The 57,124-nt window shown below is 71.8% G+C and carries 51 protein-coding genes and 1 tRNA gene (1 of these 52 cut by a window edge); 18 read left to right on the plus strand and 34 right to left on the minus strand.

Annotated features, from left to right (window positions below):
- Nucleotides 1-701: 701 nt before the first annotated feature.
- The 4 genes from DEJ06_RS06185 (at nt 702) to DEJ06_RS06200 (ending at nt 4,137) form a co-directional block, all read left to right on the plus strand.
- Nucleotides 702-1,214 carry a hypothetical protein gene (locus tag DEJ06_RS06185; protein ID WP_146245805.1) on the plus strand — a complete coding sequence of 171 codons (513 nt, stop codon included), beginning with the start codon at nt 702-704 and terminating at the stop codon, nt 1,212-1,214.
- Nucleotides 1,215-1,323: 109 nt separating this feature from the next.
- Nucleotides 1,324-1,884 carry a YceI family protein gene (locus DEJ06_RS06190; RefSeq protein ID WP_027464630.1) on the plus strand — a complete coding sequence of 187 codons (561 nt, stop codon included), beginning with the start codon at nt 1,324-1,326 and terminating at the stop codon, nt 1,882-1,884.
- Between the two features lie 700 nt (nt 1,885-2,584).
- Nucleotides 2,585-3,151 (plus strand): TIGR03086 family metal-binding protein, encoded by a 567-nt coding sequence (locus DEJ06_RS06195; RefSeq protein WP_110864494.1) that lies wholly within the window; start codon nt 2,585-2,587, stop codon nt 3,149-3,151.
- Nucleotides 3,148-4,137, plus strand: a complete 990-nt coding sequence (locus DEJ06_RS06200; RefSeq protein ID WP_111038767.1) for an aldo/keto reductase — start codon at nt 3,148-3,150, stop codon at nt 4,135-4,137. Before DEJ06_RS06195 ends, DEJ06_RS06200 begins: the two co-directional genes overlap by 4 nt.
- An 82-nt stretch (nt 4,138-4,219) precedes the next feature.
- Here DEJ06_RS06200 and DEJ06_RS06205 read toward each other — a convergent pair whose 3' ends face one another.
- A complete protein-coding gene (locus DEJ06_RS06205) occupies nt 4,220-5,146 on the minus strand; it encodes an oxygenase MpaB family protein (protein ID WP_071405489.1) in 927 nt (308 codons plus the stop codon).
- Nucleotides 5,147-5,241: 95 nt separating this feature from the next.
- On the opposite strand from DEJ06_RS06205, the gene DEJ06_RS06210 reads away from it, so the two are divergent.
- The gene (locus tag DEJ06_RS06210) at nt 5,242-6,924 is read left to right on the plus strand and encodes a long-chain-fatty-acid--CoA ligase (RefSeq protein WP_111038768.1); all 1,683 of its coding nucleotides are present in this window, start codon (nt 5,242-5,244) and stop codon (nt 6,922-6,924) included.
- A gap of 27 nt (nt 6,925-6,951) precedes the next feature.
- Here DEJ06_RS06210 and DEJ06_RS06215 read toward each other — a convergent pair whose 3' ends face one another.
- The 4 genes from DEJ06_RS06215 to DEJ06_RS06230 all read right to left on the minus strand — a co-directional run bounded on the left by DEJ06_RS06215 (nt 6,952) and on the right by DEJ06_RS06230 (nt 11,702).
- Complete coding sequence (locus DEJ06_RS06215) at nt 6,952-7,959, minus strand: DMT family transporter (RefSeq protein ID WP_111038769.1); 1,008 nt, start codon at nt 7,957-7,959, stop codon at nt 6,952-6,954.
- Nucleotides 7,956-9,857 carry an amino acid transporter gene (locus DEJ06_RS06220; RefSeq protein WP_217500037.1) on the minus strand — a complete coding sequence of 634 codons (1,902 nt, stop codon included), beginning with the start codon at nt 9,855-9,857 and terminating at the stop codon, nt 7,956-7,958. The genes DEJ06_RS06215 and DEJ06_RS06220 overlap by 4 nt, the downstream gene beginning before the upstream one ends.
- 154 nt (nt 9,858-10,011) lie before the next feature.
- Nucleotides 10,012-10,290: a hypothetical protein gene (locus tag DEJ06_RS06225; protein ID WP_111038770.1), complete on the minus strand. Its 279-nt coding sequence runs from the start codon at nt 10,288-10,290 to the stop codon at nt 10,012-10,014.
- Entirely contained in the window at nt 10,287-11,702 is a 1,416-nt protein-coding gene (locus DEJ06_RS06230; protein WP_181437340.1) for a PspC domain-containing protein, read from the minus strand. Before DEJ06_RS06230 ends, DEJ06_RS06225 begins: the two co-directional genes overlap by 4 nt.
- Nucleotides 11,703-11,816: 114 nt before the next feature.
- On the opposite strand from DEJ06_RS06230, the gene DEJ06_RS06235 reads away from it, so the two are divergent.
- On the plus strand, nt 11,817-13,052 hold the full coding sequence (locus DEJ06_RS06235) for an ATP-binding protein (protein WP_111038772.1): 1,236 nt from the start codon (nt 11,817-11,819) through the stop codon (nt 13,050-13,052).
- Nucleotides 13,049-13,711, plus strand: coding sequence for a response regulator transcription factor (locus tag DEJ06_RS06240; RefSeq protein ID WP_110864486.1), 663 nt, complete (start codon nt 13,049-13,051; stop codon nt 13,709-13,711). The genes DEJ06_RS06235 and DEJ06_RS06240 overlap by 4 nt, the downstream gene beginning before the upstream one ends.
- A gap of 15 nt (nt 13,712-13,726) precedes the next feature.
- Here the strand turns inward: DEJ06_RS06240 and DEJ06_RS06245 are convergent, their stop codons facing one another.
- The 9 genes from DEJ06_RS06245 to DEJ06_RS06285 form a co-directional block, all read right to left on the minus strand.
- Nucleotides 13,727-14,575, minus strand: coding sequence for an ABC transporter permease (locus tag DEJ06_RS06245; RefSeq protein ID WP_051596514.1), 849 nt, complete (start codon nt 14,573-14,575; stop codon nt 13,727-13,729).
- A complete protein-coding gene (locus DEJ06_RS06250; RefSeq protein WP_111022661.1) occupies nt 14,572-15,573 on the minus strand; it encodes an ATP-binding cassette domain-containing protein in 1,002 nt (333 codons plus the stop codon). Before DEJ06_RS06250 ends, DEJ06_RS06245 begins: the two co-directional genes overlap by 4 nt.
- Nucleotides 15,574-15,632: 59 nt before the next feature.
- Nucleotides 15,633-16,430 (minus strand): hypothetical protein, encoded by a 798-nt coding sequence (locus DEJ06_RS06255; protein ID WP_071405482.1) that lies wholly within the window; start codon nt 16,428-16,430, stop codon nt 15,633-15,635.
- A gap of 423 nt (nt 16,431-16,853) precedes the next feature.
- Nucleotides 16,854-18,461 (minus strand): inositol monophosphatase family protein, encoded by a 1,608-nt coding sequence (locus DEJ06_RS06260; RefSeq protein WP_111038773.1) that lies wholly within the window; start codon nt 18,459-18,461, stop codon nt 16,854-16,856.
- Nucleotides 18,458-19,534 carry an ABC transporter ATP-binding protein gene (locus DEJ06_RS06265; RefSeq protein ID WP_258372453.1) on the minus strand — a complete coding sequence of 359 codons (1,077 nt, stop codon included), beginning with the start codon at nt 19,532-19,534 and terminating at the stop codon, nt 18,458-18,460. The genes DEJ06_RS06260 and DEJ06_RS06265 overlap by 4 nt, the downstream gene beginning before the upstream one ends.
- 83 nt (nt 19,535-19,617) lie before the next feature.
- On the minus strand, nt 19,618-20,430 hold the full coding sequence (locus tag DEJ06_RS06270; RefSeq protein ID WP_111038775.1) for an ABC transporter permease: 813 nt from the start codon (nt 20,428-20,430) through the stop codon (nt 19,618-19,620).
- Complete coding sequence (locus DEJ06_RS06275; RefSeq protein ID WP_111038776.1) at nt 20,427-21,461, minus strand: ABC transporter permease; 1,035 nt, start codon at nt 21,459-21,461, stop codon at nt 20,427-20,429. Before DEJ06_RS06275 ends, DEJ06_RS06270 begins: the two co-directional genes overlap by 4 nt.
- Nucleotides 21,458-22,612: an extracellular solute-binding protein gene (locus DEJ06_RS06280; RefSeq protein ID WP_111038777.1), complete on the minus strand. Its 1,155-nt coding sequence runs from the start codon at nt 22,610-22,612 to the stop codon at nt 21,458-21,460. Before DEJ06_RS06280 ends, DEJ06_RS06275 begins: the two co-directional genes overlap by 4 nt.
- A gap of 484 nt (nt 22,613-23,096) precedes the next feature.
- A complete protein-coding gene (locus DEJ06_RS06285; protein ID WP_111038778.1) occupies nt 23,097-24,047 on the minus strand; it encodes a hypothetical protein in 951 nt (316 codons plus the stop codon).
- Nucleotides 24,048-24,171: 124 nt separating this feature from the next.
- On the opposite strand from DEJ06_RS06285, the gene DEJ06_RS06290 reads away from it, so the two are divergent.
- Both DEJ06_RS06290 and DEJ06_RS06295 read left to right on the plus strand, forming a co-directional pair.
- Nucleotides 24,172-24,594 carry a DUF3054 domain-containing protein gene (locus DEJ06_RS06290; protein ID WP_258367055.1) on the plus strand — a complete coding sequence of 141 codons (423 nt, stop codon included), beginning with the start codon at nt 24,172-24,174 and terminating at the stop codon, nt 24,592-24,594.
- Entirely contained in the window at nt 24,591-25,604 is a 1,014-nt protein-coding gene (locus tag DEJ06_RS06295; RefSeq protein WP_111022654.1) for a LacI family DNA-binding transcriptional regulator, read from the plus strand. The genes DEJ06_RS06290 and DEJ06_RS06295 overlap by 4 nt, the downstream gene beginning before the upstream one ends.
- 300 nt (nt 25,605-25,904) lie before the next feature.
- On the opposite strand, the gene DEJ06_RS06300 is transcribed toward DEJ06_RS06295, so the two are convergent.
- Nucleotides 25,905-26,558, minus strand: coding sequence for a hypothetical protein (locus DEJ06_RS06300; RefSeq protein WP_017886998.1), 654 nt, complete (start codon nt 26,556-26,558; stop codon nt 25,905-25,907).
- 70 nt (nt 26,559-26,628) lie between these two features.
- A complete protein-coding gene (locus DEJ06_RS06305; protein WP_111038780.1) occupies nt 26,629-27,606 on the minus strand; it encodes a DUF3097 domain-containing protein in 978 nt (325 codons plus the stop codon).
- A gap of 80 nt (nt 27,607-27,686) precedes the next feature.
- Here DEJ06_RS06305 and DEJ06_RS06310 point away from each other — a divergent pair, with 80 nt between their 5' ends.
- Complete coding sequence (locus DEJ06_RS06310; RefSeq protein ID WP_111038781.1) at nt 27,687-28,736, plus strand: zinc-dependent alcohol dehydrogenase family protein; 1,050 nt, start codon at nt 27,687-27,689, stop codon at nt 28,734-28,736.
- A gap of 108 nt (nt 28,737-28,844) precedes the next feature.
- Here the strand turns inward: DEJ06_RS06310 and DEJ06_RS06315 are convergent, their stop codons facing one another.
- The 9 genes from DEJ06_RS06315 to mnmA all read right to left on the minus strand — a co-directional run bounded on the left by DEJ06_RS06315 (nt 28,845) and on the right by mnmA (nt 42,066).
- Nucleotides 28,845-29,567, minus strand: a complete 723-nt coding sequence (locus tag DEJ06_RS06315) for a methyltransferase domain-containing protein (RefSeq protein ID WP_111038782.1) — start codon at nt 29,565-29,567, stop codon at nt 28,845-28,847.
- A complete protein-coding gene (locus DEJ06_RS06320; RefSeq protein WP_111038783.1) occupies nt 29,564-30,739 on the minus strand; it encodes a type III polyketide synthase in 1,176 nt (391 codons plus the stop codon). The genes DEJ06_RS06315 and DEJ06_RS06320 overlap by 4 nt, the downstream gene beginning before the upstream one ends.
- A 124-nt stretch (nt 30,740-30,863) precedes the next feature.
- Nucleotides 30,864-32,369 carry an Asp-tRNA(Asn)/Glu-tRNA(Gln) amidotransferase subunit GatB gene (gene gatB / locus DEJ06_RS06325; protein ID WP_035807593.1) on the minus strand — a complete coding sequence of 502 codons (1,506 nt, stop codon included), beginning with the start codon at nt 32,367-32,369 and terminating at the stop codon, nt 30,864-30,866.
- Nucleotides 32,369-33,916, minus strand: a complete 1,548-nt coding sequence (gene gatA, locus DEJ06_RS06330) for an Asp-tRNA(Asn)/Glu-tRNA(Gln) amidotransferase subunit GatA (RefSeq protein WP_111022649.1) — start codon at nt 33,914-33,916, stop codon at nt 32,369-32,371. The genes gatB and gatA overlap by 1 nt, the downstream gene beginning before the upstream one ends.
- An 11-nt stretch (nt 33,917-33,927) precedes the next feature.
- Entirely contained in the window at nt 33,928-34,227 is a 300-nt protein-coding gene (gene gatC / locus DEJ06_RS06335) for an Asp-tRNA(Asn)/Glu-tRNA(Gln) amidotransferase subunit GatC (RefSeq protein WP_017887005.1), read from the minus strand.
- Between the two features lie 139 nt (nt 34,228-34,366).
- A complete protein-coding gene (locus DEJ06_RS06340) occupies nt 34,367-36,697 on the minus strand; it encodes a transglycosylase domain-containing protein (RefSeq protein WP_111038784.1) in 2,331 nt (776 codons plus the stop codon).
- 260 nt (nt 36,698-36,957) lie between these two features.
- Nucleotides 36,958-38,376, minus strand: coding sequence for an alpha/beta hydrolase (locus DEJ06_RS06345; RefSeq protein WP_111038785.1), 1,419 nt, complete (start codon nt 38,374-38,376; stop codon nt 36,958-36,960).
- A gap of 186 nt (nt 38,377-38,562) precedes the next feature.
- Nucleotides 38,563-40,893, minus strand: coding sequence for an NAD-dependent DNA ligase LigA (gene ligA / locus DEJ06_RS06350; protein ID WP_111038786.1), 2,331 nt, complete (start codon nt 40,891-40,893; stop codon nt 38,563-38,565).
- A 66-nt stretch (nt 40,894-40,959) separates the two neighbouring features.
- On the minus strand, nt 40,960-42,066 hold the full coding sequence (gene mnmA / locus DEJ06_RS06355) for a tRNA 2-thiouridine(34) synthase MnmA (protein ID WP_111038787.1): 1,107 nt from the start codon (nt 42,064-42,066) through the stop codon (nt 40,960-40,962).
- A gap of 56 nt (nt 42,067-42,122) precedes the next feature.
- Between mnmA and DEJ06_RS06360 the strand changes: the two genes are divergently transcribed.
- From DEJ06_RS06360 to DEJ06_RS06370, 3 genes are all read left to right on the plus strand, one after another.
- Nucleotides 42,123-43,430, plus strand: coding sequence for an MFS transporter (locus DEJ06_RS06360; RefSeq protein WP_111038788.1), 1,308 nt, complete (start codon nt 42,123-42,125; stop codon nt 43,428-43,430).
- Between the two features lie 166 nt (nt 43,431-43,596).
- Nucleotides 43,597-43,677, plus strand: a tRNA-Leu gene (locus tag DEJ06_RS06365).
- Between the two features lie 145 nt (nt 43,678-43,822).
- Nucleotides 43,823-44,530 carry a DedA family protein gene (locus DEJ06_RS06370; RefSeq protein WP_027464603.1) on the plus strand — a complete coding sequence of 236 codons (708 nt, stop codon included), beginning with the start codon at nt 43,823-43,825 and terminating at the stop codon, nt 44,528-44,530.
- 95 nt (nt 44,531-44,625) lie between these two features.
- Here the strand turns inward: DEJ06_RS06370 and rdgB are convergent, their stop codons facing one another.
- From rdgB to murI, 3 genes are read right to left on the minus strand one after another with little or no spacing between them, the layout of a single operon-like run.
- A complete protein-coding gene (rdgB, locus tag DEJ06_RS06375) occupies nt 44,626-45,219 on the minus strand; it encodes an RdgB/HAM1 family non-canonical purine NTP pyrophosphatase (protein WP_111038789.1) in 594 nt (197 codons plus the stop codon).
- Nucleotides 45,216-45,953, minus strand: a complete 738-nt coding sequence (gene rph / locus DEJ06_RS06380) for a ribonuclease PH (protein ID WP_027464601.1) — start codon at nt 45,951-45,953, stop codon at nt 45,216-45,218. Before rph ends, rdgB begins: the two co-directional genes overlap by 4 nt.
- The gene (gene murI / locus DEJ06_RS06385) at nt 45,950-46,795 is read right to left on the minus strand and encodes a glutamate racemase (protein ID WP_111038847.1); all 846 of its coding nucleotides are present in this window, start codon (nt 46,793-46,795) and stop codon (nt 45,950-45,952) included. The genes rph and murI overlap by 4 nt, the downstream gene beginning before the upstream one ends.
- Nucleotides 46,796-46,910: 115 nt before the next feature.
- Between murI and DEJ06_RS06390 the strand changes: the two genes are divergently transcribed.
- Nucleotides 46,911-48,200 carry a nicotinate phosphoribosyltransferase gene (locus tag DEJ06_RS06390; RefSeq protein WP_111038790.1) on the plus strand — a complete coding sequence of 430 codons (1,290 nt, stop codon included), beginning with the start codon at nt 46,911-46,913 and terminating at the stop codon, nt 48,198-48,200.
- A gap of 169 nt (nt 48,201-48,369) precedes the next feature.
- Here the strand turns inward: DEJ06_RS06390 and DEJ06_RS06395 are convergent, their stop codons facing one another.
- The 3 genes from DEJ06_RS06395 to DEJ06_RS06405 all read right to left on the minus strand — a co-directional run bounded on the left by DEJ06_RS06395 (nt 48,370) and on the right by DEJ06_RS06405 (nt 51,555).
- Nucleotides 48,370-48,630 (minus strand): DUF3039 domain-containing protein, encoded by a 261-nt coding sequence (locus DEJ06_RS06395; RefSeq protein ID WP_099051947.1) that lies wholly within the window; start codon nt 48,628-48,630, stop codon nt 48,370-48,372.
- A gap of 88 nt (nt 48,631-48,718) precedes the next feature.
- A complete protein-coding gene (locus DEJ06_RS06400) occupies nt 48,719-50,290 on the minus strand; it encodes an ABC transporter permease (RefSeq protein ID WP_111038791.1) in 1,572 nt (523 codons plus the stop codon).
- A complete protein-coding gene (locus DEJ06_RS06405) occupies nt 50,266-51,555 on the minus strand; it encodes an ABC transporter ATP-binding protein (RefSeq protein WP_258372452.1) in 1,290 nt (429 codons plus the stop codon). Before DEJ06_RS06405 ends, DEJ06_RS06400 begins: the two co-directional genes overlap by 25 nt.
- A gap of 297 nt (nt 51,556-51,852) precedes the next feature.
- On the opposite strand from DEJ06_RS06405, the gene DEJ06_RS06410 reads away from it, so the two are divergent.
- From DEJ06_RS06410 to DEJ06_RS06425, 4 genes are all read left to right on the plus strand, one after another.
- Complete coding sequence (locus tag DEJ06_RS06410; protein WP_017887019.1) at nt 51,853-52,548, plus strand: NTP transferase domain-containing protein; 696 nt, start codon at nt 51,853-51,855, stop codon at nt 52,546-52,548.
- Between the two features lie 44 nt (nt 52,549-52,592).
- Nucleotides 52,593-53,417, plus strand: coding sequence for an ABC transporter permease (locus tag DEJ06_RS06415; protein WP_084741093.1), 825 nt, complete (start codon nt 52,593-52,595; stop codon nt 53,415-53,417).
- Nucleotides 53,417-54,187, plus strand: coding sequence for an ABC transporter ATP-binding protein (locus tag DEJ06_RS06420; RefSeq protein ID WP_071405446.1), 771 nt, complete (start codon nt 53,417-53,419; stop codon nt 54,185-54,187). The genes DEJ06_RS06415 and DEJ06_RS06420 overlap by 1 nt, the downstream gene beginning before the upstream one ends.
- Before the next feature lie 116 nt (nt 54,188-54,303).
- Nucleotides 54,304-54,606: a hypothetical protein gene (locus tag DEJ06_RS06425; protein WP_071405447.1), complete on the plus strand. Its 303-nt coding sequence runs from the start codon at nt 54,304-54,306 to the stop codon at nt 54,604-54,606.
- A 47-nt stretch (nt 54,607-54,653) separates the two neighbouring features.
- On the opposite strand, the gene DEJ06_RS06430 is transcribed toward DEJ06_RS06425, so the two are convergent.
- The 3 genes in view from DEJ06_RS06430 to DEJ06_RS06440 are tightly spaced (at most 44 nt apart) and all read right to left on the minus strand, a layout consistent with a single transcriptional unit that may run on beyond the window.
- The gene (locus DEJ06_RS06430; protein WP_111038792.1) at nt 54,654-55,886 is read right to left on the minus strand and encodes a CDP-glycerol glycerophosphotransferase family protein; all 1,233 of its coding nucleotides are present in this window, start codon (nt 55,884-55,886) and stop codon (nt 54,654-54,656) included.
- Nucleotides 55,887-55,928: 42 nt separating this feature from the next.
- Nucleotides 55,929-56,804 carry a glycosyltransferase family 2 protein gene (locus DEJ06_RS06435; protein ID WP_111038848.1) on the minus strand — a complete coding sequence of 292 codons (876 nt, stop codon included), beginning with the start codon at nt 56,802-56,804 and terminating at the stop codon, nt 55,929-55,931.
- 44 nt (nt 56,805-56,848) lie between these two features.
- Nucleotides 56,849-57,124 carry the 3' portion of a CDP-alcohol phosphatidyltransferase family protein gene (locus DEJ06_RS06440; RefSeq protein ID WP_111038793.1) on the minus strand. Its footprint extends 546 nt past the window's final position, so only the last 276 of its 822 coding nucleotides appear in the window; its start codon lies off the right edge, out of view — the gene reads right to left on this strand; the stop codon is at nt 56,849-56,851.

Below are 57,124 nucleotides of genomic sequence, written 5' to 3' on the forward strand. Positions count from 1 at the left end.
GTCATCCAGGCGAGCGGGCGAAATGCCACGGTGCTCTTGCCAGCCCACCCATACCTTTCGCCCGCTCGCCTGGATGACCCCGGGCTGCGACTTCCGCGCTCCCTGCGATCGCCTCCACCCCCGCGAGCGGGCGAAACACCTCCGTGCCGCCCGGCGGCAGGCACGGTGTTTCGCCCGCTCGCGGGGACAACCGTCCCTCCACAGTGGCGAGAGCGACCCAGCCGTCCACAGAGGAGGCCCGACTCCCGTCCTCGGGGTCGGCTCGCCGTCACGCTGTGGAGATGACCGCAAGACGCCGACTCCCGATGGCACTCCGCGACGCTTCGTTCCGGGTACGGGATGCGCTGCACCGAGGCGTTTCGCGTGGCCGACTCGACGCTCGAGATCTCGTCCGCCCGTTCCACGGCATCCGATCCGCGTTCCCACCGGAGTCCGTGGATGAACGCGCAAGGGCGCTCGCTCCTCGACTTCGCCCCGATCAGGTCTTCAGTCACGTCACTGCGGCAGCGATCATCGGCGTCCCGCTCCCCCGCCGTCTCGAACGCGATCAGCGGTTGCACGTCACGACGATCGGGACCGACCAAGCGCTCCGGGTTCGCGGCACGGTCGGCCACCGAGCTCGGTACGGATCGGTCCGCGCGACGATCGCACGAGGAGTGCCGCTGACCACTCCGGCCGACACGTTCGTCGCGCTGGGCTCGATGCTGACGCTCGACGAACTCATCGTCGCGGGCGACGCGCTCGTGGGGTGGCTCGGCTGGGCGACGCTCGACGAACTCGCCCAGGCCGTCCGACGACGACGCGGCATTCGCGGCATCGTGAAGCTCCGCCTCGCGCTCGATGAGATCCGGAGGGGATCTCGGTCTCCCGGAGAGACCCGGACGCGGCTGGCACTCGTCCGCTGCGGACTCCCGGAACCGGCGCTCAACCACGATGTCGTCGTCGACGGGCAGTGGATCGCATGTGTGGACCTCGCCTACCCCGATGCCAGGGTTGCGATCGAGTACGAGAGTGATCTGCACCGCACTGATCCAGCCACCTTCCGGAAGGACCTGACGCGCGGGGAGCACCTCAAGGACGTCGACTGGTGGCTCGTCAGAGCAACAGCAGAGGACGTCGCGCATGGTGTCGACCGTTTCGTGCACCGCATCCGTCGGCTGCTCGAGGTCGGCGCCAGAGGTGCTCACGACGCGCGGTTTGCGACACTTGGGTGAACAATGGTTGACGCTTCAACCAAAACGGTGCACACTGGCGTAGTATCAACTCGATGCAGGCGCATGGAACGCGTCGCACCGCAGACTCTCGTTCGGAAGAAGGACCACCATGACGCTCACCGCTGACACCGTTCCCGGCTACAAGACCGGCACCTGGAAGATCGACCCGACCCACTCCGAGGTCACGTTCTCGGTCCGCCACCTCGCCATCAGCAAGGTCAAGGGCAAGTTCGAGACGTTCGACGCCACCGTCGTCACCGCCGAGAACCCGCTCGAATCGACCGTCGAGGCCAACATCGACGTCGCGTCGATCAACACCGGCCAGGAGCAGCGCGACCAGCACCTCAAGACGAGCGACTTCTTCCTCACCGAGGAACACCCGCAGCTGACCTTCCGTTCGACGAGCATCGAGGCGAAGGGCGACGACCTGCACATCGCGGGCGACCTGACCCTGCGCGGCGTCACCAAGCCGGTCGTCCTCAAGGCCGAGCTGGGCGGCTTCACCACGGACGGCTACGGCCAGGTCAAGTTCGGTGCCGAGGCGACCACGAAGATCGACCGCACCGAGTTCGGTGTGAACTGGAACGCGGCGCTCGAGGCTGGTGGCTTCACGCTCGGCAACGACGTCACGATCAACCTCGACGTCCAGTTCGTCCTCCAGGCGGCCTGAGCCACCTCTGACTCAACGCCCGACTGAGGGCACCGAGCGGCACTCCCCGAACCCGAGAAGAACGCCCCGACTCCGCACGGAGTCGGGGCGTTCTTCGTTGTCGGCCCCGCTCCGCCGACCACGAGCGGGCGAAACACCCTGGCCCTTCGTCCTGTCGCGTCAGGCATTCCGCCCGCTCGACGATGCCGGGCGCCGAAGTCGACGCTGACGTCAATCCACGCGATCACGCCCACGCCGGCACCCGTGCGCACGCCCACGCCCACGCCCACGCCCACGCCCACGAGCGGGCGAACCACCGTGAAGATCCCCGTGGCAGGCCGGACATTTCGCCCGCTCGCGCAAGGACCCGGGCGGGAGGTGGGCGAGCGACCCCGGCGGAGATCGGGAGCGCGGCCGAACGGGCGGAATGCCCGGGACACGGCGGGGACGAAGTGCGGCATTTCGCCCGCTCGCGGAACGAGGCGCGAGCACGCCCGGGACAGGGAGCCAGCGTGCACGAGCGGACGAGCGCCCGAGCGGAGGAGCGCACCAGCGGGCACGAGCGCCCGGGCGCCGGACGGGCACCGGCCCCGCCCCCGCCCCCGCCCCCGCGTAACGTTGGCACGTGCGACGGCACCGAGGGGAATCCGCACGCCGGACCCCGAGTTGCACGAGAAGCACCAACCACGAGCATGCCCGCACGACGAACAGGAGCACCACCATGGCCACCGACTGGATCGCGATGCAGGCCCTCGCGGCAGCCGAGTTCGGCCGCCGCGTCGCCGCCGTCGCCGACTGGGACGCCCCCACCCCCGACTCCGAGTGGACCACCCGCGACCTCGTCGCCCACGTCGTGGACGAACAGCGCTGGATCCCGAAGCTCCTGACCGGGTGCGACTACGCCCAGGCCCAGGCCGACCTCGAGCCGATCGGCGACGACCTGGTGGCCGAGTGGCACCGGTTCGCCACGGCGGCCACCGACGCCTGGCGGAACGCACCGCAGGACACCCCCGTGCACCTCAGCACCGACGTCGTCCCCGCCGCGCAGTACCTCACCGAGCAGACGAGCGACATCACGATCCACACGTGGGACCTCGCCCGGGCGACCGGCACCGAGGAGTCCCTGCCCGACGAGCTCGTCCGCGCCGTGTGGGAGTACTTCGAGCCGCAGATCGAGGACCTCGCCGCCACCGGCCTGTACGCACCCCCGGTCGACGTCACCGAGGACTCCCCGCTCCAGGTCCGCCTGCTCGCGGTCACAGGCCGTGATGCCAGAGTGACGGCATGACCACCGACACGAAGCGCCTCGGCAACTCGGGGCTCGAGATCAGCAACGTCGTCCTCGGCATGATGTCGTACGGCGACCCGGACCGGGGCTCGCACGCCTGGAGCGTCGGCATCGACGACGCCCGCCCGTTCGTCCGCCGCGCGTTCGAGGCCGGCATCACGACCTTCGACACCGCGAACGTCTACTCGGACGGCAGCAGCGAGGAGATCACCGGCACGCTCCTCGCCGAGCTGGCTCCGCGCGAGGACGTCCAGGTCTTCACGAAGGTCTTCAACCGGATGCGTCCCGGCCGGAACGGCGCCGGGCTGTCCCGCGCCGCGATCATGCACGAGATCGACGCCTCCCTGACGCGCCTGGGCACGGACTACGTCGACCTGTACCAGATCCACCGCTTCGACCCGGTGACGCCGATCGAGGAGACCATGGAGGCCCTCCACGACGTCGTCAAGGCCGGCAAGGCGCGCTACATCGGCGCGAGCAGCATGTGGGCGTGGCAGTTCGCCGAGATGCAGCACACCGCGGAGCGCCACGGCTGGACGAAGTTCGTGAGCATGCAGGACCAGTACAACCTGCTCGAACGCGAGGAGGAGCGCGAGATGCTCCCCTTCTGCGAGCACACCGGCGTCGGCGTCATCCCGTGGAGCCCCCTCGCCCGCGGCCGCGTCACCCGCCCCTGGGACGCCTCCGGGTCCGGCTCGCGCGCGCAGACCGACGAGTTCGGCAAGACCCTCTACAAGCAGGACGAGGACGCCAACCGGGCGATCGTCGACGCGGTCGAGGCCGTCGCCACCGAGCGCGGCGTCCCGATGGCGCAGGTCGCCCTGGCCTGGGTCGCCGGCAAGCCCGCGGTCTCCGCGCCCATCGTCGGCGCGACGAAGGAGCACCACATCGACGACGCGGTGGCCGCAGCGTCGCTGACGCTCACCGACGACGAGGTCACGCGACTCGAGTCCGCGTACACGCCCCGGGTGCCGTCGGGTTTCTGACGCCCCCACGAGCGGACGGGAGGCACGGTGCCAGCTGGCACCGTGCCTCCCGTCCGTCACGTGGTCGCGGTGACCGCCGTGGTCAGGCGACCGCGCTGCCGTCGGCGCGCTGCAGGCGCGCGATGCGCCGCCGCGCGGCCCGTTCGGAACCGGTCTGGTCGTCGAGCACCGCACCGATCCCGTCGAGCACGAGCTTCGTGGTGCGGACCACCGGCAGCTCCACCGGGCCGACGATCGGCGCACGGAGGCCGAGGAGCGACCGGTGCCGCGGGTCGAGCGTGGACACGGCGCCCTGGAACACCGCGCGGTAGCCGGGTCGCAGCAGGCGGGACAGCGGCGGGTCCTTGATGAACCGGACGACGTCGCGGGTGCGCGAGTCGACCAGGAGTTCGCCGCGGTCGAGGTATCCGTTCATCTGGGCACGGAGCTCCGCCTCGGACTCGGGCGGGTCGACGATGCGCATGAGCCGCCCGGCCTCGGCCCACTCGCGCACGTAAGCGTCGGCGCCGCCGGGGATCGGGCCTCCCCAGCGCTGGGCGGCGCGGAGGAACGCATCCGTGAAGGCGAGGTGCACCCACCGCGCCAGGTCCGGGTCGTTCGCCGCGTAGGGGCGGGCGGTGCCGTGCGCGTCGACGTACTGCCCGCGGACCCGCTCGTGCAGCCGGAGCACCCAGTCGCTGCCGCTGCGGGCGGTCTGCCGGTCGCCGTACGTGACCGTCGCGATCCACCGGCTGGTGCCCGCCAGGCGGCCGAACGGGTCCTCGCGGTACCGGGAGTGGTCGGCGACGCCGGCGAGCGCGCCGGGGTGCAGCGCCTGGACGAGCAGTGCCCGCACGCCGGCGACGATGCCGTGGCTGCCGCCGTGCACCGCCCACGTGGCGGAGCCCGGACCGAAGAAGCCCGCGTCGGTGCCGTGTTCCAGGTCGTCCATCCAGGCTTCCGTGCCGGTCGAACCACCCGTGAACGTCTGGTTGAGGCGGGACCGGAAGACGTCGGAGACAGTGGACATGTCGTCATGTTCCGTCCGTCACCTGGGCACGGGGGTGGCATCGCGCAAAGTGGCCCTCCCAGCGTGCACGGGGGTGGCCCACTAGGTTGGGTCGGGTGAGCATCGACACGCCTCGTCCCTGGCTTGCCTCGTACGCCCCGGGGGTCCCGCACGACATCGAGGAACAGAGTGGTTCCCTGTACGACCTGGTCGAGCAGTCGGCCCGGAAGTTCCCCAGGCAGGTCGCCCTCGAGTTCTTCAAGCGCACCACGAGCTACGCCGACCTCGAGGAGCAGATCCTCCGCGCGGCGAACGGCCTGCGGAAGCTCGGCGTGGGCGCGGGTGACCGCGTCGCCATCGTCCTGCCGAACTGCCCGCAGCACATCATCGCGTTCTACGCGGTGCTGCGGCTCGGCGCGATCGTGGTCGAGCACAACCCGCTGTACACGCCGCGGGAGCTCCGCCACCAGTTCGAGGACCACGGCGCCAAGGTCGCCATCGCGTGGGACAAGTCCGTCGCGACGCTGCAGGACTTCCCGGCCGACGTGCACCTCGACGCGATCGTCTCGGTCGACATCACCCGCGCCATGCCCCGGAGCACCCGGCTCGCCCTGTCGCTGCCGGTCGCGAAGGCCCGCGAGTCCCGGGCGAAGCTGACGGCGAAGGTGCGCGGCACGGTCAAGTGGGACGACCTCGCCGACACCCGCAAGCTGTCGAAGCGGCACCCGCGGCCGGCCACCGACGACGTCGCGCTGATCCAGTACACGTCCGGCACCACCGGGACGCCCAAGGGCGCGGTGCTGAGCCACCGCAACCTGCTAGCGAACGCCGCGCAGGCCCGGGCGTGGGTGCCGCAGATCCGCCGCGGCGACAACGTCGTGTACGCGGTGCTGCCGATGTTCCACGCCTACGGCCTGACGCTCTGCCTGACCTTCGCGATGAGCATGGCCTCGCGGCTCGTGCTCTTCCCCGCGTTCGACCCCGCCCTCGTCCTGACGGCGATCAAGCGCCACCCGCCGACGTTCCTGCCGGCCGTGCCGCCGATCTACGCCCGGCTGCAGCACGCGGCCGACTCGGCGAAGGTGTCGCTCAAGGGCATCGAGATCGGCATCTCCGGCGCCATGCCGCTGTCGCAGGACATCGTCGAACCGTGGGAGGCCCGGACCGACGGCTACCTGGTCGAGGGCTACGGCCTGTCCGAGTGCTCCCCGGTCCTGATGGCCAACCCGGTCTCCCCCGAGCGTCGACTCGGGTCGATCGGCCTGCCGCTGTCCTCCACCGAGGCGCGCGTGGTCGACCCCGACGACGACACGAAGGTGCTCGGCATCGACGAGCCCGGCGAGCTGCAGGTCCGTGGCCCGCAGGTGTTCCGCGGCTACTGGGGCAAGGCCGAGGCCACCGACGAGGTCTTCACGCCCGACGGCTGGTTCCGCACCGGCGACATCGTGGCCATCGACGCCGACGGGTACGTCCGGATCGTCGACCGCCTCAAGGAACTCATCATCACCGGCGGCTTCAACGTGTCACCGTCCGAGGTCGAGGACACCCTGCTCAAGCACCCCAGCGTCAAGGAGGTCGCGGTCGTCGGCATCACGCAGGGCGGCAACGAGCAGGTCGTCGCCGCGGTCGTGCCGAAGGACCCCTCGACGTTCGACGCGGCCGCGCTCCGGGCCTGGTCACGCGAGCACCTGGCGGCGTACAAGGTGCCGCGCCGGGTCGTCGTGGTCGAGGACCTGCCGCGCTCGATGATCGGCAAGGTGCTGCGGCGGAAGGTGCGGGACCAGATCCTGGACGGCTGACGCGCGGGCGCCGGGCGCCGCCGCTGATCAGCGGGCGCGCCGCGCGGGCAGCGCCAGCACGGACAGCCCGGCGACCACCAGCACGATGCCGGCCCATCCGCCGACGCCCAGGCGCTCCCCCACCACGAGCACCGCGAGCACCGCGGCCACGACGGGCTCGAGCAGCGACAGCAGCGTCGCGACCGACGCCGTCACCGTCCGGAGGCCGAGCGCGTACAGCGAGTGACCGATCACCGTCGGCACCAGCGCCAGGTAGAGGAACACCGGCCAGTTGCCGGCGTCGGTCAAGAACGGCCCGCCCGCCACCACGGCGAGCACGACGAGCGGCACCGCGGCCACCCCGAACACCGCGCCGACGAGCCCGCGTTCGTTCGGCCCGCGGGCAGCCCGTGCGGCCGCGACCCCGACGTCCCCGCCGACCGGCATGGTGTCGGACTCCGCGCGACCGACGGCGATCGGCATCCGGCTCGTCGCGGCGTGCATCCCCCGCGCCACCGCCCACGAGTACAGCGCGTACGTCAGACCGGCGACCAGGGCGCTGCCGACGCCGACCGCGAGTGACCGCCCGCCGCCGTCGTGCTCGGAGCGCGCGAGGGTGACGACGACCATGCCGACCACGCTCACCAGGGTGGCGACGACCCACCGGCGGGTGACGCGCCTCCGGTCGGCGACCCACTCGACCAGGCCGGCGAAGACGGGCGACGAGCCGATCGCCAGGGTCGTGCCGAGCGCGACCCCGGCGTCGGCGAGGGCCGCGTAGAACGCGACCGCGTAGACCACGAGCGACGCGGCGCCGAGCAGTGCCCAGCCGCGGGTCCGGCGCTGGGCGACGGCTCGCAGCGTGCCCCGACCAGCGGTCGCGGCGAGCACGAGGCCGCCGAGCCCGAAGGTGACCGCGCCGAACACGAACGCCGGCACACCGGGCGCGAAGTGCGTCGCGGTCCCGGTGGTGCCCCAGACCGCAGCCGCGACGGCGATCGCCGCCAGGCCGCCGACGGGCCTGGAGGCACGCCGCGCGCCCGGTCCGTGGCTCACGAGACGTGGACGCTCGGCCGTCGGTTCACTTCGGGTTCCGCTTCGCGCAGGACCTCGCGCGTGACGGGGGCGACGTCGCCGGCGCCGGTGAACACGAAGCGCAGGGCGTTCCGGATGGGGCTGCCCTCGTTCCACTCGAAGTAGATGCTCGGCACCACCCCGGCGAGGTCGCGGATGGCGAGGAGCGTCGACGCGATGGTGTTCGGGACGTTGCCGGAACGGACCTTGAGCACGCGGAACCCGTGGATGACGTGGCCTTCGACCACCAGGTCCTCTTCGAAGTCGGACGAGTCGGCGGGCAGGACCTCGAGGAACATCGTCGGCACGCGGGCCGGGATGCCTGAGTCGCGGCGTTCCTCGCGCCCCTTGGCCCGATATGCCTCGGCCGTGCCGGCGCCGGGTTCGTTCGCGATGATGCAGACGGAGCTGAACTGGTCGGCGTCGGCCTCGACGAACTGGCGGGCGGTCGCGTCGAGCTCGATCGACGATGCCCGGAGCTCGAACGAACGCCGCACACGCGAGATGAGCGACACCACGACGATCGCGATGATGAAGATCGCCGCGATCCGCACGCCGTCGGGCCGCTCGATCACGTTGGCGACGGTGGTGTAGACGAACACGACCGAGATCACGCCGAACGCGATGGTGCGCTTGCGCTGCTGCTTGCGGCGCGCGGACAGCGTCACCGCGACCGCGGCGCTCGTGATGAGCACGAGCACGCCGGTGGCGTAGGCGCCACCCTGAGCGTCGACGTCGGCCTGGAAGATGATCGTGATGACGAACGCGATGAGCGTGAAGATGATCACGAGGGGACGCACCGCACGAGCCCACTGCGGTGCCATGCCGTAGCGCGGCAGGAACCGCGGCACCAGGTTGAGGAGCCCCGCCATCGCGCTCGCGCCGGCGAACCAGAGGATGGCGACGGTCGAGAAGTCGTAGATCGACCCGAACACGCCGCCCATGTACTCGTGCGCCAGGTACGCCAGGGCGCGCCCGTTCGCACCGCCGCCGGGCTGGAACTCGCGCTGCGGGATGAGGAACGTCGTCACGATCGACGACGTGATGAGGAACGAGCTCATGATGAGCGCCGCGACGGTCAGCAGGCGCTTGGTACCACGGATCCGGCCCTCGGGTCGGTCGCTGGTGTCGTCGGTGGCGTCGCCGCGGACCTGTGGCATCACCGCGACACCGGTCTCGAACCCGGAGAGGCCGAGCGCGAGCTTCGGGAACACGATCAGGGCGATGCCGACCATCACGAGCGGGTTGCTGTGCTGTGCCGTCAGCCCGGACCACCAGTCGCTCGCCACCATCGGGTTCTCGAACACGTGCCAGAGGGCGACGATGATGACGACGGCGTTCAGGGCGAGGAACACCGCGACGAGGCCGACCGCGATGCCGATGGCCTCCTTGAACCCGCGCAGGAACACGATGCCGAGCAGGAGCAGCAGCGCCAGGGTGAGCGGCACCGGGATCTCGGTGAACCAGTGCGGCGTGTACGGGTTCTCGGCGATGTGCGCCGTGGCGTCGGCCGCCGACAGGGTCATCGTGATCATGAAGTCCGTCACGGCGAACCCGAGCAGCACCAGCACGAGCAGCTTGCCCGCCCACCACGGCAGGAGCTTCTCGAGCATCATGATCGACCCGGCGCCGCGGAAGCTGTCGTGCGCGATCCGGCGGTAGACCGGCAGCGCCCCGAACAGCGTGACGAGCACGAGGACGATCGTCGCGATCGGCGACAGCAGCCCCGCGGCGAGCGCGGCGATGGCGGGCTGGTACCCGAGGGTGGAGAAGTAGTCGACACCGGTCAGGCACATGACCCGCCACCACGGGTGGGTCTTCTCGACCTCGACCTGGTGCGGGCCCTGGTGGGAGGCTCCCTGGTCGGCCCCGTGCAGCATCCACCGGCGCAGGCGGGTGCTGCGGTCGAGGGGCTGCTCGGTGGCGTCGCGCTGGGCGGCCCGCTCGGCGTCTGTCGCGGTCACGTGGATGATGCTAAGCCGTCCGGGTGACCCCCGTGCACACCCGGACGGTCCTGTGGACGGGGTGCTCCCACTACCGCCGTGTGCGGGACAGTGTCGCCACGATCCCGGCCACGACCAGCAGCACACCGGCGGCGATGCAGGCGGCGAGCAGCAGGGTCGTGGTGTCCACTGAGAACATCGGCAGCGCACTCACGGCCATCGCCCCGGCGAACACGAGCATCAGGACACCCCACAGGATCGTGCCGAAGCGCGCGCCACGGCGGGCGGGCCGTTGGACGGGCCCGTCGGGAGCCGCCGGTGGAGCCATCGGGGCAGTCGTCTCGTCGTTGGTCGTTCCGTCGTTCGTCATCGTCCCGTTCCTCGCTCGCCGACCGTGATCGCCCGCGGCACGTCGACGCCGCCGCCGAGGATCCACAGGTGCACCGTCGTCGTCTCGTCCGCATCGGCCGTGCGTGCCGCACGGTTCTCGAGCGTGGTGGTCCGGAGCACCCCACCGGTGCCGTCGTCGTCGCCCCCGCCGGTGTCGACCCCGTAGCCGACACCGCTCACCTCGACCCGCACCGGCAGGTCGGTCGGCAGCAGCACCTCGGCCCCGCCGGCGCCCAGCCAGAGGTTCACGTCGCCCCCGACCGCCGACGGCTCGAGCCCGCGGAGGTCCAGCGTCGGACCGCCGGCCAGCATCGCGAAGTTCCGTTCAGTCCCCGGGGCGGCCCGTTCGACCTGCCACGTGGTGCCACCGATCAGCGAGACCTGGGTGCCGGCGGGCAGGACCCCGGTGACCACCAGGGCCACCGCGGCGACCGTCGAGAACAGTCCGAGCACGTCGTCGTCGCGGCCGCGGATCCCGGCGACGATCGTCGCGATCGCCAGCACCGCGAGCGCCGCGGCGATCCCGAGCACCGGGACGGACCACCCGGCCTGCTGCGCCCAGAACGCGACCCCGGCTCCGGCGACGAGTGCGAGTCCGAGGGACACGGCGACGTACGCCGCCCCGGGTCGCCGCTCCACCCGCTCGGCCCGCCGTTCGGCCGCCCGCTCCCGTTCCGCGCGCATCCGCTCCTCCTGCTGCCGTCGCCGGTCCTCGGGGCTCGCGGGCGCACCCCACTGCCAGGAGGCCCGTCCCGCGTCCGCCGCGCCGGTCGCCTCCGCGGTCCACGCGTTCCGGGCCGGGTGCGGCTCCTCGGGGCTGGTCCAGAAGTCGCCCCGCGGTGCAGCGGTCGGTCCGGTGCCGGTGCCGGTGCCGGTGCTCGCGGTCCGCTCACCGTCCACCCCGCGTCGGGCCAGGACCACGATGAGCCAGACGATCCCGCCGACGAGCACGATGCTCCACGCGGTGGCCAGGGTCGCCTCGAGCCAGCCGGGCATCCCCCAGGCGTCCGGGACCCCCTGCCACCAGAGGCCGCGGGCGGCGGGCACGAAGGTGAGCGCCACGAAGGCGCCGATCGCGATGAGCGCCGGGTCCAGGACCCCGCGGATCATCCGCTCGACGTGGATGCGTCCGGCGGTGTCGGGCAGCAGCGCCCAGCCGACGGCGTAGGCGAGGAAGACCGGCCCGCCCAGCAGCGCGACGACGATCGTCACGCCGCGGACCACGAGCGGGTCGAGCCCGGTGCGGCGGGCGACGGCACCGCACACGCCGGCGAGCCAGCGGTCGTCGGTGCGCGCGATGCCGAGGCCGCGGACCCAGTCGAAGAACCGGGTCGTCGAGTCGGCGCTGCCGGCGGCGGTGCCGGGAGCGGAGTCGTGCTGGTGATCGGTCATGGCCACCAGCATCCCGGCAGTGCTGCGCCGACACCATCGGGGTTCCCCCTGACCGGTCCCTGATCTCGGCCCCGGACCCTGCTGCGACCGCCGTCCGGGTGCCAGGATTGCCCCATGGCCACCGCGACGATGACGCGCCCGACCCCCAGGGTCGTCGGCGGGGTCTGCAGCGGGTTCGCGGCGCACACCGGGTTGCCGGTCGGGGCCGTCCGGCTCGCCACCGCGGTCCTGGTGGTCTGCGGTGGCGCCGGGCTGCTGCTCTACGCCTGGCTCTGGGCGACCGTGCCGAGCGCCGCCGCCGGGGCAACCGCCGGACGTGCACCGCTCAAGTCCGTGCTGACCCCGGCCGCCGTCGTCGACCAGGACGAGACCACCGCGTCCGCCCGGCGTGCCCCGGTCGTCGAGATCCTGCTCGGCGTGGCTCTGCTCGCCGCCGCCGGCGCGGTGGTCGCAGCGCGGATGGGGGTGGCCGTCCCCCTCGAGGTCATCGTCCCCGGCGTCGTGGTCGTCACCGGTGCCGCACTCGCCTGGCGGCAGTTCGACGCGCTCCGCAACGTCCGCACGGCCGGGTCATCCGCCCTCGTCGTCCGGGCGCTCGGGGCCCTGGTGCTCGTCGTGCTCGGCATCCTGCTGTTCTTCACGACGAGCAGCCGCCCGAACGTCTGGACCGTGCTCACCGCGGCGGTGGCCGTCCTGGTCGGGGTCGCCGTCGTGGTCGCCCCGTGGGTGGTCCGACTCGTCCGCGACCTCGCCGAGGAACGCGCCGCCCGCGTCCGCGACCTCGAGCGCGCCGAGTTCGCGGCACACCTGCACGACTCGGTGCTGCAGACCCTCGCCCTCATCCAGCAGAAGGCCGAGCCGGGTTCGGACGCCGCTCGGCTGGCACGGGCGCAGGAGCGCGAGCTGCGGTCCTGGCTCTTCACCGAGCGGGCGGAACCGGCGCGCGACCTCGGCACGCAGCTGCGGGACGCCGCCGTGGACATCGAGGCCGAGTACCCCGCCCGCATCGAGGTCATCGCGGTCGGACCCGCCCGCAGCGACCTGCCGGACGGGCTCGTCGCCGCCGCCCGCGAGGCGATGCTCAACGCCGCCCGCCACGCCGGTGGGACCGTGAGCGTGTACGCGGAGACCGCCGGTGACCGGGTCGAACTCAGCATCCGCGACCGCGGCCCGGGCTTCGACGTCGACTCCGTGCCCGCGGGCCGGTACGGCGTCCGCGAGTCGATCATCGGCCGGATGCAGCGCCTCGGCGGCCACGCGACCATCGCGCCGGGGCCGGGGCACACCGGCACCGAGGTCCGGCTGACCCTGCCGCTCGCACCCGCGGCCCAGGACGAGGAGCACGCATGACCGAGCCCGCCCCGTTGACCGTCGCGATCGTCGACGACCACTCCATCTTCCGAGCCGGCGTGCGCGCCGGACTGCCACCGGGCCTCCAGGTCGTGGGTGAGGCGGCGACCGTCGACGAAGCCGTGACGCTCGTCGCGGCCACCCGCCCACGCGTCGTCCTGCTCGACGTGCACCTGCCGGGCGGCGCCGGCGGCGGCGGTGCCGAGGTCATCACGCGCTCTGCGCCGGAGAACCCGGACACCCGGTTCCTCGCGTTGAGCGTGTCGGACGCCGCCGACGACGTGGTGCGGGTCATCCGAGCCGGCGCCCGCGGGTACATCACGAAGAGCTCGTCGAGTGCCGAGGTCGCCGAGGCCGTGACCCGTGTGGCGGACGGGGACGCGGTGTTCTCGCCGCGCCTGGCGGGCTTCGTGCTCGACGCGTTCGGAGCGGTCAGCGGCGAGACGGCGCAGCACGACGCCGAGCTGGACCGCCTGTCCGCGCGCGAGCAGGAGGTCATGCGGCTCATCGCGCGGGGGTACGCCTACAAGGAGGTCGCGACGGAGCTGTTCATCTCGGTGAAGACCGTCGAGACACACGTGTCGAAGGTCCTGCGGAAGCTCCAGCTGTCGAACCGGCACGAGCTGACGGCGTGGGCGCTGCAGCGCAAGCTGCTCTGAGCGCCCACGCCGGCGTCACTTCGCGCTGATCCTGGTGTACTTGTTGACCGCCCACGGCACGAAGACCACGAGCATCACAGCGATCCCGATCAGCACGGTCAGCACGGGGTGCTGCATCGTCCAGATGTCCGGCACCGGCGCGGACCCGACGTTGCCGAAGAGCTCTCGCGCGGCCTGCACGAGCGACGACACCGGGTTCCACTCCGCGAACACGCGCAGCACCAGCGGCAGGGTGTCGCTCGGCACGAACGCGTTCGAGATGAACGTCAGCGGGAACAGGATCATGAACGAGGCGTTGTTGATGACCTCGGGCGTCTTGACGCTCATGCCGAGCAGCGCCATGACCCAGCTGAACGCGTAGCTGAACAGCAGCAGCAGGGCGATGCCGGCCAGGAACTCGAGCGGCGACGAGTTCACCCGCCACCCGACCGCGAGCCCGGTGAGCATCATGATCGCCATCGAGATCGAGTTCAGGACGAGGTCGGAGTTGGTGCGCCCCACCAGCACGGCGGACGCCGACATCGGCAGTGTCCGGAACCGGTCGATCAGCCCCTCCTTCAGGTCCTGCGCCATCGCCGACCCGGAGAACGTCGCGCCGAACACCACGGTCTGCGCGAAGATCCCCGCCATCAGGAACTGCGTGTAGTCGGTCCCCTGCACCTGGATGGCACCGCCGTAGACCTGGCTGAACAGCAGCACGAACATGATCGGCTGCAGCACGGCGAACACGAGCATGTCCGGCGACCGCTTGAGCTTGATGAGGTTCCGCTTGGTGACGGTCCAGCCGTCCTCGACCCAGACGGCGAGCGGCGAGGTGACGACGACGGGCAGCTGGCGGCCCGGCGCGAGGGACGTGGTGGTCATCGTGCCGTCTCCTTCTGCTTGGTGGCCGCGGGTGCGCCGGCGTCGTCGTCCGTCGCGGCGTGTCCGGTCAGGCGGAGGAAGACGTCGTCGAGGGTCGGGCGCCGCATGCCGGCGTCGTGGAGTTCGATGCCGGCCTCGCCCAGGTCGGCGAGCACGCGCTGCAGGGCGGCCGGACCGGCCTCCACCGCGATGGCACGGGTTCGGCCGTCGCCCGAGGTCTCGACCTCGCCGACCCCGTAGCGTCGCAGCACCGTCGTCGCCGCGTCGCCGTCGGCCTCGTCGACCAGGGTCACGACCACGCGGTGCCCGCCGACCTGCGCCTTGAGCTGGTCCGCGGTGCCCTCGGCGATGACGGCCCCGTCGTCGATGACCGCGATGTCGTCGGCGAGCCGGTCGGCTTCTTCCAGGTACTGGGTGGTGAGGAGCACCGTTGCCCCCTCGGCCACGAGGTCCTCGATGATGCCCCAGAGCGCCAGCCGGCTGCGGGGGTCGAGGCCCGTCGTCGGCTCGTCGAGGAACAGCACGCGCGGGTTCATCACCAGCGCCCCGGCGAGGTCGATGCGTCGCCGCATGCCGCCGGAGAAGCCCTTCACCGGACGGTCGCCCGCCTCGGACAGGTCGAAGACGTCGATGAGCTCCCGGGCACGATCGCGCGCTGTCCTGCGGCCCAGGTGGTAGAGCCGCCCGATCATCTCGAGGTTCTCGAACCCGGTCAGGTTCTCGTCCACCGCCGCGTACTGCCCGGACACCCCGATGGACCGCCGGGTGGCCTGCGGGTCGGCGATCACGTCGATGCCGTCGATCGTCGCGGTGCCCGAGTCGGGCGTGATGAGGGTGGTCAGCACCTTCACCACCGTGGTCTTGCCCGCGCCGTTCGGCCCGAGCAGCGCCTTCACGGTGCCCTGCGGCACCGACAGGTCGAGTCCGGCCAGCGCGTGCACCGGCCCGGACTTCGACTTGTAGGTCTTGGTCAGCCCGGAGGCTTCGATGATGGCCATGTCGCTCCTTCGTCGGACACGGTGGGTACCCGGGGGTCCGGTGGAGCGACGGACGTCACTCAGACGTCGAAGTCACCACCACCGAAGTCGCTGAAGCCACCGCCGAAGTCGGATCCGCTGTCGCCCCAGCCCGCATTGTCGAAGCCGCCGCCGTCGGATGCGCCGCCGTCGGACGCCCCGGCATCGCCGGATTCAGCACCAGTGTCCTCCGAACCACCGTCACCCGCAGCGTCGGTACCGCCATCGAACGAACCGGGGTCCGGCAGGAACGCGCTCATGATCGCCGAACCGATGACGTAGCCGGCCACGGTCCCGAGGATCGAGGCACCGATCATGCTGCCGAACGACGGACCGCCGCGCTGGCCGCCGAAGCGTCCGCCGCCACCGCCGACGCCACCGAGCGAGCGCTCCATGAAGCCCGGCTGGCGGATCTCGGAGCGGGTCGCCGACTGGGCGAGCGAGCGCGGGTCGTCGCCACGGGGTGCCTCACCGGGAGGCGCGGTCCGGGTGAACTCGTCGTAGACCATGCGGCGCTGCTCGTCGGTCAGCTTGGCGAAGGCCTCGGCGTGGACCTCTTCGATGCGCTCCGGCGGTGCCGTGCGGAGCAGGTAGCGGTAGCGCTCCACCGCACGCTCGTCGTCGGTCGTCGCACCCTGCTGCTGCGTCGGTGCACCGCCCCACTGCGGGACGCCGTACTGGTCGCCTGCGCCCTGCGGTGCGGACGGTGCCGGCTGCTGGTAGGACTGCTGGCCGTACCGGTAGCCCTGCTGCTGCGGCGGCTGCCCCCACTGGTTCTGCTGTGCGTCAGCGGATCGGTCACGCTCCGGACGTCCGAGCAGGCGGTCGAGGAATCCCATGGTCGATGCTCCTTCGGGTGCACGGTGGGCCCGGTCGGACCCGTCGTGGACTGCAACACTACGAACCCCCGGCGTCGACTGACTGAGCGCCCGCTCAGAGTCGGCCGGGAGGCGCGTGCCGGGCTGGCACCGCGCCTCCAGCCCGCACCGTGCGCACCTGCACACCCCGTGCGCGGTTCGCAGCCCCGTGCGCGGTTGCAGCACCGCACCCAGCAGCCAACCCCGCACCGCATCGCCGACCCCGCACCGTGCCCACCGCCCACCGGCCGGGAGGCGCGTGCCGGGCTGGCACCGCGCCTCCAGTCCGCACCGTGCGCACCTGCACACCCCGTGCGAAGTTCCGAGACCCGTGCGCGCTTGCAGCACCGCACCCGGCAGCCAACCCCGCACCGCATCGCCGACCCCGCACGTGCGCCGCGTGGCTCACCCCGCGGCGAGCGCCGCCGTCCACACCGCGTGCAGTTCGTCCGCGGCCCCCGGGTGCGCCACGAGGAACGGCTCCCCCGCGGGTGGGAAGCCCTCGACGGGGCCGGACCGCGTCAGCACGACGCCCCCGGCCTCGTGCACGAGCAGCACCGCGGCGCCGTGGTCGACCGGGTTGAACGCCGAGACGCAGCCGCCGATCCCCCGCCCGGCCGCGACCTGGGCGATCGTCAACGTGCCCGATCCCTGCACCCGGAGCGTGCACGACCGGTCGGCCAGGGCCTCGAGGAACGCCCCGAACCCCGGCCACGGGCGGTGTCCGTCGAGCTCGGTGCCGACGACGGCACCGGCGAGCGGCCGGGGTGTGTCGTCGAGTCGGAGCTGGCGGTCGCGCAGGGTGGCGCCGCGGCCGCGTCGGGCCTCGAGCACCTCACCGCGCCAGGGGTCAGCGACGACGCCGACGAGCGGACGGCCGCCACGGGTCAGGCAGAGCGACATCGAGGTCCACGGCACGCCGTTCGCCAGGTTGGTGGTGCCGTCGACGGGGTCGAGGAACCAGCGGTGCCGGTCGCCGGGGGCCTCGCCGTACTCCTCGCCGGTGAACCCGTGCGTCGGGAACACCATCCGCACGCGGGAGCGGACGTGCTGCTCCACCAGGCGGTCGACGTCGGTGACCAGGTCGGCGGGGTTCGCCTTGGTGTGGACCTCGCTGACCGGGTGTTCGCGCGTGTAGGCGATGACCTCGTGGGCGATGCGGTGGGCCAGGGCCTGGGCACGCGAGGCGACCTCGGTCTCGGTGGGCTCGCGGTCGCGCTCGGGCCAGCCGTCGCGCTCGGCCGCCGACAGGGCTGCTCCGATGGACCCGACGTCGTTCGTGGTGATCGAGTCGACACCGAGCCGGGCAGCCCAGATGGCGGGCTCGACGTCGTCGATGGTCCAGACGGCGACGCGCAGACCCAGGGCGTGCGCGACCTCGACGGTGCGCGGGGTGAGGAACGCGACGTCGAGGTTGAGCGTCGACGGCTCGAGCGCCTCGAGGTCCGCCGACACGGGCGGGTCGAGCGACTCCCACGCCAGCCAGACGTCGGCGTCGGGCAGCACGGAGCGGACGGCCGCCATCGCGGCCGGTGCTCCGCACCAGGCCACCGCGGTGGAGCCGGTGAAGCCCGCGACGGTGCGGGCCGCGACCAGGGCGTCCTCGGCGTCGGTCAGGTCGACGAGCAGGGTCGACCGGCAGCCGTCGAGGCGTTCGAGCGCGCCGTCGAGCCGCGGGATCCGGTCGAGGCCGTTGCCGAGGCGGGCGACGTCGCACCAGTCGACGTCGGACACCCGGCGGGCGTCGCCCCACATCCGGCCGAGGGTCTCGTCGTGCAGCAGGACGGCGACGCCGTCGGCGGTGCGGCGGACGTCGACCTCGATGACCTCGGCGCCGAGCGCCTCGGCGACCGCGATGGCGGGCAGGGTGTTCTCACGCCGGACGCGCGGCGCACCGCGGTGGGCGACGAGGCGTGGCGGACGCACGCCGGGCCTCCCGTCCGGACTGGTGGCGACCACACGGTCGACCGCAGCCGCAGCGGAGACCGTCGACGTCGGGACCCCGGCGCTCATCGGGCGACCTCGAGCAGCACGCCGTCGCGGTGGACGAGCACCTCGCCCAGGCGCACCCCGGTCTCGGTGCCGACCGCCGGCGGCGGCCCGGTGACGTAGGCACGGAGCTCCGCGCCGTCGGTGCTGAGCACGACCTCGGCGAAGTGCCCCCGCATGAGCACCCGCGCGACCGTCGCGCGGATCGGCGAGTCCTCGGTGAGCACGACCTGCTCGGGGCGGATCACCACCGTGTCGGCCGCCGTCGGGCTGACCGAGGTGCCGGCGAGGAACCGGCCGGTGACGACGCTCGTCGACCCGATGAACGACGCGACGAAGCTCGTGGCGGGGCGGGCGTAGAGCTCGGTCGGGGTCGCGATCTGCTCGATGCGGCCGTCGTGCATGACGGCGATCCGGTCCGAGATGCTGAGCGCTTCGTCCTGGTCGTGCGTGACGATCACGGTCGTGATGCCGAGGCGCTGCTGGATGCGGCGGATCTCGTCGCGGACGCTCACGCGGAGCTTCGCGTCGAGGTTCGACAGCGGCTCGTCGAGGAGCAGGACGTCCGGCTCCTGCACGATGGCGCGGGCCAGGGCCACGCGCTGCTGCTCGCCGCCCGAGATCGCGGTCGGCTTCGAGCCGGCGTGGTGGCTGAGGCCGACGAGCTCGAGCGCGTCGCGCACCCGCTCGGCGACCCGCGCCTTCGGCACCCGTCGGGTCCGCAGCGGGAACGCGACGTTCTGCGTCACCGTCATGTGCGGCCAGAGCGCGTAGTTCTGGAACACCATCGCGCTCGGCCGGCGCTCCGGACCGAGCGACGTGACGTCGCGGTCCCCCATGGTCACGACGCCGCCGTCGGCGGGCAGGAACCCCGCCACCATCCGGAGCGTCGTGGTCTTGCCGCAGCCGGACGGCCCGAGGAGCGAGACGAGCTCGCCCTTCGCGACGTCGAGGTCGATGCCGGCGACGACGTCGCGCCCGCCGAGCGTCTTGCGCAGTCCGCGGATGGTGAGGCCGCCGGATCGGGTCCGGTCCGTCGTGCTGCCGTCGGCCTGGAGGCCCGGTGCGCGTTCCGCGACGATCGTTGCGTCCGTCATCTGGTCGCCTTTCGTGCTGGTGTGGGTCATCGGTGTCGGTCCGGGTGTCTGTCCGGGTGTCGGCCCGGTCGGTTGCGGCCGGGTCATCGGATCTGGAAGCCGTCCGCCAGTCGGCCGCCCATGATGTGCTTCCGGGCGAGCAGCAGCAGGACCACGGACGGGATGCTCAGCGCGATCGCGAACACCGCCGAGACCTGGCGGGGGGAGTTCAGGACGAGCGAGTACATCGCCGTCGGCATCGTCATGTACGTCGGGGCGCCGACCAGGTACGTGCCCTGCGCCTCGTCGAAGGACGCCAGGAACGACATCACCATCGCGACGAGGATCCCGGGCCAGGCAATCGGGAACGTCACCTTCCAGAAGGTGCGCCAGCGGCTGGCCCCGGCGTCGCGGGCGGCTTCCTCGAGGGACCGCGGCACGGCCGAGAAGGCAGCGGCGGGCAGCCACGTCATGAAGACGACGCAGCCCAGGACGTGGACGATCAGGATGCCGGTGACCGTGTTCATGAGGTTCAGCGCGGTGAACATCGCCGACATCGTGACGAAGAGGCCCATCTTCGGGAACGCGTTCGTGGCGAACAGCCCGACGAGCACGAGCCGCCGCCCCGGGAACTCGATGCGGCTGATCGCCCACGCGGCGGGCAGGCAGACCACCGCGGCGATGAGGACCGTGAGCGGGGCGAGGACGAGCGAGTTCTGCACGGCGACGGCCAGACTGCGGTCCTCGAACACGGTGCCCCACCACTGCAGGGTCCAGCCGTCGGGCAGCAGGTTCGGGTAGGTCCACGTCGTCGCGAAGGCCCGGGCGGCCAGCCAGACGAGCGGCCCGAGGATGAACACGGCCAGCACGATCGCGGTCGCCCAGACGAGGGCGTTGGCTGTCAGACGCTTGATCACTGCTGCTCCTGACGCTTCTTGTCGAGTTCGCCCGCGTTCGAGCGGACCGTCGAGCGGAGGTAGAAGACGCTCGCGGCCGCGGCGAACGCGAACACGATGAACGCCATCGCCGTCGACTGCTGCGGACGGTTGTAGGCCTGGAAGTACTTCGAGATGTCGACGCCGAGCATCGTCGGCGCGTTCGGACCGGTGAAGTACGGCACGGTGAACGAACCGAGCACCCCGATCACGGTGAACGTCGTCGCGATGACGAGCGGGGTCGCGGCCATCGGCAGGAGCACCTGCCAGACGACACGCCAGGTGCTCGCACCGGCGTCCTTCGCGGCCTCGACCAGGGCGTCCGGTGTGCCCTGCAGCGCCCCGGCGATCATGAGCACCGCGAACGGCAGGCTGGTCCAGACGCTGCCGAACACCACGGCGACGAGGGTGTAGCCCCACACCGGGACGTCGAGGCCGAACTGCGCACCGAGGCTCCGGAGGAACCCCTGCGCGTCGGTGAAGGTCAGGATCGACCAGCTCGCGATGACCACCGGCACGAAGATCGGCACCACGGCCAGGACGCTGAGGGTCTTGCCGAGGAAGCCGCCGCGGAGCCGCAGGATCACCGCGACGACGACGGCGAGCCCCACCGTCAGGCCGGTCGACAGTGCCGTCACCCCGAGGGTCGCGACCAGGTCACGCAGGAACGTGGCGTTGCCGAGCAGGGTCGCGTAGACCGCGAACGAGAAGCCGCGCACGGTGTCGCCGCCGATGTCGGCGAGCGCCTGGTTCAGGCCGCCGGTGAACCCGAGGCTGAACAGGGCGGCGTTCACCACCGGGACGCCGACGAACAGGACGACGACCAGCACCGGGGCTGCGACGAGGGCGAGGCCCTGCCAGCGCCGGCGGCGGGCCAGCCGCTCCTGCGCCGTGCGCCCGCTGGCGGGGTTCGCCGGGCCCTGAGCGTGGGGTGGGACGGGCGGGAGGCCCGTGGCGGAGTCGCCACGGGCCTCCCGGCCGGTTGCCGGGCCGTCCTGGACGGTCTGGGTCACTGCGGGACCTTCGCGTCCCACGCCGCGTTCATGTCGGCGGCGAAGTCGCTCTGGAACCCGAGGCGGAGCTGCGAGGGGTTCGCGTCGGCGAACTGCTCGGCCACCGACGCCGGCAGGCTGTCGAGCGGGATCACCGGGTAGCCGGAGACGGCGCTCGCGACGAGCTGCTGCCCCTTCGCGCTGAGCACGAAGTCGGCGAGCTTCTCGGCTGCCGCCTTCTTGGCCTTCGGCTCGGTCTTGGGGATGCCGAGGAAGCTCGCGCTGCCGGTGAACGACGGGTCCTCGATCTGCACGGCCTTGGTGGTCTTCGGGATGATGCCGGTCTTCTGCGAGGTGATGAACTGGTCGCTCCAGACCGGGGCCATCGCGATCTGGCCACTGCCGAGCAGCTGCACGACCTGGTCGTTGCCGTTCGGGTAGACGCCCTTCTGGTACGTCGACGGGCCGAGGTCCTTCAGGGCCGCGAAGCCCTTGTCCCACTTGGACTCGAGCGACTTGTCGTACTTCGTCTGCATCGTCTCCTGCTCGGCGGGCGTCAGGTACTTCGCGAGCACCGTGGCCACGAACGAACCACCCGAACCGCCGGACGACGGAGAGTTGTAGGCGAACTCGCCCGGGTTGGCCTTGATCCAGGCGAGCAGGTCGTCGAGGGTCTTCGGCGGGTCCGTGACCTTCTTCGCGTCGTACGCCAGGAGCACGCTCGAGGCGCGGTACGGGATGGCGCTGACGCCGCCCTGCTGCTTCGTGGCGTCCGGGACGTCCTTCAGGTTCGGGATCGAGCTGTCGCTGACCGGTGCCATCAACCCGGCCTTGCCGGCGGTGGTGACGAAGCCGGCGTCGACGAGGTCGTACGCGACGGACTTGCCGGCCTTGACCGCGGTGGCGAGGTTCGCCTGGGTCTGGGCGTCGTGCTCGCCGTGCAGGTCGATGCTCGTGCTGACGTGGATCTTCGGGTTGGCCTTCTCGAAGGCGGGGATGAGCGACTTGTCCCAGAGGTCCTGGACGTTGGTGTCGCCGCTGATGAACACGGTGAGGTCGGTGGTGCCGTCGGTGTCGGAGGCGTTCGAGGCGTTGGCGCTCTGGACGCAGCCGGAGAGTGCGACGGTCGCGGCTGCCGCGATGGCGAGGCCGGCGAGGACTCGGGTCTTCACGTGGGTTCTCCCTGTTCCGTGGTGCGTGGGGTGTGCGGGGTGGGGGCGTGCGGGCGTGCGGGCGTGCGGGCGTGCGAAGGTTGTGCGGGCGGGCCGTGTGGGAACGTTCCCGCGCCGGGCTCGAGTGTGGCGCTGCCGGGTGAACTCCGGGTGCCTCCGGCGTCGCCGCCGGGTGAACTCCGGGTGCGGTGCTCGCTCTGGTGCGAGGGCGGCGGGCGGCGGGCGCGGTGCTGCGCGTCGGATGCGGTGACGGCGCACGGTGCGAGTTCCGCTGACCCGTGCGAGGTTGACCGCTTCGTGCCCAGCTACAACCCTGCACGGAGCGGGCTACTCGCCCCCGACCGGCGAAGGCTGCACGGTGCGCGGCCCGTTCGCTGCCGACGACCCCGCACCGAGCAGCCAGGTCGGCCCTGGGCGACGAACCGCGCACCGTGCGCACCGGCAAGAGGCCGAACAATCTCGCACGGTGCGTGGCTGAAGCCCCTCAGCGCGACATGCGGACTCCGGCCCGGCGGAGCTTCGCGCGGAGGACCCACTCGTTGCGCAGGTCCGACCAGGTGAGCCGCACCACGGTTCGCACCTCGGGGAACGCGCGGAGCCGGTCTTCCCGGATCTTCTCGTCGAACAGCGCTTCCTCCGGCGTCCGTCCCCGCAGGTACGCACTGCTCCGGTACTTCACGGCTCCGTCGAACTCGACCACGACCCCGGCATCCGGGAACCAGAAGTCCACGACGATGTCCGGCTCGCCGGGCGCCCGGAAGCGGTGCTGGAGGACCGGCGGTGGTGTCCCGAACTGGTCGAACCGCGCTCGTGCGTACGACTCCCCCGGGGAGTCCGATGCGGCATCGGCGAACCCGATCGCCCGGAGCGCCCGACGTCGTCCCTTCTGCCCGCGCCGCTCGATCGCCGACCGGACGTCTTCGCGCTCGACCTCGCGACGGAAGAGCGCGTCGAGGGACACGACTGCGTCGGTGAACGGCAGCGTGAGTGCGAGGTCGGTCGCCAGCCGATCGAGTCCACACACCAGCAACCCGTCGGGCGTGGCGACCGGACGCTCGTTCCGTTCGGCGTCGAGGTCGGCATGCACCACGAAGGTCGCGTTCGTGGTGCGCCGGTCGGCACCGCGTGAGGTCACGTGGATCCGTGTCGGTGGTGGGGTGAGCAGGGGCACACCGAAGACGACGGCGGCCGAGAGGTGTGAGATCAGGTCTCCGGGGCGGATCCGGTCGGCGAACGAGCGCAGCCGGACGTGGTGCTGCTCGCTGGGGCGGAGTGCGGCCCATCCCGCAGACTCCGCGTACAGTCCGCGTGCTACCCGTGTGAGCTCCCCCGCAGCGGCCCGACGCCTGATGACATCGGACTCGTCGGGGCGCTGGGCGGAGGTTCGGAACGTGAGGACTTCGGGGACCGGTGCGAGCTTGAGGTTCATCGACATACTCGTGATGCTCCGGATCCTCCGCCTTCAGAGCAGCACCGCATGGGAGTGCTGTGGAGGACCAGCCCCTCGACCACCTTGTGGAGGAATGAGCGGGCAGCCCGGGGCCTGCGAGAATGAGCGGGTGAACGCACGCACCTGGGGTTGGCTCGCAGCCGTCATCGACGTCGTCCTCATCGTCGTCTTCGCACTCATCGGGCGCTCGTCGCACGGAGAGGCCAACACGGCGCTGGCGCTCTGGACCACCGCGTACCCGTTCCTGGCCGGTTGGGCGATCGGGTACGTGACGAGCGGTGCCTGGGCTCGACCGCTGCGCTTCTGGCCGACCGGTGTCGTGGTCTGGGTCCTCACGGTCTTCGTCGGTCTGGCCATCCGCGTCGCCACCGGGCAGGGGGACGTCGACGGCAACCCGCTGCCGATCTCGTTCGTCATCGTCGCGACCATCGTGCTCGGGGTGTTCCTGCTCGGCTGGCGCGCGATCGCCCGCGGTGTGCTCCGGTTCACCGCGTCGCGGTCGCGACGGGACGCCGCAGCGTCCGACGCGTGAACGGCAGCCGCGGTTCCCAACCGACGATCCTCGACGTCGCCGCACGTGCGGGGGTCTCGAAGTCGGCGGTGAGCCGCGTGCTCTCCGGGACCGGACGGTTCTCGGACGAGACCCGCGAGCGCGTCGAACGAGCGGCAGCCGAGCTCGGGTACGTCGCGAACGCGATGGCTCGCGGGCTGGTCAGCGGGCGGACGAACACGATCGGGATGCTCGTCCGAGACGCCTCGTCCATGGTCTACACCGCACTGCACGCCGTGATGGAGCGCCGCGCATCGGAGCTCGGCTACCGCGTCGTCACCACGACGGGCGTCGGTCGGGTCGAGGACGAGAAGTCCGCCCTCGCCGCACTGGTGTCGATGCGCGTCGACGGCCTCGTCGTGTGCAGCGGCCTGATGCCGTCCGCCGACATCGCCGAGTTCGCGCCCCGCATCGCCACCGTCGTCGCCGGTCGGCCTGAGCTGCACCCAGCGCTCTCGAGCGTCTACTGCGACGAGGTCGACGGCGGCGCTTCCATCGCGGACGCCGTCGCCGATGCCGGCCACACCACGGCCGTGGTGTTCACCGTCCCGCTCGACAACGCGATCACGCAGCACGCGCGGTCGTCGGCGATGCTCGAGCGACTCCGAGCACGTGGCATCCGGGTGATCGACATCGACGCGAGCTTCGTGCGGCCGCCCGACGACCTCGCCGCCGACCTGGTGGACGCCGTGCAGGAGTCGGGCGTGACGGCGGTGATGTGTCCGACCGACCGGCTGATGCTCGACGTGTGCGAGGCGCTGGCCCGCCGCGGTGTGGAGGTCCCGCGCGACCTCTCCGTCACCGGGTTCGACGGCGTCTACCCGCTGGCGAGCGACTGGATCGGCTTCACGACCCTCGAGCAACCGATCGAGCGCATCGGCCGCGAGGCCATCGACCTGGTCATCGGCCGCATCGACGACCCCACGCGCCCGGTCGAGCACCGCTCACTGCGCGGCACCGTGATCCCCGGCCGCACCCTGCTCCCCCGCTGACGCCGATCCCCCGACCCGCCGACCTCGCACGGTGCGCGTCGACTCGACCCGTGCAGGCTCCGGGCCTGGCGCACGGTGCGAGGTCGCTCAAACCGCGCACGGTTCGTGTTGCGGTGCGAGGCTCGAGAAGCACGCACGGTGCGAGGTTCGTCGAGCGGTGCCACCGTGGCGGCTCGGTGCGGCGCTACAAGCGTGCACCGAGCGGACAACCTCGCACGGGCCGACACAGACAGCACCGTGCGGCTTCGGCCCACGGCCGCAGCCGCGCACCCGCGCCCGCACCCGCACCCGCGCCCGCGCCTAGAACAACCCGCTGCGCGGCCCGTCCTCCGGCCCGTCGAACCCGCGGAACATGTCCGACACCAGCGCCTCGATCTGCGGCTCCACCAGGCGTTCGACGGCCTCGGCGATCCGCGGCCGGTGGTCGATGAGCGCCAGGCACACCGCGGTGCCGGTCGACCGCGCACACTCGTCGGACAGCGCGATCTCGTGCCGGAGCGCGGCCTTCGCCTCGTCCGACAACGGCTCGCGCGGCGTCTGCTCCCCCGCACCGGTGCCGGCCAGCTCGCCGAGGGTGAACAGGAACGGCGACCCCGGCGACGGCTCGGGGTCCACGTCGAGGCCCTGGAACTCCGGCGACAACCCCTCGGCCGGCTGGTACCCGGCGTGCCGCTTCCGTGCCGCCGCCCGCTCGAGTTCGCGCTGCAGCAGCGGCAGGTTCTTCGCCGTGTAGTCGTCGACGGCGTCCTCGACGATCGTCGAGATCCGCCCGATCAGCGCGTGCTGGACGGCGTGCGGCACGTCGGGTCCGAACCCCGCGGCCGCGGCGATCGGGGACCCGGTGCACTTCCGGCAGATGCGCGTGCGCGGGCGGGCGGTCCCGATCTGCCAGCGCGGCAGCCAGCGCAGCCACAGGTCGACCGCGCCCCGCACGCGACCGTCGATGCCGTCCATCCCTCAACAGTAGGCCTGGAGGCGCGGATCACCCCCGGCACACCGCGCCGGTCGGGCAATCCGCCGGTTCTCAGGCCTGTGGTTCCGTCACGAAGTCGATCAGCTCCTCGACACGGCCGAGCAGCTCCGGCTCCAGGTCGGCGAAGGTGCGCACCTGCCCGAGGATCCGCTGCCATGCCCGGGCGATGTCGGCCTGCTCGGCGTGCGGCCAGCCGAGCGCCTGGCAGATGCCCGCCTTCCACTCGATCGAGCGCGGGATCGTCGGCCACGCCCGCAGCCCGACCCGCGCCGGCTTGACCGACTGCCAGACGTCGACGAACGGGTGCCCGACGACGAGCACGTGCGCGCCCCACCTGCCACGCATCACGGCGTCGGCGAAGCGGGACTCCTTCGACCCGGGCACCAGGTGGTCGACCAGGACCCCGACCCGGCGCTCCCGCGTCGGCTGGAACTCGTCGAGCACGGCGGCCAGGTTGTCGACGCCGGAGAGCTCCTCGACCACGACGCCCTCGACGCGCAGGTCGGCACCCCAGACCTTCTCGACGAGTTCCGCGTCGTGCTTGCCCTCGACCATGATGCGGCTGGGGAGCGCCACCCGAGCTCGCTGCGACTCCACGGCGAACGATCCGGACGCGGTGCGGAGCCGACCACCGTCGGACGCCTGCCGCACGGCGGGCGCGCCCCCGGGCCTCCAGTCCGCATGGACGGAACCGACGAAACCAGCGGAACCCGCACCGCCAGCGGAACCAGCAGCACCAGCCCCAACAGCACCCCCGGCAGACCGGCCGACCGGCGCCGACGGCCGCCCCAGCGTCACCAGCTCACCCTCGAGCAGGAACTGCCCCGTGAAGGGGAAGGAACGCGTGCGGCCCTTCCAGTCCTCGAGCGCGATGTTGCCGGCCTCGAGTCCCACCACGGCACCGGCCCACCCGGAGTCCGGGTCCTCGAGCACCATGTCCCGTTCGAGCGGCACCTGCCGCACCTTCTTCACCCCGCGCGAGCGCCAGTCCCCCGAGAGCACATCGCCGCCGTACCGGTCGTCGTCCACCCGCACGAGGGTACTGTCGACGACGGCCCGGACGACGTCGACCGCGCCGGTTCCCCATCATCTCGACGGAAGGCCCGCCCGTGCGCGCAGCGCTCATCCACGCCCCGAACGACATCCGCGTCGAGGAGCGCGACCGACCCGGGCTGCTGTCCGGCAAGGACGTCGTCGTCAAGGTCCTCGCGGCCTGTGTCTGCGGATCGGACCTCTGGCCCTACCGCGGCGTCACCGAGACGAAGCAGCCGCGGCCGATCGGCCACGAGCTCGTCGGCGAGGTCGTCGCCGTCGGTGACGACGTCACCGGCCTGCACGAGGGCGACTTCGTCATCTCCCCCTTCACCATGAACGACGGCACCTGCCAGGCCTGCCGCAACGGCATGACCACCGGCTGCGACCACCTGTCCGGGTTCGGCAGCACCGACGCGTACGGCGACCCCGTCGGTGGCGCACAGGCCGAGTACGTGCGGATCCCGGACGCCGACGCCACGCTCGTCGCGGTCCCCGGCCCGGTCGACCCGGCCCTGGTGCCGTCGCTGCTCACCCTGTCCGACGTCTTCTCGACCGGTCACCACGCCGCCGTGTCGGCAGCGGTCGGCCCCGGCAAGACCGTCGTCGTGGTCGGCGACGGCGCGGTCGGCCTGTCCGCCGTGCTCGCCTCGAAGCGGCTCGGGGCGGAGCGCATCATCGCGATGAGCCGGCACGCCGACCGCCAGGCGCTCGCCCGCGAGTTCGGTGCCACCGACATCGTGGCGGAGCGCGGCGACGAGGGCGTCGCGGCGGTCCGCGCGCTGCTCGGCGGCGACCTGGCCGACTGCGGGGTCGAGGCCGTCGGCACCGAGGAGAGCATGGACCAGGCGCTGCACTCGGTGCGCCCCGGTGGCAACGTCGGCTTCGTCGGGGTCCCGCACGGGGTGCCGACCATCGGAACGCGCTACCTGTTCGACACGAACATCGCGATCGCGGGCGGCATGGCCCCGGCCCGGAAGTACATCCCCGAGCTGCTGCCCGACGTGCTGTCCGGCGCGATCGACCCCGGTCGCGTCTTCGACCTGGAGCTGCCGCTCGACGAGGCCGCCGAGGCCTACCGCGCGATGGACGAGCGCCGGGCCATCAAGGTGCTGCTGCGCCCGTAGCGGCGCGCGTCGTGGACGCACCGGCAGACGGACGGGAGGCCCGTGGCGGCGTCGCCACGGGCCTCCCGTCCGTCGTCTGGTCGCGTCGACAACCGGCGGCCCGCCCGCTCAGGCGTCGCGGATCGCCAGCACCCGGTGCGGCGCAGCCGCCTCGGCCCGCCATCCGCCGGGCAGCACGTCGCGGAGTTCGGGCACGGTGAAGCTCCGGCGGATCGACCGCAGGCCGTCGACGCGGATGAACGTCCCCGCCGCCACGAGCGGTGACGCCAGCGCGTACGCCCGGTAGGCCGCCGGCGACCGACGGATGTCCGAGTGCAGGCTGCGCCCGCTCGCGAGCAGTTCGGAGTCGGCCAGGAACCCCCGCCGTTCCTCGTCGCCCAGGTGGTGCAGCACGTGGTTCGACACGACGACGTCGAACCGCTCACCCGCCGCGACCAGGTCACCGCTCGACTGCTGCCGGAACGTCACGCCGGTCGGGGACGACCGCCGTGCCGCGGCGATGGCACGTTCGTCCGGGTCGACCCCGACGACCTCGAGGTCGAATCCGTCGCTCGCCGCCCAGCGAACCAACGAGCGGGCCAGGTCGCCGCCGCCGCACCCCAGGTCGAGCACCCTGCCGCGCCCGCTGGCGGGCAGGGCCGGCACGACGTGCGAGCGCCAGGCCGCACGCCAGCCGCTCACGAGCGCGTTCACGACGGCGAAGCGCCGGAAGGTGCGCGCGAGCGCACGCGGGTCGCAGTCCGGGTCGTCCATCAGTTCGGTCAGGTCGAGCGCGCGGGTACGCAGGTCGACGGCCGGGAGGCCCGTGGTGCCGCCGTCCTGACGGCTCACGCCGCGCCCGTGGTCGCGACGGGCACGCGGGCGGGTGCGACAGCGGGTTCCGCCACGGGCTCTGCCGCGGGTTCTGCCGCGGGCGACGCCTCGGTCCGCACCGCGGTGAGCCGTGCGCTCTCGACGGTGAGGCCGGGGCCGAAGGCGAGCGCGACGACGGCACTGCCGTCCTCGAGACCGGCGTCGACGGCGTCGCGCAGCACGAAGAGCACGGTGGCGCTCGACATGTTCCCGTGTTCGCGCAGCACCCGCCGGCTCGACTCCATGGCGCTGTCGGGCAGGCCGAGCGACTCCTGCGTGCGGTCGAGGATGGCCCGGCCGCCCGGGTGCACCGCCCACACCGGCACGTCCGACGCGGGCCCGCCGTCGAGCAGCGGTTGCACGGCGCTCGGGACGTGCAGGCCGACGAGCTTCGGCACAGCGGTGGACAGGACCATCTCGAAGCCCTCGTCCCCGATGTTCCACGCCATCTCGGATGCCCCCTCGGGCACCACGGCCGTCGTGAACTCGTCGAAGCGCAGACCGGCTCCGTCCCGGGCGACGACCGCGGCGGCCGCACCATCGCCGAAGACGCTGTTCGCGACGATCTGGTCGGGGTCGTTCGAGGCGCGGACGTGCAGGGTGCAGAGTTCACCGCAGACCACGAGCACGACGGCGTCCGGGTCCTGGTCGACGAAGGCCGCGGCGATCCGGAGCGCGGGGAACGCGGCGCAGCACCCCATGAAGCCGATGTGGTGCCGGAAGACGCCCCCGGGGAGCCCGAGCTGCTCGACGACGTCGATGTCTGGCCCAGGCTGCGTGAACCCGGTGCACGACACGGTCACCAGGTGCGTGACGGCCTCCGGCGCGATCCCGGCACGTTCGACGGCGTCACGGGCGGCCGCGACGAACAGCGGCGGGGCGAGCTCGCGGTACCGGTCGTTCCGCGAGCCGGTGGACGGCGAGCGCAGGGTGCCGTCGTCGTCACGGAAGGCCCCACCGGCACGCGCGGAGTCGAGTTCCTCGAGGACGGTGTGCCGCTGGTCGACCGCCGACCCGTCGAACGCGGCGGGGACGAGCCGTTTGCCGAGCCGCCCGAGGTCGGGTTGGGCGGAGAACAGGTCACGCACCCGGGGCTGGTCGAGGGTCGTCTCGGGGACGGCGGTTCCGATGGCGCGGATCGTTGCGGACACGACTCATCCTGTCACCGGATCGCTGACGCGTCCCCAGGATGCACACGGCAACGGGACCCACGGCGACGGGACGCACGGAGGGCACGGCACCGACCGGTGCCGTGCCCTCCGTGCGTGGGACTGCCTACGACTGCTGTGCGCGCTCCAGCACGAGTTCCCGCACGCGTGCGGCGTCGGCCTGGCCCTTCATGGCCTTCATGACCGCGCCGATGATCGCGCCGGCCGCCTGGACCTTGCCGTCCTGGATCTTCGCCAGCACGTCGGGCTGCGCCGCGAGTGCTTCGTCGACCGCGGCCGTCAGGGCGGAGTCGTCCGAGACGACCTTGAGCCCGCGGGCCTCGACGACCTGCGCCGGCGAGCCCTCGCCCGCGATGACACCCTCGAGCACCTGGCGTGCCAGGCGGTCGGTCAGGTCGCCGGACTCGACGAGCGCGATGACCTCGGCGACGTGCTTCGGCGACACCAGGTCACCGGGAGCGGCGTCCTGCGCGTTGGCGACGCGGCTGATCTCACCGGTCCACCACTTGCGGGCGGCCTGTGGTGCGGCACCGGCGGCGACGGTGCCCTCGACCTCGTCGAGCAGCCCGCCGTTCACGACGTCCTGGAACTCCAGGTCGGCGAAGCCCCAGTCACCCTTCAGACGACGGCGACGTGCGACCGGTGCCTCGGGCAGCGAGGCACGGAGCTCCGCGATGACGGCCGGGTCCGGCACGACGGGCAGCAGGTCGGGCTCCGGGAAGTACCGGTAGTCGTCGGCGTCCGACTTCGGACGACCGGCCGACGTGCGACCGGTGTCCTCGTGCCAGTGGCGGGTCTCCTGCGTGATCGTGCCACCGGCGGCGAGGATCGCGGCCTGGCGCTGGATCTCGTAGCGGATCGCACGCTCGACGGCGCGGAACGAGTTCACGTTCTTGGTCTCGGTGCGGGTGCCGAGCTTCTCCTGCCCGCGAGGGCGCAGCGAGATGTTCGCGTCGCACCGCAGGTTGCCGCGCTCCATGCGGGCTTCGGAGACACCGAGCGCCCGGACGAGGTCGCGGATGACCTGCACGTAGGCGGCTCCGAGCTCGGGGGCACGGTGCTCGGCGCCGAAGATCGGCTTCGTGACGATCTCGACCAGGGGCACACCGGCACGGTTGTAGTCGACGAGCGAGTACTCGGCGCCCTGGATCCGGCCGGTGGCACCACCGACGTGCGTCAGCTTGCCGGCGTCCTCTTCCATGTGGGCGCGCTCGATCGGGATGTTGTAGATCGTGCCGTCGGCGAGCTCGACCTCGACCTCGCCCTCGTAGGCGATGGGCTCGTCGTACTGCGAGACCTGGTAGTTCTTCGGGTTGTCCGGGTAGAAGTAGTTCTTCCGGGCGAACCGCGAGGACTCGGCGATCGAGCAGCCGAGCGCGAGCCCGAGCTGGATCGAGTACCGCACGGCCTGTGCGTTCACGACCGGCAGCGACCCGGGCAGCCCGAGGTCGACCGGGGTGACGTTCGTGTTGGGCTCGCCGCCGAAGAAGTTCGGGGCGTCCGAGAACATCTTGGTCTTCGTCGCGAGTTCGACGTGGACCTCGAAGCCGAGCACCGGCTCGTAGCGCTCGAGCGCCTCGTCGAAGTCCATCAGCGCGTCCTTCTGCGCCATCAGATCACACCTTCCTGCGCAGCGGACTGCTGACTCTGGTCGAGGTCCGGGACGGACGCGATGAGCGGCGCGCCCCACTGCTGTTCGAGCAGACGCTCGAGGGCGGCACCGTAGCGGTACAGCCGGGCGTCCTCACGCTGGGGCGCCATCAGCTGCACACCGACGGGCAGGCCGTCCTCGGGCGCGAGGCCGTTCGGGATGCTCATGCCGGGGACGCCGGCGAGGTTCGCCGGGATCGTCGTGAGGTCGTTGAGGTACATCGCCAGCGGGTCGTCGATGCGCTCACCGATCGGGAACGCGGTCGTCGGGGCCGACGGGCTGACGAGCAGGTCGACCTGCTCGAAGGCGGCCTGGAAGTCCCGCTGCACGAGCGTGCGGACCTTCTGCGCCGAGCCGTAGTAGGCGTCGTAGTAGCCGGCGCTCAGGGCGTAGGTGCCGAGGATGATGCGCCGCTTGACCTCGGGCCCGAAGCCGGCTTCACGCGTGGCGGCCATGACGTCCTCGACGGTGGCACCGTTCTCGGGCGTGACCCGGAGGCCGAAGCGCACCGAGTCGAACTTGGCGAGGTTCGACGACGCCTCGGCCGGGAGGATCAGGTAGTACGCGCTGATCGCGTACGCGAACGACGGGGCGTCGATCTCGACGACGACCGCACCGGCCGACTCGAGCAGCGCGACCGTCTCCTGGAAGCGCTGGGTGACCCCGGCCTGGAACCCGTCGCCCCCGGCGAGTTCCTTCACCACGCCGACGCGCAGGCCGCGGAGCGTGTCCGCCTGCAGCCCTTCGCGTGCGGCGGCGGCCATCGAGGGCCAGGCGTCCGGGATGGACGTGGAGTCCTTCGGGTCGTGCCCGCCGATGACGTCGTGCAGAAGCGCGGCGTCGAGGACGGTGCGGGACACCGGACCGATCTGGTCGAGGCTGGACGCCAGGGCGATGGCGCCGTAGCGGCTCACCCCGCCGTAGGTCGGCTTCACACCGACCGTGCCCGTCACCGCACCCGGCTGGCGGATGGAGCCACCCGTGTCCGAACCGAGGGCGAACGGGGCTTCGTGCGCGGCGACCGCAGCGGCCGAGCCACCGCCGGACCCGCCGGGGATCCGGTCGAGGTCCCACGGGTTGCGGGTCGGGCCGTAGGCCGAGAACTCGGTGGTCGAGCCCATCGCGAACTCGTCCATGTTGGTCTTGCCGAGCGGCACGAGGCCGGCGGCGCGGAGCTTCGCGACGGGGGTGGCGTCGTACGGCGGCACCCAGCCCTCGAGGATCTTGGACCCGGCGGTCGTGGGCATGTCCTGCGTGCACAGGACGTCCTTGACGGCGATCGGCACACCGGCGAGCGGCCCGAGGTCGTCGCCCGCGGCACGGCGGGAGTCGATCGACTTCGCCACTGCCAGGGCGTTCTGGTTGACGTGCAGGAACGCGTGCACGTCGCCGTCGACGGCGGCGATCCGGTCGAGGTGGGCCTGGGTGGCCTCGACGCTCGAGACGTCGCGCGCCACGAGGGCGTCGGCGAGCGCCGCGGCGCTCAGCTTCGTGATGTCGTCAGTCACTGTTCTTCGCCCTACTGTTCTTCGCCGAGGATGGCGGTCACGCGGAACCGTTCGCCGTCGGAGTCGGGCGCCCCGGAGAGCGCCTGCTCCTGCGTCAGCGTCGTGCCGACCACGTCGGGTCGGGTGACGTTGCCGAGCGGCACGGGGTGGCTCGTCGCCGGGACGTCGTCGGTCGCGACCTCGGCGACCTTGGCGACGCTCTCGACGATGTGCGACAGCTCCCCGGTCAGCTTCTCGATCTCGTCGGGCGTGAGTGCGATACGTGCGAGGTTCGCCAGGTGTGCGACCTGCTCGCTCGTGATGTCAGGCATGGTGCTCCGTCGATCGGTTCGTGGAATGCCCCACAGTCTATTGGCTGCGTCGGGCGCGCAGGCGCGGCTGTGGACAACGCCCTGGAGGCCCGGTGCCGGTCCGCCGGACCGGCACCCGGGCCTCCAGGGGGTCAGCGGGTCACTTCCCGTTCTGGTCCCCCGCAGCCGGTGCCGCCGGGGCCACCGTCGCGGCGGGCGCCGGCGCAGCCGGGGCAGCGGGTGCAGCCGGAGCAGCCGTCGCAGCCGGAGCAGCCGTCGGCGTCGTCTGGTCGTCCTGCGCCGTCCCCTGCCCGGACGAGGACCCCGACGAAGACGAAGACGAAGACGACGACTTGCTCGCCTGCCCGATCATCGCCTGGCTCGGCGCCGGCAGCGCTCCCCCGCCGACGGTCTGGTCGAGGTACGCCATCATCGACTTCCCGACCCCGAACTTCGCGCTGTACCCGGTGGTGCCCTGCAGGAACGGCCAGTTCGCCAGGCTCACGCTCCCCTGCACGTTGCCGACCCAGGTGGCGTTCGTGTACTTCGTCGACGACGCGACCAGCCAGTTCTGCACGTCACCGTCGGTGGTGCCGGTCTTCGCGAACTTCGCCACGCTGTCCCCGGGGTTCGCACTCGCCGCGGTGCCCGAACCGGACAGCACGCCCTGCAGCGCGTAGTCGACCGTGCCCGCGACGTCCGCCGAGACGCCCTGCGTGCAGGACGACGGCGTCGGGGTGATCTTCGTGCCGTCCGCCTCGGTCACCGAGTCGATCGCGGTGGGCGTGCACACGATGCCGCCGTTGGCGAAGCCCGCGTAGGCCTCGGCCAGGTCGATCGGCGACAGCTCGTTCACGCCGAGGATCGACGACGGCGTCTGCGTCAGGTCACCGCCGTCGGCGCGGTGGATGCCCAACGACTGCGCGAGCTGGGCGATCTTGCACAGGTCGAGCTGCTTGCCCATCTGGGCGTACGCCGTGTTGATCGACTCGACCGTCGCCGCCTCGACCGACATCGACGACGGCACGCTCTCGGCGTTGGCGACGTTCCAGGTACCGCCCGCGACGTTCTGGCAGGTGTTGGTGAACTCGGCGTTCGCGAACTGGTGCTCCGAGGTGGTGACCGAGTCGGACAGGGTGTGCCCGCTGGCGAGCCACTCGGCCAGGGTGAACACCTTGTAGGTCGAGCCGGTCTGGAACCCGCCCGAGTTGCCGTACCCGGAGTCGGCGCTGTAGTTCACCGCCGTGGCCCCGGCGGCGGCGTTGTCCCCCTGCGTGTACGTGGTGTTCTGGACCATCGACATGATCCGGCCGGTGCCGGGCTCCACGGTGACGTTCGAGCCGCCGACGTCCACGCCGGCCATCGTGGCCGGCACGTAGGTGGACAGGGCGGACTGTGCCTGGCCCTGCAGGTCGAGGTCGAGCGAGGTGTGGATCTGCAGGCCCTTGGTGTCGAGTGTGGCGATGCGTGCCGCCGCGGTCTTGCCGAACGCGGGGTCCTGCAGCACCTGGTCGCGGACGTAGTCGCAGAAGTACCCGGCGTCGTAGTGCGTCGCGGCGGTCGAGCACCCGTTGGCGGTCTCGGTGATCTTCGGCGTGACCGGCGTCGCGATCGCCTTCGTCATCTGTGCCTTCGTGATCGACCCGTGCGCCTGCATCCGGCGGAGCACGTAGTCGCGCCGCTCCTTCGTCAGCTCGTACCCGTTGGCCTTGCCGTTGTCCTTGTCGCTCGGCACGTCGATGCGCAGGTTCGACGGGTTGTTGAGGATCGCGACGAGCGTGGCCGACTGCACGAGCGACAGGTCCTTCGCGTGCACGCCGAAGTAGTACTCGGCCCCGGCCTCGGCCCCGTAGACCCGCCCGCCGAGCCCGACGATGTTGAGGTACCCGGTCAGGATCTCGTCCTTCGAGTACTTCTTGTTCACCGCGATCGCGTACCGCATCTCCTGCAGCTTGCGCTGCGGCGTGACGCCGGCCGCGTCCTCGTAGCAGGCTTCGACCTTCTTCTCGGTGGCGGCCTGGTCCTTGCCCGTGAGCTCCTCGCACTGCTGCACCAGGACGTTCTTGACGTACTGCTGCGTGATGCTCGAGCCGCCCTGCACGTCCCCGCCGACGACGGTCGCGGCGACCCCGCGGAGCGTCCCGAGCACGTCGATGCCGCCCTCGTCGTAGTAGCGCGGGTCCTCGGTGTCGATCGCCGCCTGCTTGAGCGAGTCCGCCATCTGGTCCGCCGTCACGTTCGTGCGGTTCTCGGCGTAGAACGAGGCGATCTTGACCTGCTTCCCGCCCTGCTCCGCGTACACGGACGACACCTGCTGCGGGGTCTGCACGTCGAGGTAGGTCGGGAGGTCCTCGAAGAACGAGACCGCCCCGGACGTCCCCTCACCCGCGACGGCGACCGCCGGGGTCACCGCGACGGCGACGAGCATGCCGGCGAGCACGGACATCACCACGAACATCAGGAGAGCACCAGGCCATCGCACCACACGCATGACGGCACCGTAGGCAGCAGGGCTGTACTGGTTCTGCCCTGGAACGAGTGCAGGCTGCGGTCGCGCTCAGGTTGCCACCCAGGCGGTTCCGAGGACGCGTCGCGATCCGCGCGGGCGCACCGATCCGGCCGGGAGGCCCGCATCGGCTCCGCCACGTCGGCCGCCGGTCACGATCGGGTCACGTCCACCGCGTCGCCACGACCGGCGGGTCCGCCCGGTCGGTCAGGGCCGGCCGCCCACCGCCCGTCGGCCACGGCCCGTCAGTCACGGGGCTGCAGGTCCTGCGGGCGCACGAGGTACATGTCCGGTGAGGCGCCGACGATGCCGTCACCACCCGACTTGCCGCGTCGGACCTGCTCGCGCACCAGGTCGCCGCGGCCGATGCCGATCAGGGCGACGTCGTGCAGCGATGCCGTGCCCGGCTTGAGGTAGTCGTTGTGGCCCACGGGGCGGCGGAACACGTCACCGGCCGACAGCGCGTCGGCGCCCCCGGCGAGGTCGAGCACGGTCGACCCGAACGACGCCCCGCCCGGGTCGGTGCCGAAGTACCCGGAGCCCGCGATGGGATCGCTGTGCGCGCCGCCGACGAAGACCTGCCCGGTGGCGACGGCGAGGTCGTCCGCCGTCCGGACGTCGCTGCCCGGAGACCCGAGCACGGTCAGGGTGTCGGCGGTCATCCGCCCCGACGCCAGGGCCGTCATCGCCGTGGTCGACCCGTACGAGTGCGCGACGATGTTCACGCGCGGTTGGTCTCCGGCACGGATCACACGCAGCCCTGCGACCGTCCGTTCGAGCCGCTCGGCCCCGGTCCGTGCGAGCCCGAGCGACAGGATGTTGGACAGGTCCGGCGTGCGGTACCCCATCCACGCGACGACGGCGGCTCCCGACCCGTTGCCCGTGGCGGCGAGCGGCGCCAGGGTGGCCTGCTCGCGGGACAGGTCGTTGGCGGTGTTCGTGAAGTCGGTCATCTGCCCGGTGACCGTGAAGAACATGCCCGGCACCACGACGGTGACGTCGGCCGCGGTGTCGAGGTCGCCGATGCTGATCGCCGCACGCCCGGACCCCCGGGTGTCGAGCGCCACCAGGAAGCGCCGCGGGTCGCCGGCTTGCTGCACCAGGGAGTCCCGGACCTGCCCGAGCATCGCGGCCCGGGCTGCACCGAGGTCGGCGTCGGCCAGGCCGGAGGTCAGCGTCGCGCGGTTGGCCTGGTCACGGACCGCGTACGGCACGCCCTCGAGGTTGCCGACCAGGGCGGGCGCGTGCGCGAGGAGTCGGTCCTGCTCGTCGGCGGGCAGGTGCGACCACCACTGCGCGACGGTCTGCGCGGGCGGCGGGTCGTCCTGCACCGTCGCCACGACGCCGCGGTCGGTGGCCGCGCTCCGCAGGTCGGCGGTGCCGAGCGCACCGAGGTCCTCGACGAAGGCGCGTCCGTGCGCGGCGGCGAGGTCGTCCACCCGCACCGCGGTCGTCGACGACGCCGCTGCCGCCACCGGCGTCGCCACGGGAGCCGACACGGATGCCGACGCCGACGCCGACGAGAGCACGTCGTCGACCGGGACGATGCGGGTCGTGGCGGTGCTGGCGACCGTGACCTGGTGCGCCGGGGGCATGCCTGGGGCCTCGATCACTCCGAGCGAGTGCACCGAGGCGGTGAGCAGAGCCGCAGCGATGAGCAGCATTCGGGTCTCCCCCGGGAAGGCCGTCCCGACGTCCCCCTGCAGACGACGGGTGATGCTCGGTCGAGTCTATGGAGATGTCCGCGGATCATCCATGCGCGATGCAACTTGTCCCCCGAACTGGGCGCGTTCGGCGGCGCGCCGCGCTCAGCGGATGCGACCGGGCGTGCTGCGCGCCCCGCTCGGTCCTCAGTCCTCGGTCGAGGGCGCTTCCGGTTCGGCGAGCGCCGCGGGCCCCTCGGTCACGAGCAGGTGGAACTGCTCGGCGTCGATGATCCGGACGCCCAGCTGCTCGGCCTTCGTGAGCTTCGAACCGGCACCCGGACCGGCCGCCACGAAGTCGGTCTTCTTGCTCACGCTCGAGGCAGCCTTGCCACCGGCGGTGATGATCGCCTCCAGCGCACCTTCGCGCGTGTAGCCCTCGAGTGACCCGGTCGCGACGACGGTGACGCCGCTCAGCACGCCGCCCTCGACGTCGGCGCTGCCCGGGCCGGGGTGGCCCGGGGTGGTGAACTGCACGCCGGCCGTGGTCCAGCGGTCGATGATCTCGCGGTGCCAGTCGACGTCGAACCAGGCGAGCAGGGCGTCGGCGATGATCCCGCCGACCCCGTCGACGGCGGCGAGGTCCTCGCGCGACGCCGACCGGATCGCGTCGAGGGAGCCGAAGTGGTTCGCCAGGGCCCGGGCGGCGACGGGTCCGACGTGGCGGATGCTCAGGCCGACCAGGATCCGCCACAGGGGCTTCGTCTTCGCCGCGTCGATGTTCGCGAGCATCTCGAACGCGTTCTTCGACGGGTAGCGGCTCGGCTCACCGGTGTAGTCGGCACCGCGTGCCTCGGGGTCGAACGGCGGGTCGGTCTTCTTGCGCGCCCGGCTGAACGGCGTGACGCGCTTCGGGGTGCCGTCGTCGTCGACCTTCTCCATGCCGGTCTCGGCGTCGCGGACGATGACCTCGATCGGGACGATGTCCTGCATCGTCAGGTCGAACAGTCCGGCCTCGGTGACGAGCGGCGGGGTCTCCGGGCGGAGGGGCTGCGTGAGCGCCGCGGCCGCGACCTCGCCGAGCCCCTCGATGTCGAGCGACCCGCGCGAGGCGATGTGCTCGACCCGACCGCGCACCTGCGCCGGGCAGCTCTTCGCGTTCGGGCAGCGCAGGTCGATGTCGCCTTCCTTCGCGGGGGCGAGCTCAGTGCCGCACTCGGGGCAGTTGGTCGGCATCACGAACTCGCGCTCGGAACCGTCACGGAGCTCGACCACCGGGCCGAGCACCTCGGGGATGACGTCGCCGGCCTTCCGCAGCACGACCGTGTCGCCGATCAGCACGCCCTTCGCCTTGACGACCTGCTGGTTGTGCAATGTGGCCTGGCGGACGACGGACCCGGCGACCTCGGCCGGGGCCATCACCGCGAAGGGGGTGGCACGGCCGGTGCGGCCGACGCTGACCACGATGTCGGTGAGCGTCGTGTGCACTTCTTCCGGCGGGTACTTGTACGCGATCGCCCACCGCGGCGCCCGCGACGTCGACCCGAGTTCCTCGTGCAGGGCGAGGTCGTCGACCTTCACCACGACGCCGTCGATCTGGTGCTCGACCGACGAACGGCGTTCCCCCGTGGTCCGGACGAAGCCGTTGACCTCGTCGATGGTGTCGAACACCCGGTAGTGGCTGCTCGTCGGCAGGCCCCAGGTCTGCAGCAGCTCGTAGACCTCGGACTGGCTGCGGACGTCGGTGCCCTGCTCGAGTTCACGGACGGGCCACGCGCCGATGCCGTGCACGAGCATCCGCAGACGCCGCAGCCGGTCGACCATCAGGGCACGCTTCGCCTCGGACTTGCCCTCTTCCTTCTGGCGGAGGGACCCGGCGGCAGCGTTGCGCGGGTTGGCGAACACGCGCTCCCCCGCCTCGCGCTGGTTGGCGTTGAGCTCGTCGAACTCGGCGACCGGGAAGAAGATCTCGCCCCGGACCTCGACCAGGGGCGGGTGACCGGTGCCGGACAGGCGGTCCGGGATCGTGCCCATCGTGCGGACGTTGCCGGTGACGTCCTCGCCGACCACGCCGTCACCGCGGGTGGCGGCCGAGACGAGCCGACCGTGCTCGTACCGCAGGTTGATGGCCAGGCCGTCGATCTTCAGCTCGGTCAGGAACCGCACCCGCTCGGCACCGGCGTCCCGCTGCACCTTGAGGGCCCACTCGGTCAGCTCGTCGGGGCTGAAGACGTTGTCGAGCGAGAGCATGCGCTCGGCGTGCTCGACCGGTGCGAACTGCGTCGTCTGCGCCTGCCCACCCACGGTCTGCGTCGGGCTGTCGGGCGTCAGGAGTTCCGGGAACCGCCGTTCGATCGCGTCGAGGCGGTGCACCAGGGCGTCGTAGTCGGCGTCCGACAGGGGCGAGGCGTTGCCCTCGTAGTAGTCGTGGCGCAGCTCGGTGACGCGGGCGCGCAACCGGTCGACCTCGCGCGCGGCCTGGGCGGCGTCGAGCCCGTCGGGGTCGATGGTCTCGAACGTCGCGTCGGTCTCGCTCATGGCATCAGTTCTACCGTGCACCACCGACGCGGCGTGCAGCGAGCGTGTGCCCCGGGAGCGGCGGGGTCAGGCGTCGACGGGGACGGCGCTGACCGTGGTGTCGATCGTGCACTGGCCGAGCACCCGCGTGCCGACGTAGACCACGGCCGTCTGGCCGGGAGCGACCCCGTGCAGCGGCTCGTCGACGTCGATCACGAGCACGCCGTCCTGCACGCGGGCCGTCGCGGGCACCGGGTCGGCGTGCGCGCGGATCTGCACGTCGCAGGCAAAGGGCGTCGCCGGGTCGGCCGGGGCCGTGCCCGCCCAGGTGAACCGCGAGCCGGACATCGAGGTGACGGCGAGGGCCTCCTTCGGGCCGACGACGACGGTGTTGTCCTTCGGGCGGATCTCGAGCACGAACCGGGGCTTGCCGTCCGGTGCCGGGCGACCGAGGGCCAGGCCGCGACGCTGTCCGACGGTGTAGCCGGTGGCGCCCTCGTGCGAGCCGACGACCGTGCCGTCGCGCTCGACGACCTCGCCGGGGGCGGTGCCGACGCGGTCCGCCAGCCAGCCGCGGGTGTCGCCGTCCGGGATGAAGCAGATGTCGTACGAGTCCGGCTTCTGGGCGACCGTCAGCCCGCGCTCGGCGGCCTCGGCCCGGACCTCGTCCTTCGACGGCGTCGCGCCGAGCGGGAACATCGCGTGCTGCAGCTGCTCGGCGGTCAGGACGCCGAGCACGTACGACTGGTCCTTCGCCCACGCGGCCGACCGGTGCAGCTCGCGGGAGCCGTCCGGACCGGTGACGATCGAGGCGTAGTGCCCGGTCGCGACGGCGTCGAACCCCAGGGCGAGTGCCTTCTCGAGCAGCGCCGCGAACTTGATCCGCTCGTTGCAGCGCATGCAGGGGTTCGGGGTGCGGCCGGCCTGGTACTCGGCCACGAAGTCGTCGACGACGTCCTCCTTGAACCGGGCCGAGAAGTCCCACACGTAGTACGGGATCCCGAGGGCCGACGCGGCGCGCTGGGCGTCCATCGAGTCCTCGATGGTGCAGCACCCGCGGCTGCCGGTGCGCAGGGTGCCGGGCATCCGGCTCAGGGCCAGGTGCACACCCACCACGTCGTGGCCGGCGTCGACCGCCCGGGCTGCGGCCACCGCCGAGTCGACACCACCGCTCATCGCCGCAAGAACACGCATGCGTCCAGGGTAACCCGCCGACGAAGCGGTACCGCTGGCGTACCGTTGGTCGGGCGATGGCCACGACGGGGAACGACTCATTCGACTTCCGGTCCGTCCTGCTGTCCGGGTTCCTGCCCGCTGCGCTCTTCGCGATCGGCGAGGGCGCGATCATCCCGATCATCCCGATCGCGGCCGACTCGCTCGGTGCCAGCCTGGCGTTCGCGGGCTTCGTCGCCTCGCTCATCCTGGTCGGCGAGCTCATCGGCGACGTGCCGTCCGGCATCGTCGTCGCCCGCATCGGCGAGCGGAACGCCATGATCGGCGCCGCGCTCGTGTCGGTGGTCGGGCTCGTGGTCGCCACGACGGCCGCGAACGCCTGGGTCCTGGCGCTCGGGGTGTTCCTGGTCGGTGTCTCCACCGCGGTGTTCGCCCTCGCCCGGCACGCCTACATGACCACCGCGATCCCCCTGCGGATCCGGGCCCGGGCGCTGTCGAGCCTCGGCGGCGTCTTCCGCTTCGGCTACTTCGTCGGCCCGTTCATCGCCGCCGGCGTCATCCACCTGACCGGCACCACCAGCAGCGCCTTCTGGATCCACGTCGTCTGCTGCCTGGCGGCCGCGACCGTGCTCCTGGTGCTGCGCGACCCCGCGACGGGCACACGCGGTCTGCGGTTGCCGCCACGGGCCTCCCGGCTGTCGGCCGACCACGCGACGGACGCGAGCGACCACGCGACCGAACCGCCCGCCGACACCGGGGCGCAGTTCGTCCAGCAGGAGGCGCAGGGGCTCTTCCGCACCATCCGCGCGAACGGGGCGGTCCTGCTGCGGCTCGGCAGCGGCGCCGGCCTGATCGGTGCGATGCGCGCCGGGCGGCAGGTGATCCTGCCGCTCTGGGCGGTGAGCGTCGGCCTCGACGACTCGACCGCGGCACTCGTGATCGGCATCGCCGGAGCCGTCGACTTCGCGCTGTTCTACACGAGCGGGCAGATCATGGACCGGTGGGGACGGCTCGCGAGCGCCCTGCCCTGCATGCTCGGCCTGAGCATCAGCTACTTCCTGCTCGCCTGGAGCGGCCACCTGGACGCCCGGATCGGCTGGTTCGTCGCGATCGCGATGGGCATGTCCCTGGCCAACGGGGTCGGCTCCGGCATCCTCATGACGCTCGGCGCGGACCTCGCACCGCGCGACGCCCCGGCACCGTTCCTCGGGGCGTGGCGGTTCACCGGCGACTTCGGGTCGGCAGCCGCACCGCTCCTCATCTCCGGCGTGACCGCCGTCGCGTCCATCGCCGTCGCGAGCGGGGTGATGGGCGTGCTCGGCCTGGTCGGCGCGGGCATCCTGCTCCGGTACGTGCCCCGGTACCTGCCGCGCCCGCTGCGCTGACGCGCTGCCGTCCCGTGCGAGGTTCCGTACTCGGTGGCAGTCGGCCCGCCCCGCACCACGTCCGGTTCCTCGCACCGGGTGACGTCCCGCGCACGGTGCGTCCCACGGCCTGGAGGCCCGGCGCACGTCCGCCCCGCACCCCGCGCTCGGTAGACTGCCGCTGCTCGCGGGAGTGGTGGAATCGGTAGACACGCAGGATTTAGGTTCCTGTGCCCCAGGCGTGAGGGTTCGAGTCCCTCCTTCCGCACCGAGTCCCCTCCTGGCGCACCGTTGCGGTCATCCGCACGCCTCGTGCAGGTCAACCCTGCGAGGGATGGCCCGGTCAGTTCCGGGCGGTACCCTCATCCCGCGGGAGTCCTCCCCGTGACTCCCGCTCCACGACCGGAAGAACCATGCACTCCGTCGCACTCGCCCTGATCCCGTGGCTCGATCCGCAGTACATCCTCGACCACTTCGGGGCCATCGCCGTGCTCGTGGTCTGCGCGATCGTGTTCGCCGAGACCGGTCTGCTCATCGGCTTCATCTTCCCGGGCGACAGCCTGCTGGTCATCACCGGCCTGTTCGCCTTCGACCGCGGTGGCGAGATCGGCGGCATCCCGATCTGGGTCGCGGCGCTGATGATCGGCGCCGCCGCGTTCCTCGGCGGCGAGCTCGGGTACTACATCGGCAAGAAGGCCGGGCCCCCGATCTTCGAGCGGAAGGACAGCGGGCTCTTCTCGAAGGCGAACGTCGAGCGCACCAACGCGTTCTTCCACCGCTTCGGCCCGCTCGCCGTGATCCTGGCGCGCTTCGTGCCGGTCGTCCGCACCTTCGCCCCGATCGCCGCGGGCGTCGGCCGGATGGACTACAAGAAGTACTCGCTCTACAACGCGATCGGTGCCGTGGTCTGGGGCGTCGGCGTGACTTTCCTCGGGTACTTCATCGGGCACATCCCGTTCGTGGCGCACATCGTCCGCGAGTACATCGACATCATCCTGCTCGCCGCGGTCGTCGTGACCGTCGTGCCGATGGCGCTGACGTACCTGCGCAACGCCCGCAAGGCGAAGCACACGAACGAGGCCGAGGCCACCACGGCCCCGACCGTCGACCCGACGCTCTAGCCGCAGCACCGGCGCACAACCAAAGTCGCCCCGGACCACGTGATCACGTGGTTCGGGGCGACTTCGGTTGTGCGGAACGGAAAGAGCGCGGGCGCTCAGACGCCGAAGTGCTCCCGCACGATCGGCGCGATGCCCCGGAACGCCTTGCTGCGGTGCGACAGGGCGTTCTTCTCGTCGCGGGTGAGCTCCGCCGACGAGCGGTCGGCGTCGTCCGGCCGGAACACCGGGTCGTAGCCGTGGCCGCCGTCACCGACGGGCTCGGTCAGCACCTCGCCGTTCCAGACGGCCTCGACGACGTGCTCCTGACCGTCGGGCGTCACGAAGGCGGCAGCGCACACGAACGCGGCGGTCCGCTCGACGACGCCCTGCAGGTCCGTGAGCAGCAGCGCGATGTTGTCGGCGTCCGAGCGGGTACCGGCGTAGCGGGCCGAGTGGATGCCCGGTGCACCACCGAGGGCGTCGACGGCGATCCCGGAGTCGTCGGCGAGCGCCGGCAGCCCCGTGTGTGCGACGGCGGCACGCGCCTTGATCAGGGCGTTCGCGGCGTAGCTGTCGCCGTCCTCGACCGGCTCGGGGCCGTCGTACCCGACGAGTTCGACACCCTCGCCCAGCGCCGACCCGAGGATCTCGCGCAGTTCGACGACCTTGCCCTGGTTGTGGGTGGCCAGCACCACCTCGCGGGACGTCACGCCAGACCCAGGACCGAACGCTGGATCGCTGCGAGCGACTGGTTGCCGGCCAGGCCGAGGTCGAGCAGGACGTTCAGCTCGTCTCGGTCGAACGGCGCGTGCTCGGCGGTGCCCTGCACCTCGATGAACTTGCCCGACCCGGTCGTGACGATGTTCATGTCGGTGTCCGCGGCGGAGTCCTCGGTGTAGGCGAGGTCGAGCATCGGCTCCCCCTTGACGATGCCGACCGAGATCGCCTGCACGCTGTCGGTGAGCGGGGTGGCCTTCTTCGCGATGAAGCCCTTGGCGCGGCCCCACTCGATCGCGTCGGCCATCGCCACGTACGCGCCCGTGATCGACGCCGTGCGGGTGCCGCCGTCGGCCTGCAGCACGTCGCAGTCGATGACCAGGGTGTTCTCGCCCAGGGCCTTCGTGTCGACGACGGCACGGAGCGAACGCCCGATCAGGCGGGAGATCTCGTGGGTGCGGCCGCCGACCTTGCCCTTGATGGACTCGCGCTGCATGCGCTCGTTGGTCGACCGCGGCAGCATCGAGTACTCGGCGGTGACCCAGCCGGTGCCCTTGCCGGCGAGCCAGCGGGGCACGCCGTTGGTGAACGACGCGGTGCAGAGCACCTTGGTGTTGCCGAAGGAGATGAGCGCGCTGCCCTCGGCTTGCGTGCTCCACCCCCGCTCGATGGTGACGGGACGGTGGTCGGTGGCGGTGCGGCCGTCGACGCGGAGGTTGTCGGTCATGGGGTCCTTTCGGTGCGGGGCAGCGTGATGGCCCCCGTCTGGAGGTGGCCGACGCTCGAGACCTCGGGACCGAGGAAGCGCCGGGCGAGCCGGATGAAGCCGTTCTTGTCGTCGCCCGTCGCCTCGAACGAGTAGGTCGGGGCGGAGGTCGCGGTGCGCTCGAGCCCGTGCTCCACGAGCCGGCGGTAGACGTCGTTCGCGGTCTCCTCGGCGCTGGAGACGAGCGTGACTTCCGGACCCATGACGAACTGGATCGCGGCGGACATGAGCGGGTAGTGGGTGCAGCCGAGCACGAGGGTGTCGACGTCGGCGGCACGGATCGGGTCGAGGTAGCCGGCCGCGATCTCGCGCAGCGACGGCGACGAGGTGTCCCCCGCCTCGACGAACTCGACGAACCGGGGGCACGCGGCGGTGGTCAGCGTGACGTCGGCGGCGACCGCGAAGGCGTCCTCGTAGGCACGCGACGCGATGGTGCCGACGGTGCCGATGACCCCGATGCGGCCCGTGCGGGTCTGCTTGACGGCGGCGCGGGCCGCGGGCTGGATGACCTCGACGACGGGGATGCCGTACGCCTGCTCGTACCGTTCGCGGGCGTCGCGGAGCACGGCGGACGAGGCGGTGTTGCACGCGATCACGAGCGCCTTCACGCCCTGCTCGACCAGGTCGTCCATGACCTCGAGCGCGTAGCGGCGGACGTCGGCGATGGGCTTCGGGCCGTAGGGCGAGTGCACGGTGTCGCCGACGTACCGGATGCTCTCGCGCGGGAGCTGGTCGATGATGGCGCGGGCCACGGTGAGGCCGCCGACCCCGCTGTCGAAGACTCCGATCGGTGCATCCGTCACGGCACCAGCGTACCGACGCAGGCCGACCAGCACCGACGCGGCCACGCGCGCCACGCGTGCCGGGCGGCCGAGGTGATCCGGGCCTCCCGAGGGTCACGTCACTAGTGTCGGAGACGTGACCAGCGCGCTCCTCACCGACCAGTACGAGCTCACCATGGTGGACGCCGCCCTGAAGGACGGCACCGCCGACCGCCGATGCGTCTTCGAGGTGTTCGCCCGGCGGCTGCCGGACGGCCGCCGCTACGGCGTCGCGGCCGGGCTCGGACGCTTCCTCACCGCCCTCGGGGACTTCCGCTTCGGCGACGAGGAGATCGGGTTCCTGCGCGAACGCGGCGTCATCGACGCCGGCACCGCCGCGTGGCTCGCCGACTACCGGTTCAGCGGCGACGTCCGCGCCTACCGGGAGGGCGAGGTCTACTTCCCGAACTCCCCCATCCTGCAGATCGAGGGCACCTTCGCCGAGGCCGTCGTGCTCGAGACCCTCGCCCTGAGCATCTTCAACGCGGACTCCGCGATCGCCTCGGCCGCGGCCCGGATGGTGTCCGCCGCCGACGGCCGCCCGCTCGCCGAGATGGGCTCCCGCCGCACCGGCGAGTGGAACGCCGTCGCTGCCGCCCGTGCCGCCTACATCGCCGGCTTCGGTGCGACGAGCAACCTCGAGGCCGGGCGCACCTGGGGCATCCCCACGATGGGCACCGCGGCGCACGCCTTCACGCTGCTGCACGACTCCGAGGAGCAGGCGTTCCGGTCGCAGCTCGACGCGCTCGGCAACGGCACGACCCTGCTCGTCGACACCTACGACATCGAGGCCGCGGTCGAGACGGCCGTCCGGCTCACCGACGGCAAGCTCGGCGGCGTCCGGATCGACAGCGGCGACCTGCCGTCCGTCGTCGCCGCCGTGCGTGCGCAGCTCGACCGCCTCGGCGCGACGGGAACGAAGATCACGGTGACGAACGACCTCGACGAGTACACGATCGCCGCGCTCCGAGCCGCCCCGGTCGACTCGTACGGCGTCGGCACCTCGGTCGTCTCCGGCTCGGGGCACCCGGCCGCCGGCATGGTGTTCAAGCTCGTCGCGCACCGGGACGCGGACGGCGGCGACTGGGTCCCCGTCGCCAAGAAGTCGGCCGACAAGGCGTCGATCGGCGGCCGGAAGGAGGCGGGCCGACGACTCCGCAACGGCGTCGCCACCGCCGAGATCGTGCTCACGGGTGCGCAGGTCGGCCCGGACGAGCGGCCGCTGCTGGTCCCCGTGGTCACCGGCGGCGAGGTCGACCCCGCGTTCCTCGGCACGCAGGGCGTCGAGGCCGCACGAGCACACCACAAGCGCGCGAAGGCGGAGCTGCCCGCCGACGCGTCACGCATCGGGCGCGGCGACCCGGCCATCCCCACCCTGGTGATCTAGCTCGCACACGCGCGCACGTTACGTCGCGTCGCGCGACGCCGCTTCGTGAGCAGCAATGGTCGGGTCTGTGTGACGGACGCGACCATTGCTGCTCACGAAGCGACCGACAGGCGGACGGGAGGCCCGTGGCGGCGTCGCCACGGGCCTCCCGTCCGTCTGCTGGTCGCGTCTACTCGGCCTTCATCTTCTCGTAGATGGCCTTGCAGTCCGGGCAGACCGGGAACTTCTCCGGGTCGCGGCCCGGGATCCACTTCTTGCCGCACAGGGCCTTGACCGGCTTGCCGGACAGGGCCGACTGCAGGATCTTGTCCTTCTTCACGTAGTGCGAGAACCGCTCGTGGTCACCGGGTTCGATCGCTTCGTCTTCGAGGAGCTTCTCGAGCTCCCGGTCCATCACGTCGAGGCCGCCGCCTGGTTCCGTCATGCTCATGGGTCCAGGGTACGACGGTCCGCCCTCGGGCGCGCCGCTCGTCCGCGCTGGGCGATCGTCTCGCGGAGTCGCTCGGTGCTCGGAGTTGCTAGTTGCGCTGTGCCGCGGCGAGCAGGTCGGGGCCGCGGCGGTCGAACAGGCGTCCGCCGGCGGAGACACCGATCACGAGCACGACGGCACCGACCCCGATGCCCACCAGGAGCGTCAGCACCGACCATGGCTCCGGACCCTGCACGACGGCGAGCACCGCGAGACAGGCAGCGGGGACCGTGCAGAGCACGATGCCGATCACCATGGACGCCTGCGCGACCGTGGCGGTGACGCCGGCGGCCTGGGGCTGCTGGAAGGGGTGGTCGCCCGGCCGCACCGTCGGGTAGGGCATGAGCACGGACAGGACGCTCGACAACCCGAGCCCGGACAACAGCGCGCTCGCACTCACGCCGATGAGCAGCGGGAACGCCGCCCAGTCTCCGAACAGCCGGGCGGACAGTGCGGCCCCGGCGACGATCGCGGGCGCCCCCACGACCAGCACGGGCACGACACGGCCGAGCCGGTCGCTCCACCCGGGCGCACCCGAGGCGACGTGCAGCCACACGGCGGTGTTGTCGTACGAGACGTCGTTGTGCGGGAGGAACCCGGCGATCAACGCCATCAGCGGGAGCGGCACGAGCGCGGTCCACTGCCACGGCACCCCGGCGACACCGAGCGGGATGACGACGATCGGCACGAGCAGGATGATCAGGTACGACGTGCGGTACCGCGGGTCGCGGACCCAGTAGGTGAGCGCCCGGGCGGCGACGGCCGACACCGGAGCCGAACCGAACCGGTCGAACCAGCCCAGGCCCTGGTAGCGGCGGGTGCGGGCACGGTCGTCGACGGTCTCGAGCGCACGGCCGACGAGTGCCCACCACGCCCAGGCGAGGAGCGCGACGACGGCGACCGCGACGAGGAGCTTCAGGACACCGGCGCCGACGTGGCCGCTCGCGACCTCGGCGGGCACGGCCCACGCGGCACCCCACGGGGTCCACCCGGCGACGTCCGCGACGCGCTGCATCTCGGCGCCCTGCGGGTCGAGCCAGTCGACACGCAGCAGCAGCGCCACCGTCGGGATCGAGAGCGCGATGATGACGAGCGCCACCAGCCACCCGGCGTCGCGGGAGCGGTCCGGCCCGATCAACCGGGAGCCGACGGTGCAGCAGACCCGGATGAGGAGCGCGCACGTGGCGACGCCGAGCAGCCCACCGAGCACCGCGAGGAGCCCGAGACCGGGGTCACGGGCCCAGGCGACGACCTGGCCGACCGCGACGACGACCACACCGATCACCGGGATGCCGACGAGGCCGGCGACGACGAGTCCGATCGCCAGGCGACGGCGCTCGATGCCGAAGACCGCGAAGCGCCGCGGGTGGAGCTGGTCGCTCCGGCCGACGACGAGCGGCACGACCGTGAAGCCGAAGGTGATCAGGGTGCCGACGGGCACGATGACGGCACGCGCGACGTCCGGGTCGGCGTCACCGAGTGCGATGGTCTGCGCCGCGACGAACACGGCGGCGAGGAGCCCGGCGAGGCTCCCGAGCACGACGGCGACGGACCGGCGGGCGGTGCCGCGGACCTCGCCCGCGAGCAGGTCCGCCCTCAGCCGGAGAAGCTGTGCAACCATTCCATGCTCTCCGCGACGACACGACCGCCGGCGAGTTCGACGAACTTGTCCTCGAGGCTCTTGCGCCCGCGGACCTGGGCCATGGTGCCGGACGCCAGGACCTTGCCGCCGACGATGATGGCGACCGAGTCACAGGTGCGCTGCACGAGCTCCATCGAGTGGCTAGACAGCACGACCGTGCCGCCACCCCGGGTGTACCGGCGCAGGATGTCCGTGATCGTCGCCGCGCTCACCGGGTCGACCGACTCGAACGGTTCGTCGAGCACGAGCACCCGCGGCGAGTGGATCAGGGTCGCGGCCAGGGCGATCTTCTTCGCCATGCCGACGGAGTAGTCGGCGACCTGGCGGCCCAGCGCCTCGCCCAGCCCGAAGGCCTCGGCGAGGTCGGCGCTGCGCTTCCGGGCGGTGGCACCGTCGAGCCCGCGGAGTGTGGCCGAGTAGTAGAGGAGCTGCGCGCCGGTCAGCCGGTCGAACAGGCGGAGCCGGTCCGGCAGCACACCGAGACTGCGCTTCGCCGCCGTCGGGTCGGCCCAGACGTCGTGGTCGAGCACCGTCACCGAGCCGGCGTCGGGGCGCAGCAGTCCGGTGATCATGGAGAGGGTCGTCGTCTTGCCGGCGCCGTTCGGGCCGACCACGCCGAAGATGGAGCCCTGCCGGATCTCGAGGTCGACCTCGTCGACGGCCAGGGTCTGCCCGTACCGCTTGACCAGGCCGCTCGCTGCGAGCACCACGGGCTGGAGCGTCTGCGGCTGCTTCGGGGCGGCGGTGCGGGGCGCACGCTTCTTCGCCGCGGGCGCGGCGGTGCTCGCCCGGTCGGCGACGTCCGTCGCCTCGTCCGCGTCGGTCGGGACGGGAGGCGCGGCGTCGGTCCGCGGGGCGGCCTTCGTCGGGCGCTTGGTGCGTCCCTTGCCGTTGCGCGCCTTCGCGGGGCGGGGCGCTGCGGCCGTCGCGTCGTCGGTGCGGTTGTCCGTCGTCGTGTCGTCGGTGCGGGTCTCGGTCGTCGCGTCGGTGCCGGTCGTCGCGTCGGTGCCGGTCGTCGCGTCGTCCGGGTGGGTCGCCGTCGTCGCGTCGGCGCGGACGGCCGTCCCGTCGGTCATCGCGTCATCAGTGGCGGCGTCGTCCGCATCAGTGTCCCCCGTGTCGTCGTCGGCTGCGTCGTCCTCAGCAGCCGCGGCGGTGTCCGCGTCGTCGGCGTCCCCCGCCTCGGTCATCCAGGCAGCGTCGGCCGTGGCGTACACGTCCTCGTTCTCTGCTCGCGCTGGCATCGACCCACCGTACCAACGCTCTCCGACCGTCGGGAACCGTCGCTGCCAGGGTCACGAATTGAGTACGAAGCACGCAGACCCGTACCCCGCGAGGGGGTGTTTCCGTATCATTCACCAGGGCACGAAGGAGTGTTCACCACTTGGAAACCTGCTCCAGCAGGCGATCCCGGCAGCCTCCTCGCTGCGACGACCACGTCGACGCGACCGGTTCTCGGGCAACTCGGACGTTGGAAGCGCAGACTCGACGAGGCCCGCCCGTACCCCAGGGTGCGCGGGCGGACACCAGAAGGGACCAGCATGACCACGCAGATCGTGATCCTCGCAGCGGGGATGGGCAGCCGTCTCGGCCGCAGCCTGCCGAAGCCGCTCACGGAGCTCAGTGACGGCCGCACCATCATGCAGCAGCAGTTCGACAACATCCGCGCCGCGTTCGGTTCGAGCGCCCGCGTGACGATCGTCGTCGGCTACAAGTCGGAGCACATCGTCGAGGCGTTCCCCGAAGCGAACTTCGTCTACAACGAGTCCTACGACTCCACCAACACCTCGAAGAGCCTGCTGCGTGCCCTCAAGGCCACCGGCAAGAGCGGTGTCCTCTGGATGAACGGCGACGTGGTCTTCGACCCGATGGCGCTCGTCCGTGCGGCCGACATGATCGACGAGGGCCGTTCCTTCGTCAGCGTCAACACCGACAAGGTCTCCGACGAAGAGGTCAAGTACACCGTCGACGCCGAGGGCTTCATCCACAAGCTCTCCAAGCAGGTCGTCGGGGGTCTCGGCGAAGCCGTCGGCATCAACTACGTCTCCGCCGCCGACAAGCAGGCCCTCATCCGCCAGCTCGGGCGCGTCGACGACCAGGAGTACTTCGAGGGCGGCATCGAGGCTGCCATCGCCGAGGACGGGCTACGCTGGACGCCGATCGACATCTCCGACCTGTACGCGGTCGAGATCGACTTCGCCGAGGACCTCGAGCGCGCGAACAACCTGTTCGCCTGAACCACCGTCAGGACCCCCTCGGCGGTTCCGCCCGGAGGGAAACCGTGACCACAGCGAGTGCGCCGACCGCGCCCGTGGCTCCCGCACCCGCGAAGGCCCGGAGCGCCGGTCGGCGCTATCGTCAGGCCCTGTGGTTGCTGACCGTCCGCGACCTCCGGGTCCGCTACTCGACGTCGGCGCTCGGCTACGTGTGGTCGATCCTCGACCCGCTCGTGATGTCGGGGATCTACTGGTTCGTCTTCACGCAGGTCTTCCACCGCGGCTCGGTCGGTGAAGATCCGTACATCGTGTTCCTGCTGTCCGCGCTGCTGCCGTGGATGTGGTTCACCGGCGGCGTCTCGGACTCCACCCGGGCGTTCATCAAGGAATCGAAGCTCATCCGCTCGACCACCATCCCCCGCACCATCTGGGTGGCACGGATCATCGCGTCGAAGGGCATCGAGTTCCTGCTGAGCCTGCCGGTCCTGGCGGCCTTCGCGATCGCGACGGGTGCCCACCTGCACTGGCAGGTCGTGTTCTTCCCGCTGGCGATCGTGCTGCAGTGCGCGCTGGTCTACGGCCTGGGCCTCATCGTCGCCCCGCTGGTGGTCTTCTTCCGTGACCTCGAGCGCGCCACCAAGCTCGTGCTGCGGTTCCTGTTCTACGCGTCCCCGATCATCTACGGCACGCACGCGCTGCCCTCCGCCCTGCGCGACATCGCCGCGATCAACCCGCTCACCGGCATCTTCGGCATGTACCGCGCGGCGTTCTTCCCCGGCCAGCTCGACTGGCTCGAGGTCGGCGCCTCGGTGGTCGTGACCGGCATCGTCCTGGTGATCGGGTTCGCGGTGTTCCGCCGCAGCGAGCACCGCGTGCTGAAGGAGCTGTGATGACCGCGACCGACCAGACCCGTCGCACCGAGACCGTCGCACCGGTCATCTCGGTGCGCGACGCCGGCATCTGCTTCAAGCGCAACCGTCGCGCGAGCCGGAACTTCAAGGACCTGTTCGCCGGACGCGGGCGCCGCAAGCGTGCCGATGAGTTCTGGGCGCTCCGCAACGTGTCGTTCGACGTCCGCCCGGGCGAGGCGATCGGCGTCGTGGGACGGAACGGCCAGGGCAAGTCGACCCTGCTGAAGCTCGTGGCCCAGGTCATGCTGCCCGACGAGGGCCGCGTCGACGTGGGTGCCGGTGTCGCCCCCCTCATCGAGATCACCGGTGGCTTCGTCGGGGACCTCACGGTGCGCGACAACGTGTACCTGACGGCGGGTCTGCACGGCATGTCGCGGGCCGAGATCCGCGACGCCTTCGACGAGATCATCGACTTCGCCGAGATCGCCGACTTCGTGGACACCCCCTACAAGCACCTGTCGAGCGGCATGAAGGTCCGTATCGCGTTCGCGGTGATCTCGCGGCTCGACGAACCGGTCATCCTGGTCGACGAAGTGCTGGCGGTCGGCGACAAGGCCTTCCGCGAGAAGTGCTACAAGCGGATCGAGCAGCTCCTGGCCGGCGGCCGGACGCTGTTCTTCGTCTCCCACAGCGACAAGGACCTCCGCCGCTTCTGCGACCGGGGGCTGTACCTCGACAAGGGTCGTCTGCAGCTCGACGGCACCATCGAGGCTGCGCTGGCCCGGTACGCGGCCGACTACGGCTCCTGACCGGCCGGGGTACTCCCCCTGCACCAACACCGGTATCGCTGGCTCCCTCCACAGCCCCGGCCCTCGTGAGCGCCCCCGGGGTCCCGCCGTCGGACCCTCCCCCTAACGTTCCACCCATGCACCACCCACCAACCGCGTACGCCGTCCCGTTCGCCGTCGACCGATCGCACGCACCGCGTCGGTACGACCTCGTCAACACCGGCCCCGAGCCGGTCGACGGGCTCTCCCTCACCCATCTGGGCAACGGCTACTGCCCGCCGCTCGCGGTGCGCCGCCTCGACCCGGGCAGGTCGTTGTCGCTGGCGGTGTTCGGCGCCGACCCCGAGGACACGGGGGTCGTCATCGTGCGGTGGCGTCGGCCCGACCGGTCCGAGTACCTCTGGCGGATGTCACTCGTCGGGCCGGGGCTCCAGCCGTGACCCTGCGCCGACCTGCGCCACGGAGCAACCGGGGTGACGATCGGCCGTCAGCGCCCGTCGCGTTCGGCCGCGACGGTCCGCCACCGCTCGAGCAGCCACTCCACGGCCTCGTGGAACCGCTCCGTGGCGGCACCCGGGGTCGTGTCGCCGAAGTACCGTGCGACCCAGTGCTGCAGGCGTGCGAGCTCCTCGGCGTCGCTCGCGGCCGCGTCGACACGGGCGAGCACCGACGGGGCATCGGCCGCGGTCAGCCAGTTCGCGTCGCTCAGGTAACCCCGCTCGTCGACGTCGGCCTCGGGCGAGACCGGTCGCGTGACGATGAGCGGCTTGCCGACCGCCAGCCGGTCGTAGATCATCGCGCTGATGTCCGTGATCGCGACGTCAGCGTCCGCCAGCTGCCAGCCGAGGTCACCGCCGTCGTCGTACAGGTGGTGCGCGGCGGGGTCGGCGGCGTTGGCAGCGCTGATCGCCGCCACGATCCGCTCGTGCGCCGCGCGGTACGCCGGGTCGAGCACACCACTGCGCGGGTGCGGGCGGTAGACCAGACGGTGGCGGGGCGACGCCAGCACCTGCTCGGCGATGACCGTGCCGTGCGACGCGATCGACCCGTACGCTGCGGCACCGCGGTCGCCCTCCCACGTCGGGGCGTAGAGCACGACGGTCCGGTCGTCGTCCGGGTACGGGGCCGCTCCGGCGAAGTGGTCGGCCTGCGGGCGTCCGATCGCGATGGTCCGGGCGTCCAGGTCGTAGTCCCACAGCGCCTCGGCCAGACGATCGCGTGCTGCGTCCCCCGCGATCAGGGCGTAGTCGTACGCCTTGAACTGGTTCGTGGTCATGTACATCTTGTCGCTCTCGCCGTGGTTGACGAAGACGTGCCACATCCGCCCGTACCGCATCATCTGGAAGTTGCGGGCGTTCTGGTTGACGTACAGCACCACCTTCGGCGCCTGGGTGTCGACGAAGTGCTCGAGGTCGACCACCTGCCGGGCGTAGACCGCGGGCACGGGCGACTCGTCGAGCAGGGTCAGCATGGTGCCCGGGCTCCGCGAGACGATCGCCACCGGGTGCGTCTTCGCGAGTTCGGCCAGCGGCGCGTACCACTGGCGCACCTGGTACATGTTGACCGGACCGTCGGCGAAGTACACGGCGATCTCGACCGAACCGGGCGCCGGCTTCGGCGCGGACGGCAGTCGCTGTGCGAGCTGCCGCCGGCTTCGGCGCGACGTCAGGAGTCGCTCGATGAGCCGCAGGGCGGTCCGCAGGTCGCTGATGATCGACATGGTCGTTCTCCGGGTCTGCTCGGGCGGTACGGGGCGGGCGGGTCAGACGAGCGGCGGCCGCCCTGCGATGGTCATCCGTGCGACTGTGAGCCAGCCCATCGGGCGGACCGGACCGCAGTCGGTCGTCCATCCTTCACGGATCCCACCGAACCAGGTGGCCAGTCGGCGGGGGTGACGCCACCAGCGCGCGATCTGGATCGCGGCCCACGACCCCACGTACAGCGGTCGCAGCACCGTCGGCAGGTTGCGCCGAGCGAGCCACACCCGGTTCCGGGCGTTCAACCGGTAGTACTCGGTGTGCCGCGCCGGGTCGATCGCGGGGTGGTGCGCGACGAGGTCCCCGGCGTACCAGGTCCGACGGCCGGCGTCCCAGACCCGCCAGGCGAGTTCGATGCCCTCGTGGGCGTAGAAGTACTCGGCACCCCAGCCGCCGACGGCCCGGTACACGTCCATCGGCAGCACGACGGCGCCTTCCCAGACCGAGAAGACCGGCGACGAGTGGTCCGGCTCGCCCTTCCGGATCCGCGGCACCCACCGGCGGGGGTTCGCGGCGCCCGTGGGGTCGACGACCCGGGGCTGCACGAGGCCGAGCGACGGATCGTGCTCGAACACCGCGATCGCGTCGCGCAGGAACGTCGGCGACGGCACCGAGGCATCGTCGTCGAGGAAGAACACGTAGTCGCCGTCGACGACCTCGGCCCCGGCGTTGCGCCCGGCCGGGATCCCGACGTTCTCGGGCAGGGCCAGCGCCCGAACGCCGTCCGGCAGCCCGGTCGGCGCCCAGCCGTTGCCGACGCAGACGACGTCGAGCTCGACGTCCTGCTGCGCGAGCACGCTGTCCAGCCCGCGGCGCAGGTCGTCCGGCCGGGTGCCCTGCGACAGGCTCACGACGGCGACGCGTGGTCGTCCGCGGTGCACCACAGCGTGGCGGCGCAGCGTTCCGGGCACGGTCGTGTCCTCGGTCACGCCTTGACCCGCTTCGAGGCGATGATCGCCAGGAAGTGCCCGGCCGTCGCGAGCACCGCGAGCGGCAACAGCGCACCGACCAGGATCCGGCTGGCGAGCGGGTCGCCGATCACCAGGGCGAGCAGGGCGAAGACGAACGCGAGCATGCTCAGCTCGACCGAGTGGTACAGGCGGTGGAACGGCAGGAACTTCGCCAGACGGCGGAGCGAGGCGAGCTTCCGACCCGACGGCGCGGTGGAGGCGTCCCGTCGGTCGACGAGCTTGTCGAGCCC

It is taken from the genome of Curtobacterium sp. MCLR17_051 (assembly GCF_003234395.1).
Taxonomy (GTDB): domain Bacteria; phylum Actinomycetota; class Actinomycetes; order Actinomycetales; family Microbacteriaceae; genus Curtobacterium; species Curtobacterium flaccumfaciens.

Bases quoted from the DNA above. Each gene is read 5' to 3' on its own strand.
- DEJ06_RS06185 (WP_146245805.1), top strand. From the start codon at position 702: ATGCTGACGCTCGACGAACTCATCGTCGCGGGCGACGCGCTCGTGGGG.
- DEJ06_RS06190 (WP_027464630.1), top strand. From the start codon at position 1,324: ATGACGCTCACCGCTGACACCGTTCCCGGCTACAAGACCGGCACCTGG.
- DEJ06_RS06195 (WP_110864494.1), top strand. From the start codon at position 2,585: ATGGCCACCGACTGGATCGCGATGCAGGCCCTCGCGGCAGCCGAGTTC.
- DEJ06_RS06200 (WP_111038767.1), top strand. From the start codon at position 3,148: ATGACCACCGACACGAAGCGCCTCGGCAACTCGGGGCTCGAGATCAGC.
- DEJ06_RS06205 (WP_071405489.1), bottom strand. From the start codon at position 5,146: ATGTCCACTGTCTCCGACGTCTTCCGGTCCCGCCTCAACCAGACGTTC.
- DEJ06_RS06220 (WP_217500037.1), bottom strand. From the start codon at position 9,857: ATGCTGCACGGGGCCGACCAGGGAGCCTCCCACCAGGGCCCGCACCAG.
- DEJ06_RS06225 (WP_111038770.1), bottom strand. From the start codon at position 10,290: ATGACGAACGACGGAACGACCAACGACGAGACGACTGCCCCGATGGCT.
- DEJ06_RS06230 (WP_181437340.1), bottom strand. From the start codon at position 11,702: ATGACCGATCACCAGCACGACTCCGCTCCCGGCACCGCCGCCGGCAGC.
- DEJ06_RS06235 (WP_111038772.1), top strand. From the start codon at position 11,817: ATGGCCACCGCGACGATGACGCGCCCGACCCCCAGGGTCGTCGGCGGG.
- DEJ06_RS06240 (WP_110864486.1), top strand. From the start codon at position 13,049: ATGACCGAGCCCGCCCCGTTGACCGTCGCGATCGTCGACGACCACTCC.
- DEJ06_RS06245 (WP_051596514.1), bottom strand. From the start codon at position 14,575: ATGACCACCACGTCCCTCGCGCCGGGCCGCCAGCTGCCCGTCGTCGTC.
- DEJ06_RS06250 (WP_111022661.1), bottom strand. From the start codon at position 15,573: ATGGCCATCATCGAAGCCTCCGGGCTGACCAAGACCTACAAGTCGAAG.
- DEJ06_RS06255 (WP_071405482.1), bottom strand. From the start codon at position 16,430: ATGGGATTCCTCGACCGCCTGCTCGGACGTCCGGAGCGTGACCGATCC.
- DEJ06_RS06260 (WP_111038773.1), bottom strand. From the start codon at position 18,461: ATGAGCGCCGGGGTCCCGACGTCGACGGTCTCCGCTGCGGCTGCGGTC.
- DEJ06_RS06265 (WP_258372453.1), bottom strand. From the start codon at position 19,534: ATGACGGACGCAACGATCGTCGCGGAACGCGCACCGGGCCTCCAGGCC.
- DEJ06_RS06285 (WP_111038778.1), bottom strand. From the start codon at position 24,047: ATGTCGATGAACCTCAAGCTCGCACCGGTCCCCGAAGTCCTCACGTTC.
- DEJ06_RS06300 (WP_017886998.1), bottom strand. From the start codon at position 26,558: ATGGACGGCATCGACGGTCGCGTGCGGGGCGCGGTCGACCTGTGGCTG.
- gatB (WP_035807593.1), bottom strand. From the start codon at position 32,369: ATGGCGCAGAAGGACGCGCTGATGGACTTCGACGAGGCGCTCGAGCGC.
- gatC (WP_017887005.1), bottom strand. From the start codon at position 34,227: ATGCCTGACATCACGAGCGAGCAGGTCGCACACCTGGCGAACCTCGCA.
- DEJ06_RS06340 (WP_111038784.1), bottom strand. From the start codon at position 36,697: ATGCGTGTGGTGCGATGGCCTGGTGCTCTCCTGATGTTCGTGGTGATG.
- DEJ06_RS06345 (WP_111038785.1), bottom strand. From the start codon at position 38,376: ATGCTGCTCATCGCTGCGGCTCTGCTCACCGCCTCGGTGCACTCGCTC.
- ligA (WP_111038786.1), bottom strand. From the start codon at position 40,893: ATGAGCGAGACCGACGCGACGTTCGAGACCATCGACCCCGACGGGCTC.
- mnmA (WP_111038787.1), bottom strand. From the start codon at position 42,066: ATGCGTGTTCTTGCGGCGATGAGCGGTGGTGTCGACTCGGCGGTGGCC.
- DEJ06_RS06360 (WP_111038788.1), top strand. From the start codon at position 42,123: ATGGCCACGACGGGGAACGACTCATTCGACTTCCGGTCCGTCCTGCTG.
- DEJ06_RS06370 (WP_027464603.1), top strand. From the start codon at position 43,823: ATGCACTCCGTCGCACTCGCCCTGATCCCGTGGCTCGATCCGCAGTAC.
- rph (WP_027464601.1), bottom strand. From the start codon at position 45,953: ATGACCGACAACCTCCGCGTCGACGGCCGCACCGCCACCGACCACCGT.
- DEJ06_RS06395 (WP_099051947.1), bottom strand. From the start codon at position 48,630: ATGAGCATGACGGAACCAGGCGGCGGCCTCGACGTGATGGACCGGGAG.
- DEJ06_RS06400 (WP_111038791.1), bottom strand. From the start codon at position 50,290: ATGGTTGCACAGCTTCTCCGGCTGAGGGCGGACCTGCTCGCGGGCGAG.
- DEJ06_RS06405 (WP_258372452.1), bottom strand. From the start codon at position 51,555: ATGCCAGCGCGAGCAGAGAACGAGGACGTGTACGCCACGGCCGACGCT.
- DEJ06_RS06410 (WP_017887019.1), top strand. From the start codon at position 51,853: ATGACCACGCAGATCGTGATCCTCGCAGCGGGGATGGGCAGCCGTCTC.
- DEJ06_RS06420 (WP_071405446.1), top strand. From the start codon at position 53,417: ATGACCGCGACCGACCAGACCCGTCGCACCGAGACCGTCGCACCGGTC.
- DEJ06_RS06425 (WP_071405447.1), top strand. From the start codon at position 54,304: ATGCACCACCCACCAACCGCGTACGCCGTCCCGTTCGCCGTCGACCGA.
- DEJ06_RS06430 (WP_111038792.1), bottom strand. From the start codon at position 55,886: ATGTCGATCATCAGCGACCTGCGGACCGCCCTGCGGCTCATCGAGCGA.